Source organism: Adhaeribacter sp., assembly GCF_057359045.1.
The window spans coordinates 1-57,671 of the sequence record NZ_JBMQUD010000089.1; the positions used below are offsets into that span (position 1 = coordinate 1).

Here is a 57,671-nt window from a genome sequence, read left to right on the forward strand (position 1 = left end):
CCGTAAATTATGCTTGTAATTACCGGTAAACCAAGTCTACAAACTTTATGGGCACCTGTAGTAAGCCAAAGCTATTTTACTTTTAAAACAGCATCGGCTTGGGCTGCAATGGTTTGCTGTACGGCAGGTTTTAAGTTTTTGGCTTTAAACGTTTCTTCCATTTCCTTAACCACGGCTTGGGCAGTTTGGGTATCACCTTCCAGTACAAAACCTTTGGCTAGGTGCCGGTAAGCCCAGTTTAAAGTAATATTATCAATACCGTTATCGCCTTTAGAAGCTTTAAACACTTTGCTTAAATTATTAGCCGATTCGGTTAAATCGCGGTTGCGGGTAACTACGGTGTTGGTTTGGGCATCTACGGTTTTAAATTTCATGCCGCAATTTACCCCCAGCACCAGTTCGGCATAAACGCTTAAGTCGTTGTTTTTGTACTTATCGCTTACCAGTTTCATGTCGGCCATGCCTTTGCGCAAAGTAGGGCTATCAGAACCTAGCAAGTAAAACAACATACCGGCATCGTCGGTAAAATACAAATCGGCAATTTCGTCTTCGGCTTTGCTCAACGGCGATTTTACCCGGATTGTAATTTCTTCGGACTGCAAAATACTGCCATCCAGGTTCAGGTAAGCCGCTTTTAGTTTGTAAATACCCGGCTGATCGAAATAAAAACCATCTTTCCCGTAACCAATATAGGCGCTCGCGTAAGCGGTATTATTTTCCGGCGCTAATTTTTCTAATTTAGGAATGGCACAATTGTGACCCACCGATTCGTACGTTACTACGTGGCCATTGGGTTTCCGGATGCCTACTTTTACCTGCTCATATTTGGGGTGCAGGTTGGTATTTACCAGTTTGCCATTTAAGTCCATGGCCCGTAGTTTTATTTCTACTACTACCGGCTCGCCCAGGGCATAAGCCTTTTTAGCCGCTGCTATTTCCAGTTTCAGGCCACTATTGTTTTCCAGCATTTCGGAGGCAAATACCTCGGCGTGGCTGTGCGGTTCTTCCAAACCAGCCCCGGCCGCCCAATCGTTGCCACCCATAATTACGGCACTCCGGAAACCATGCCGCATGTGTGTTAATTCGCCGGTATCAAAATTAAACCCAAAGTTGGTCCAATAGCTGCCAGCCCCGTTTAGTTGGTCGTAACGCCAATCGTAGTTCATCCAGCTTAAGCTGCTGGGCCTCGCTTTATCCCAGGAATGCAGCAAATTAAAAGCGTGACCCAGTTCGTGCACATAGGTATACAGCAAATGCCGGTTATAATCGTTGGCACTGGGATGATACGACTGAATGGTATCCTGGAAAACAGCACAACCCTGGCGGTGCGGCCGGGAGCCTAAGTAATCGAACATAATGCCCAATAAGGTGTTGCTGGTGGCGCGCCGGGCGGCAAATAACCAAACCGACCATTGCGGCTGATTGCTGAATACACTAAAGTGGTTTACCATACTGGCGTGCATTTCGCTCTCGGTCCAGCGGCTATCGGTACCGGCCTCATTGGTATTAATAACGTTGTTATTACCTGTATACACCATATTAATACCGGCTTCCTGGTAGGCTTTAACCACGTTTAAAATCCGGTTTGGGCTGGGGTTGGTAAATGAACCGGTGTTGTAATCGCCCAGCAGCGTTGTACCGGCCTCTACATCAGTTTCCAGGCGTACCGTCCGGAAGTAACTCGACTGAAACGTACAGGTATAAACTGCCCCGGCGGTAGTATTATTAAAGAAAGTAACTGTAGCGGCACCGGCGGGCTGGATAATGGTACTCCGGGGAATCGAAATCCGGATCCGGTTGGCCCACATGGTGCGGGTGCCGGTAATTGCCCCGTTTAGTACCGCCAGCGTACTGGTGTAGCTTATGGTTGGACTGTTCAGGATAAAAGAACCATAATAACTTACCACGCTGCCCATGGTAAAGAAATCGAAGCTGGCCATATTTAATTTACCGGCCCTATCTACATCTACCCGTAAATCGAGCCGGAAACCGGAAGCAGTACCGGCATAACTTCCCGAAACGGTGCGGCGGGCCAGAATCGGTCCGGTTGGAATGGGCGTTGGTATTGGGTCGGCAATGCCCTGGCTGCTCCGGAATGCCGCTAAATCTGGTTCAGACTTTTCATCCGGATAAACAATATCGTCGGGGGGAGCCGTTAAAGAAGGGTCCGGCCCGATTACCAGATTGGCCGCATTATCCATTTCCGGATGCTGGTGATCTGTTAAGCCATTGCCCTGGAGTAAATTGGCTACCCCGGCAGCCTCCAGGTTGTCGGTAGGGTTGGTGGGGTCGGTAGAACCCGGTGTAAGGTTAAATGAATTGTTCATAGTTTTAAAAAATTAAGATGATGAATTATGAAGGGGAAGCAGAAAATCTAAAAAGGGAATACTCGCCTAAGAAAACATAGGCAACACCGTACCAGCAGCGTTTCAAAAGCAAACCCTAGTTTTTGCTTTTACTCCTGGCCAACAACACAGCAGAAATAATTGAATTGAATTTTAGACCTGATGGCTAAATAGAAGCTTTTGATAGCTCAAATATTAAATTTATCTGGTTTCATAAAACCTGTTTTACCCGCATTAGCCTGAATTAATTGTTGCTTTTCTTTATATGTAACATAAAGAAAATAAAGCCCATAGCTACTTAAGCGCCTGAATAGGTTAAGCTAAAAACAAGGATTAAGAAAACAGAAAATTGTAGAAGATTTAGAACAACAAAGCCAGTATTTGCTTTGTACCACCAGGAGTTTTACCTGATTCTTAAAACCGCGCGCTGTTTCAAAAAGATCAGGTTTCAGGCTTGTTATGCCTATTGTAAGCATTGTGCTATTAGCTAAAATGCTAATTACAAAGCAATTATACTCAGGTATTTATTCTGGTGCAAGCAAAACCAGAAATATTTATAAAATATACTTAAAAGTAAGTATAATTATATATGCAATATTTTCATTACAAGTAGTTTTAGCCCTGTAGAACCAGAAGAATTAAAAAAACGAGCTAATCTGCATTAACGCGTACAAAATAAAATACTACTTACACGCTTAAAATCTTACTTTAGCAAGGGCATTTTTCATCTTCATTCTGAATCTGGTCTGTTTATTCTGAAAGCAATAAAGGGAGTCTTTGTATTGGCCTGATAGCTATAATATTTTTATTGTTTAATAAAAAATGGGTGGTGTTATCACCACCCATGGCGCATTTGCTACGTCTTGAGCATAACCTTTAATTCCTGAGCAAAATATTTATCTTATTTAATACCCACAGAAGTAACATCAGGTTTAATAAAGCAGCTTTTAATCTAAACGCCACCGCAAGCCTATAAAACTCCGGCGGCCCTGCATGGGGGCATAATTGTAGGAAGTATCAAAAGTATAATTATTCGGGTTATCTACGTCTACCTTTTTATCAAACGGATCAAAGGGGCGCATTAAGGGATTTTGGGGCAGAAAATTGTATAGGTTTTTTAAGCCGCCGTATAGCTCCAGCCCATAGGGTAGCTTTTTTGTTAGCTGCAAGTTATCCAGCGCAAACCACGGCGATTTTTCGGGACGATAATCATTTTCCAGCACCGGTAAAAACATGGGGCCGTATAGCCTGCCCGTGTAATCGAGGGTAAGACCGGCTTTTTTAAAGGTATAACTAACGGCATAAGTACCCGAAACTTTCGGCGCGTGGAGTTGCGGAATTTTTTGCGCTTTACCAACTTCCTGCTCCTGCCTAGAATATACATCCATGAGCGTAGTGCCCAGGTTTATTTTTAAAGGAAAGGTAAAAGCCCAGTCGAGGTTTAAGTTTAAGCCGCGTGAAATGGCATAGCCTCGCAGGTTCTGGTAAATTATCTGGTCCGGGTTTGTCAGGAAATCGCCAATAATCCGGTTGGTAAAGTAGGTGTAAAACATGCTGCCGTCGAGGGTAAGATAGCCGTTAGGCCGATCAATAAATTTCTGGTAATTCAGGCTGGCATTCCACGAGCGTTCGGGTTTAAGGGTTTCCGGCACTACTACTTCGCGGGCACCGGTAAGGGCGGCGTGCTCTTCGGTAAACAAGTTTACTACCCGGTAGCCATTGCCCACATTCAGCCGGAAAATATTGCTCATATTAGGTGCGAGTTTAAAACTGGCCCGCGGCGAAAATATACCTCCGTGGGTAAAATTATAATCGTAGCGCAGGCCAAACAATGAAGTTAGTTTTTCGGTATTTTTTATTTCGTCTTGCACAAAAAAGCCGGGTAAATACAAGCGTTGGGGTTGGTTATGGCCGGCGCGGGTTTGGGTACCCGGCGTATTATCGTCGTAAAAAGTAAACCGGAATGGCAAACCCATCAGTACATCGTGCCGCAGCCACTGCTTGTTCCATAAAAACTGGCTAAAAGCAATATTTTGCTGGGCCCGAAAAGCAGTATTGCCGTAGGCAGAGTTTTGGCGGTGACTATTGTAAGAAAATTGCCAGGTAATGGGGGTGGGCACCGGCAACTGGTAAGCGCCAATTATTTCTAAGCGGCTGGTATAAATAGATTCGCCGTAAATGCTATCGCCGCCTCGGAAAGCCGGTGTCCATTGCATTTCGCCACCCCAACGATCTTCGTACAAATAGCGCGCCGCCAGGTTGGCTACTTTGTTTTCGGGCCGGCTCAGGCTCCATTTATTAAAAACAGAAATCCGCTTTTGTAAAGTAATATCGGTAAAATTATCATGGTTCACATCGCGGCGATTACCAAAGTTAAAAGCATTGATGCCTACTAACGTATGGGCTTTTTTTACCTGGGCTTTCAGGGCCACATCGGCATTAAATTCCTGGTGCGAGGTAGCCATTATTTCGGCCGACACTTTGGGCGCATCGGCTGGGTTTTTGGTAATAATATTGATTAATCCGCCTACGGCTTCTGACCCATACAAGGTAGATGCCGGGCCTTTTACCACTTCTATGCGCTGCACCAAACTATTGGGTATGCCGCTCAGACCGTATACGCTGGCCAACGAACTTACAATGGGCATGCCATCGAGGGTTACCATGGTGTAGGGGCCTTCCATGCCGTTTATATGAATATCGCCGGTGTTGCACACATTGCAGTTAAGCTGGGGTTGCACACCATTTACCATTTGCAAGGCTTCAAAAATGCTGGGCGTAGGATTTTTCTGGAAAAGCTTGGGCGTATAAACCGAAATGTGTACCGGCGACAGCTTGGCGTAAGTTTCTTTCAGGTTACCGGTTACCACTACCTCTTGTAGCGCCTGCTCCGATTTATTTAAATGAATATTGAGCGTTAACTCCTCCCCTTGTACCGTTATGGGCTTTTTAATTTTTTGGTAACCAACTGCGCTTACCTGTAGCTGGTAATTACCCGGCGTTAATTTTTCTAACTTAAAATACCCGTCTTCATTGGTGTTGGTACCTTGAGTGGTGCCTATAAGGCCTACAGTTGCAAATGGCACGGGTTCTCCGCCCGACCGTACCTGGCCTTTTATTTCTCCGGTTTTTACTTGAGCCTCAATATATCCTACTTCAATAATTAGAAGCAACCAGCATAAAAGTAGTTTTTTTATCATAGATATATCAAAATTTAAATTTCAGCAAATTAAACAACAATATACATTATATCATAAACATATTTTTAGATAAACCTAAATTCAACAACAGTATACTTCTAAAAACCGTACATGGTTGTTATAAATACTTTTAATTTGTAGTAATAGAAGAGTAAACCGGAGAAAGGCAGAAGCGCTACTAAGTAAGTCTTTGCAATTTATTTTTCACCCACTTGTAAATAGGCTTTTCCCAAACCAAGTAGGTAAATACAGAGAAGACCCACAGTAAAGTAAATTGCAGTAATAAACTATTATCCACCATTTTGGCGGCAATGTTCCCGACCCGGCCTAAATGAAACAGGTAAAAGGCATAAGAAGCATTGCCCAATAAAATAAATAGCGGCGAAGAAAGGATTTGGCTTAACCAGGATTTCTCATGCATTAAACCATAAAGCAGCACCACAATGCTAAAAGGAAGAATTAAATTATGCAGCCCCATTCCGTACCAGGTGGTAATACCCGCATTATTACCTTTGGCTTCCATAGTAATCAGAAATAAGAGCAACCCGAACAGGCTTAAACCGCTGTAAGTGTAAAAACCAGGGAATGGGGCAAAAGTAATTTTATAACTAGTTCTGGAATTTAAGTAGTAGGCTAATCCCATTCCCATAAAAAACTCAGTAGAACGGCCAAAAAAGGTATTCCAGGCAGTAAAACTTAAATCTGGCATAAAGCCATAAGCATTGTAACCTATAATACTTAATATATGACCAATACCAGTTAAAAACACTCCCGTAAGCAGTGTGAGAATATAAGGTAATAGTATACTCCCTTTACGGGCTAACCAAAAAATCAGAGGGGCTAGGGTGTAAAAAGAAAGTTCAACTGTTAAGGTCCAGGCCTGTACTACTCCAGATAAATGCACCTTCTTAAAATAGCCTTTTAACAAGGTTAAGTGTAAAGCTAAATCTGGTATAGAAAAAAGCCACCGACTGTGCAGTTCCCAAAACACCGGAATATACAAAGGCAGAATGCGTCCAAGCCGAGTAAGGAAGTAGAACCAATAAGTCCGGACCGATGAAAAAGAATAATGTTGATACTGATGAGTTATCAAAAAGCCACTAAGAACAAAAAAAATCGCTACTCCCGTATGAAACTCACCAAGCAGCTTAGCTACCCAATCCGGAACATGCAGCGAAATTGCATAATTATAATGCAGCAAAAATACCATAGAAGCAGCCACAAACCGTAACCCGGTTAAAGCCGGGAAATACAATCTGGATGGCTGCTTCCGCATAAGATATAAATTAATCTTCTTCTAATCCGCCTTTCCGGAGCTCTTCTACGGCGCGCATTACTTTGTCTTTCTGGATTTCGCGATACTGTTCCAAGCTACCGGCTATAACCGGGTTGGCGGTGCTTAATATTTGGGCAGCGAGTAATCCGGCGTTGGCCGCCCCATTCAGGGCAACGGTGGCAACGGGCACCCCGGTTGGCATTTGCAGAATAGATAACACGGAATCCCAACCATCGATAGAATTGCTGGATTTTACCGGTACGCCAATAACCGGCAAGGTGGTAATAGCGGCAACCATACCGGGCAAATGTGCGGCTCCGCCGGCGCCGGCAATAATTACTTTCAGGCCGCGTTTCCGGGCATTTTCAGCGTAATCAAACATGCGGTGCGGGGTACGGTGCGCCGAAACTATGGTTATTTCAAATGGAATATTTAATCCTTTTAAAATATCGGCGGCCGCCTGCATAACTTTTAAATCGGACTGGCTGCCCATAATAATACCTACTACCGGCGTTTGGGTAGCCTCGGGAGTTGTGCTCATGCTTTTACTTTTACTAAATCTTTTACGTTTTCGGTTTTCTGGCGAGCTTCGGTTAGGCTGGCGGCCGTTATGGTTAAATGGCCCATTTTGCGGAAAGGCCGGGTAAATTTTTTACCGTATAAATGGATGGTTACCCCCGGCACTGCCAGTGCTTGCTCGGCACCTTCGTACCTGGCCTCGCCGAAAAAACCAGCTTCGCCCAATAAATTTAACATAACAGCCGCGCTATGTAAGGCGGTATTGCCCAAAGGTAAATTTAGAATGGCCCGTAAATGCTGCTCAAACTGCGAGGTATGGTTGGCTTTGTACGTATGATGACCGCTGTTGTGGGGCCGGGGCGCTACTTCGTTTACCAGCAATTCGCCTTCGGGTGTCAGAAACATTTCTACGGCCAGTAAACCAACCATATCAAAAGCAGTAATTACTTGGGTAGCCAATGCCTGGGCGGCGGCTTCTACGGTAGCAGAAATATTGGCCGGCGAGAACAAATAATCTACCAAGTTGTGCTCCGGATGAAAAGAAAGTTCTACGGCCGGGAAGCACCTCACTTCGCCGCGGGCGTTGCGTGCGGCAATTACAGCAATTTCTTTTTCAAAAGGAACGAGCTTTTCCAGCACCGACGGCTCCGCAAAACTTTTATCTAAATCACTGGCCGAGGCCAAACGGATTACCCCGCGGCCATCGTAACCAAAGCGGCGCAGTTTCTGAAAAACCGGAAAGAAATCCAAGTTTTGGGCGAGCTCGGTTTGGTTTTCGATTAACCTGAAATCGGCGGTAGGAATATTATTTTCGCGGAAAAATTGCTTTTGCAAGCCTTTATCCTGAATAATTCTAATGGCTTCGGGGTTAGGATAAACTTTTATGCCTTCGGCCTGTAATTTAAAAAGAGCCTCTACGTTTACGTGCTCAATTTCAATGGTAAGCACATCGCATTTCCGGCCAAAATTATAAACCGTATCAAAATCGGCGAAACTGCCCTGGTAAAACTCCTGACATAAATGCTTGCAGGGCGCTTCGGCATCGGGGTCCAGAATTAATGTGTACAGGTTTAAATCAATTCCGGCTTGCAATAGCATGCGGCCTAATTGTCCGCCGCCCAAAATACCTAACCTGGTTTCTCCGTGTATCATCTTTGAATTTGTAATCAGGGTTCAAAATTAGAAATTTTCTGTTAAAGCAGGCTTTATTTTTCGGCTAATCCGGGCTTTGTTACCACACGTAAGCTTTTACCCCAAAACCAGAAACAGGTAATAAATTGAAAGATTTATGGCCCAGTACGCGATAATTTATTGGGTTCAACGGATATTTAACACCTGCGTAATGGGAGTTTCGTGGGCTATGCCTACATTTACTTCTGTAATTCTGGAAATATGGAAATTTTACTCGCTACTTTTTCGGCGTTGTTCTCTGTGGTAAACCCGTTTGGCGCCATGCCGGTTTTCCTGACTCTTACCCAAGACGACACGGCCGAACACCGGAACTTAATGGCCCGGCAAGCCAGCATTTACATGTTTTTGGTTTTAACGGTATTCTTTTTTGCCGGGCAATACGTACTCAACTTTTTTGGGTTACGCATTCACGATTTGCGTATTGCCGGCGGCATCATGATTTTAAAAGCGGGCTTCGATTTATTGGCTACCAAATCGGAACCGGGCCGTAAAATTTCAAAAGACGTGGTAGAAGAAGGTATTCAGAAAGAAGATATTTCTTTTACCCCGCTGGCTATGCCTATGTTATCGGGACCGGGAGCCATTGCGGTGAGTATTGGTATGTTTACCAAATCACTTTCTTATGTAAACATGGGGATTACCATTCTGGCCATTTTGCTGGTAGCCGCAGCCAGTTATTTTATTCTGATTTCATCGCACCGGCTTACGCGGGTAATGGGCAAATCAGGTTTGGCCGCTCTTTCTAAAATCATGGGCTTTATTACGTTAGCCATTGGCGCTAATTTTATTACCTCGGCTTTAATTGCGCTTTTTAAATAATATATGAGCACCAGTTTAAGCCTTTTTAAGCCTGCCAGAAAATCTTATAGCAACCAGAATAAACCTCAAATATTTATATAGCCTGGTAAGCATACGCCAGCGCCAAACAATATTTATTTTATTTTATACTTTGGCTGGTGAGCGAAAAAGGCTTGTCTTGGGGTTGCAAGCCGCGGTTTAAAGCGGGCTGAGGGCCCATTTCAAAATGTAAAATCCCGCCGTTTACAATATCCTGGTGGCGGATAAAATTAGCGGTATAAGGTTTGCCGTTTAGCGTAGCCGATTGAATATATACGTTTTCGGGACTATTGTTATTAGCTTCTACGGTAAAGCGCTTGCCGTTTTCTAAGGTAATAGTTGCTTTGTTAAATACTGGGCTCCCGAATACGTACTCGTCGGTGCCGGGGCAAACACTGTAAAAACCCAGTGCGCTTAGTACATACCACGAAGAGGTTTGCCCTTGGTCTTCGTCGCCGGGATAGCCATTTTCGGTGGCATTATACAATTTGCGCATAATGGTTCGGGTTAAGTCTTGGGCTTTCCAGGGTTCGCCGGCATAATTATACAGGTAAGGCATGTGCTGGATGGGCTGGTTGCCGTGCGCGTATTGCCCCATGTTGGCCATTACCATTTCGGTCATTTCGTGGATGTGCCGGCCGTACGTACCTACTTTTACGGTATTGGGCACTGAGAGCACCGAATCTAATTTGGCAGTAAAATTCTTTTCGCCGCGCATTAAATTAATTAGCCCTTGTACATCCTGAAAAACCGACCACTGGTAATGCCAGGCATTGCCTTCGGTAAAAGGCCCACCCCACTCTACCGGATCGAAATTGGGCACCCACTCGCCGTTAAGCTTTTTGCCCCGCATAAACCGGGTAGTTGGGTCGTACACATTTTTATAATTATACATTTGCCGGGCAAAAATCTGCTCATAAAATTTATTTCCGGTAAGTTTGGCCAACTGGTAACCGCAAAAATCGTCGTAGGCATATTCTAAAGTTTTGGCAGTTGCTTCGCGGTACTGCGGATATGGCACATATCCCAACGTAAAATATTCTTTCCAGCCGTCGCGCCCGTTGGCCGGCCCCCACGGACCTTTATTGGTAACCTCGTGGTAATATGCCGCCAGCGCTTTTTGCGGGTCGAAAGTACGAATGCCTTTTACCCAGGCATCGGCCAGCAACGAAATGGCGTGGTTCCCAATCATACTGCCGGCCTCGCCCGGAAAAGACCACGAAGGCAACCAACCGCATTGCTCCTGGGCATCGAGCAGTGCACTTACATACTGGCCGTGCATGATGGGGTGCAAAATGGTATTTAAAGGAAACTGCGCCCGGAAAGTATCCCAGAAACCGGTATCGGTGTATAAATATCCCTGGTGAATTTTGCCGTCGTAAGGGCTGAAATAATAAGGTTTGCCGTGGGCATTTAATTCAAAAAATTTACGCGAGAAAAGGCTGGCCCGGAAAAAACAAGAATAAAAAGTAGCTTTCTCGTCTTCGGAGCCCCCATTTACTAAAACCCGGCCCAGGTGCTGATTCCAGATTTTTTCGGCCGCCGCTTTGGTATCTTCCAGCTTTTTAAATTTACCTAACTCTTGCTGCAGGTTTAATTCGGCCTGCTCCGGGCTTATATAAGACGAGGCAATTTTAGCTTGTACGGTTTCGCCGTTTTTAAACTGCAGGTAAGCGCCTATGCCTGCTCCTTCCTGCGCGAGCACCTGGTTTAAAATCTGGCCTTGCCGGTTCTCCCAAATACCTTGCGTTTGGAATGGTTTATCAAAAATTATAACAAAGTAATTTTTGAAATTTGGTTGTAAGCCCCGGCCGTTGCGCACATAGCCGGTAATTTTGCGTTCCTTTGGCCAGATTTTTACCTGGCTCATGCCGGTGTATCCATCCAGCACAATATAAGAACTCCCCGAGCGCGGAAAAGTAAAACGCAGGTGTGCCCCCCGTTCCGTCGGGCTCATTTCGGTGGTAATATTATTATCGAGTTTTACTTTATAATAATGCGGTTTGGCTATCTCGTTTTGGTGCTGAAACCGCGCGGCCCGCTGGTATTGGTTTAGCGCTAACTTACCCGTTACCGGCATCAGCGAAAAAACCGCATAATCGTTCGTCCAGGAGCTGCATTGGTGGGCCTGCTGAAATCCCCGGATAGAATCGGCGGCAAACTGGTATTTCCAGCCATCGCCGTTTTTACCAGTTTGCGCCGACCAGGTATGCATGGCAAACGGCAAAGCGGTAGTGGGGTACGTGTTGCCGCGGGTTAGCTCAAAAGAAGAATTGGTGCCCTGCAAGGTATTTACATAATTTACTAGTCCCGGATCGGCGGCCCGCCCCGTAAAGGTTACCGGCAACAAAGCAATTATTAGAAAAGCAATTCTGATATACATTATATGTGGTGTTGTGTAATTTTGCCTTTGGCTTACCGGCATGCGTAAAGGTTAAAAGAATATTTTTTGACAGATAGCCATTTAGCCGCTAAGGCTTTATTTTAATAAGGCCAGCCGGGCGTATATTTCTACCATAGCCGCCTGATCGATTAATTTTTTGGCGTTGCCCTTACCCAATAAATTCTGGTTATCACGTTCCTGTTGCCACACGCGGTCGGCATCGTCGATAATAAACTGTAATTGCTTTTTATTTTTATCTACCTCATACAAGGCCAGGTAACCGCGTAAAAAAACGGCATTAAACCAATAATCGCGGGGTAATTTATGGTTGCGGTAAAAATATTTTTCGGCAACCTGGGCAATGCGCTGGGCCTCAGCTAAATATTTTTTGTCTTTGGTAATGCGGTAAAACATTACATTAGACTGCAGCATGGTGCCGGTGTTGTAGGTATAGCGCGCCGAATCTATTTTCAGGCTGGGCAGTTTAAGGGCATCGTAATAAACCCCTTCGGGTGCCAGCAAATATTTATTTGTCCAGTTGTAAAGCTCAGTGGCCGTTTGGAGATAGCTTTTTTGCGCTGTAGCCCCGTAAAGCTGCAAGGCCAGAATAATGCCCGGACCATTAGAACAGGTATTTTTGGTTGTTTTATCGTTTTCCCGCCAGTACAAACCGCCGCCACCGGCCTCGTCGTAGCCGGTAAGCATAAACTTATAAATTTCTTCGGCTAAAGTGAGGTACTTTTTGTTTTTGGTGCGGGCATACGCATCCATGTAAGCAATACCAATCCACTGGTTATCATCAATGTAACGGGTATCTATTTTTTCTTTTGTTACATACGCCTGGTACCCCGGGGCCGGCGGATTGGCATTGTAATATTGGTTAATGGCTTTAATAACCGGGTCCATGTACGTTTTGGAGGGCTCCAGACGCTCCATTTCGTTAACCGCCTGAATTAAACCGCACAAGGGCCACAAATAAGAATGCGGATTTTCGTTACGGCTAGTATTATTCGTTTCAATAAATAAACCGGTAGTAGGCTTATAAAAAGTCTGATAAATATTATCGTGCAGTAGTTTTACCCGGTTTTTATACTCGGCTGGCGTTGTTTTTTGGCCGAACACAGGACTGGTCAGGTAAATAATTAAGGCAAAAACAAAACTAATTTTTTTCATGGGGTTGGGCAGCAAGCAGGAATATTAAGCTGTATACTAAAAACATAAAACGTTTTAGCAAGTAAAATAATTAAGCGCATTAAACAAATACATTCGGGTTAAATTTATTACAATCATCATTAAACCCCTTATGTATCTCAAAAATTCAGGTGCTGATATTCTGTTAGGTGTTTTCTTAGGGAAGCAAATTGCTTAGCATAAATATTAGGTGGCGTATACTTTAGCCGCTTTTACCTAAGCTACTTTTGGTATTTTATGTAGTACGGGGAATATTTTGGCGTTTAACTTTTTGGCGATAACTTTTAACCTTCGGCCGCTTCGCTTATCTTTGTGCCATGCAGTTAAAAAATGATTTGCTTTTACGGGCCGCCCGCGGCGAAGAAACTGAACGGACGCCAGTGTGGCTTATGCGCCAGGCCGGCCGGATTTTACCGGAATACCGCGCTGTACGCAGCAGCGTAAGCGGCTTTAAAGAACTGGCCGAAACGCCGGAGCTAGCCGCTGAAGTTACCATTCAGCCGGTAGATTTACTGGATGTAGATGCCGCAATTATTTTTTCGGATATTTTGGTAGTACCCGAAGCCATGGGTTTGCCTTACGACATGGTAGAGCAACGCGGGCCACACTTTCCCAAAACTATTCAGTGCCTGGCCGATGTAGAAGAATTGCGTTCGGAAGATGCCCACCTGGAACTGGAATATGTATACGAAGCCATCCGGATTACCAAAAAAGCCTTAAATGGCCGGGTGCCACTGCTGGGTTTTGCCGGTGCCCCCTGGACGATTCTGGCGTACATGGTAGAAGGCCACGGCTCCAAAACGTTTTCAAAGGCCCGCAAAATGTTATATACCGAGCCCCAGATGGCGCATACTTTACTGCAAAAAATAACCGATACTACTATTAAATATTTGAAAGCCCAGGTAACGGCCGGGGCCAACCTGGTGCAAATATTCGATTCGTGGGCAGGTATTTTATCGCCGGCACAATACCAGGAATTTTCGGGGCGCTACATTGCCCAGATTTGCGCTGCTATTACCGAAGTGCCTGTAACCGTATTTGCCAAGGGTGCATTTTTTGCTCTTGCCGATTTTGCCCGCTTAAATTGCAGCGTTGTTGGCCTGGACTGGAATATGGATATAGCAACATCGCGGCAAGCTATTGGCCCAGATAAAACCTTGCAAGGCAACCTGGACCCTTGCGCGTTGTACGGTTCTTACGAACAAGTTACCGCCGAAACCCACCGGATGCTCGCTGCTTTTGGCCCCTACCGGCATATTGCTAACTTGGGACACGGGGTTTACCCCGATACCGATCCTGATAAAGTAAGATGTTTTGTGCAGGCAGTAAAAGAATACCGGCATTTGCCGCCCCATTAAAAAAACTTATTTAGCTATTTAAAAGAAAAATCCTGTTTATCGCGCTGCGATAAACAGGATTTTTCTTTTAAATGGGTTTCAAACACAAAACCCTTCATTGTTACGGCACAAACTAGTCTAATAGCAAACGTGCTCGTACACCCGCTGTTCTTTAAGGTAACCTTACCCGAAAAATATATTTGACTAAATTGTTGCCATTTTTTTACCAATTAATAAAATTGCAGCATTAAAATCCACAGTACCTGTTAAGTAAAACCTACCCTCTCTCTATTTATTTCTTAAGCCTTTTTAAGGTGCCGCATTCCCATGTCTTAGGCACTGAGCAAAGGCTTGTAGTCTTAAATCCCAAGCCCTTACTATCCAAAAGCTAATAAACATTACCTGGTTTATTGTTTATGAAAAATCAACTAAAAAGAAAATAAAAAAACTACAGCAAACTGATCTATAATTTAATATCAATAGCCTTACCAGCGTGAATAATTTAATACAATTAACCTACGAAGCAAAATCCAATATCTTAACCGCCAAATGGCACGATGACCTGGAAGTAGAATCGGCTTTATTTATCCAAACCATTATTACCCTGTTTACCACCATTCAGCAAAATAAAGTCTCTAACTTAATTTTAGATTCTGGTATACCCATGGGTGGCGTACTGACGGATGGAATAATTAACCAAATACTCCAGCACGTATCAGAAACGCCTCTACGCAATATTGCTCTGCTGGAATCGCCGGATTTCCATTGGGATAATAACTTATACCAGGTTATTCAATTAATAATAAATACCAACCAACTGCCAGTAAACCTTAAATTAGTAAAAAGCCGTACGGCGGCAAAAGAATGGTTTGCGCGGCGGCAAAAGGCAAAACTAAAATTGTCCAGCAGTTATTAAACCAAGTAGCTGTAGTTATTGAAATATTTAGCCTGGGGTTTACAAACCTTTGGTAACGGCTTTCATTTTAGCCAATGCTGTTTGCGCTACCAGCAAAGCATCCTGGGCGTAGTAACTTTTATTAAAAACTTCAAAAGAAATAATGAGTGGCCGGTCGGGCGGGCGCAGGGCTTGCAATATGCGGCGGATGGGTGCTGCCCCGTCGCCGGTATAAATCCGGTCGGCATCGGTAATGGTGGCCCTATCGAAAGTAGCAGCATAATCGTTTACGTGAAAAATTTCAATGGCGGGTTTGCCCACTAAATGCAAACTATCGAGGCTGGTGCCACCTTTGTACAGGTGGTACACATCGAGCAGGAGCCGGGCCTGCGGATGCCCGCTTTCGGTGGCAACGTACAAAACATCGCTCAGCCGGCTTAAATTTTCCGAAAAGCCCCATAATTCGAGTTGAGGTACTACCCCGGTTTGCTGGCCTAATTCTAATATTTGGCGATACCGTTCGGCGGCTTTTTTTAAATCCAGGCGGCTACCCTGGGTAGCGCCGGCAGGCGGAGCGGCGGTGCGGGGGCAACCCAATTGAGCCAACTCGTCCATTTCGCGTTTTAGCAAGTCCAGGCCTTTGCGCCGGTTGGTGTCATCGTCTACAATCCAATTGGCAAAGCCAATGGCATTTTCTACTTTCAGGCCCAGGTCTTGCAGGCGTTTGCGCGCATCGGCTAGGGTACCACCGGCGTCTAAATATTCCTGCAAAGAATTCATCCAGATTTCTACCGACCGGAAACCCGCTTTAGCCGCTACTTCCAGTTCTTTTACAAAGCCCAGCTTCTGGCCCCGAATGGTGCTCATGTTCAGGCAATAGGTAAAGCTTGGTGGGGCAACGGGTTGGGCCTGGCCAGCACCAGGCAACAAAGCCAAGCCGGCGGCAGCACTTAACATTTTTAAAGAATCTCTCCGGTTTACAAAAGAATCAGCCATGCTGTAAAACTAATATTTAAGCTTTAAAATACAACTTCAGGTTAAATTATTCTGCTTACAAATAGCCTAAGTACCTCTAAAATAGCTTTTAAGGCAAGTTGTATTTAAACAACAAGTGTAGCTAATACAGCTAGGTTACTTAATTTAAAAAGGTATGCTCCTGCCCGCCGGTTCTGATGCAATTAATATTATATTTACCGGTTGCTTTTTATATTTTTTAGCCAATATGGAGCCAGAACCTTTTTACAAAAAGAGTACGCTTATTTTATTAGGGCTTACCCTGGCAGTATATATTTTATATATGCTGTCTGATATTCTGATTCCCTTGGCCTTTGCCGGATTATTCGCCATCCTGCTTAACTCGGTGCATAATAAATTAATGGCCCTTAAAATACCCCGGGTACCTTCTATTGTACTTACCGTTTTGCTGGCAATTCTGGTAGTAAGTGCCATTTTGTATTTTTTGTCCCTCCAACTCATTCAATTCGGCGAAATGCTCCCGGAACTTAAACAGCGGTATAAAAGCATTTTGCTGGACCTGGAAACCTGGATTTATAATACCTTCGGGATTAGCATTCAAAAGCAAACCAAGTTTTTAAACGAAACCGTTAGTAAAAGTAAAAACCTGATTGGCAGCACTGTAACCGGCGCTTTGGGTGTTTTTAGCGTAATATTTTTAATTCCGATATATATTTTCCTGCTGCTTTATTACAAAACCTTGATCCTGAATTTTTTATACGAGGCTTTTACGCGGGCCCACTCCGACCACCTGGCCGAAGTACTCCAGGAAACCAAAACAGCTATTAAAAGCTACGTAGTTGGTTTGTTAATCGAAACCCTGATTATTGCGGTTTTAAACTCTGGCGCTTTGCTTTTGCTGGGCGTAAACTATGCCATATTACTGGGTATAATTGGGGCCATCTTAAATTTATTGCCTTACATTGGCGGCCTTGTGGCACTTTTTTTACCTGTGCTCATGGTAACCATTACCCAAGATGGCTACACCACCCAGTTATTAATTATTCTGGCATATTCGGTTATTCAGTTTGTCGATAATAATTTTCTGGTGCCCATGATTGTTTCGTCTAAAGTACAGATTAATGCTTTAATCTCGTTACTGGCGGTGCTATGCGGCGGCGCTTTATGGGGGGTTTCGGGTATGTTTTTATCTATTCCGTTTATCGCTGTGCTCAAAATAATATTCGACCGGATAGAATACCTTAAACCTTGGGGCAAACTTTTCGGCGACCAGGTACCGCAACGGCACAAAGGCGAAATCTGGCGTTTCCGGCGCAAACCCAAAGCCGTGAAAACGGCCAAAACTTAAATAAATATTAATACCAGCATTTAACGGTCGCCCTACACTAATGCCTAAACAGCAAAATTTTCCTAAATAAACCGAGAGTTTTTAGGCCGCGCCGGCAACCAAGTTAAGGCTACAGCGGTAGTATCCAAATCAAAATAAATAGCTAAATATGTAGGCTTTTGGCCAGTATGCTTATAAAATGGCGGGCCGGCCTTACTTTTGTTTATTCAAAAATCAGAAAATGCAGAGTAACTACAACGAAGATCACAATCCCTGGCAAACCCTTTCGTCGCAAAATGTTTACCAAAACCCCTGGATTAGCGTACGCGAAGACCAGGTAATAAACCCCAAAGGCGGCCAGGGCATTTACGGCGTGGTGCACATGAAAAACAAAGCTATTGGCATTATTCCCATCGATGCTGAAGGAAATACTTACCTGATTGGTCAGTACCGGTACGCGCTAAACGAATATTCCTGGGAAATACCCATGGGCGGTGGTTTAATCGAGATAGATTTACTGGAATCGGCGAAGCGCGAATTAAAAGAAGAAACCGGTTTTACCGCCCGCCGCTGGACCAACATTGCCCGTTTGCATACCTCTAACTCCGTAACCGACGAAGAAGGCTTTGTTTTTTTAGCTGAGGATTTAATTGCCGGCGAAACGGAATTTGAAGAAACCGAAGACCTGCGCATAAAAAAATTGCCTTTTGCCGAAGCCGTACAAATGGTAATGGACAACAAAATAACCGATTGTATTAGCGTAGCTGGTATTTTAAAAGCCCAAAAAATATTAAACGAGCGCCAGGGTGCTTAAACTTTAAAGCCTTTAAAGCGGAATTTTTAGGGTAAACCTGTGGTTTTAGCTACATAATTCCTAATTTTGAGGGTGATGAAACTGCTTAATCTGATAGTCCGGAAAATTTATGCTGCCTGGTGTGTGGTATCTTTCCTGGTGCCATTTTTCCTGTTTTATCCGTTATTTGTGGTTTTTACTACCCGGCCGGCCTGGTACCGCCACGCCCATACGCTCAACCGGCTCTGGTCGGGTTTGCAGCTCCGGTTGTACGGTTTGCCGGTAACTATAAAAGGACGTCAGCACATTAAAACCGGTAAAACGTATATTTTTGCGCCCAACCACAGCTCTTACATAGATATTCCTTTGCTATTGCAAACCATTCCGGGTTTTTTAAATTTTGTCGGGAAAGATGGTTTAGCCAAAGTACCTTTGTGGGGGCCTATTTACAACAAGCTGTATATTACCGTTGATCGGCGGAACCCGGTGAGCAGTGCCCGTTCGTACATCCGGTCTAAAAAAACCATTAAAGAAGGGCGCAGCATTGTTATTTTTCCGGAAGGTACTATTTCGGAAACTGCCGGCCACGATATGCTGCCTTTTAAAGATGGTCCGTTTAAACTGGCTATTGAAACCCAAACGCCGCTGGTACCGGTTACCATGCCCTATAACCACATTTTTTTACCCGACGTAGACGGCAAATTTATTGTGCAATGGCATCCGCTTAAAATGATTATTCACGAACCTATTGCCACCGCCGGCTTAACCCTGGCCGATTTACCTAGCTTAAAAAATAAAACCTTTAATATTATTCAAAACGAACTTAAAGCCCACCAACATGAGCACCGATATACAAACCATCCGGAAACTAGCCCACTTAGCCCGTCTGGAATTTGACGAAAACAAAGAACAGGAAATGCTGCAGGACCTGAATAAAATCCTGGACTGGATGGAGAAGTTACGCGAACTAGATACTTCGGCTGTAGAACCGTTAACCCACATGTCGGAAGAAGTAAATGTTTTGCGCGAAGATGTGGCTTTAAACGCCATAACCCACGAGCAAGGCTTGCGTAACGCTCCTAAAAAAGATTCGGATTATTTCAGAGTACCCAAAGTACTGGAATAAGCTTAACCCGCCTGCATGAAACAACTGCTTTTTAGTTTTGCCACGAATAAGGATACCCGGTATCCTTTTCTTTTTTTACTGCTGGTAAGCCTGTTGGCCCTGGCCGCTGCCGTTTATTATTATTTTACCGGTTCTGACCAGGTGGTTCCCTGGCAAATAGTTACCGAAGCCCAGGCCGTAAATTTACCAGTAGATAAAATATCGGTACTCTTGCAGGAGTTTCCGGTGCAACTAAAAGGCTTTATTTTAACCGAGCAGTTCGAAGCCGGGGTTCCTAAACCTAATCTGGTAGCCGCCGGTATATTTCTGGGTTTGCTTACCATTGCTTTAATCTATTTTTTGGCCGTAGCCAGTACTTTGCGGCAAACTTTGTTTTTTGCGGCTTTGCTGCTCCTAATGCTATTTTTAGCCACCTTTAATTTTGATTTACTGGGCATTTTTGGTGGCCAGAAACAATATTTACTAATTTCTATTTTAACCTTACTGGGTGGCACCACCTTTTTGCTCCAGGCCTTTTTTCCGAATGTTTCTTTTACCCGGCGGCTAGTAATTTTTACTTTACTCGTTACCGGTATTGCTGTTTTTTTATACACCACGGCTCCACTCCCGGCCGGCCACATTACTTTACATTTAATTAATTATAGTTCGCCGGGGTTTCTGGTAGGTGCGTTGTTATTTATATTCTGGGTATCGTGGGAGAATATTCTGGGTTTGTTGTGGTTTAATACCCAATCCGAGAATCCGCAGCGCCGCTTTGGCCTTTGGCAGTTTCTGCTGATTGTGGGTTTGTATTTACTCAACCTGCTTCTCTTGTATTTCCGGCAAACCGGCTTGCTGGATCTCGACATCGTATTGCTCAACAGCTTTCTGATTCTGCTTATTTCGGCAGTGGTTGGGTTTTGGGGTACGTTTCAGCGCGAGCGGGTTTATCAAAATTTTATCTCTTTTCAGAACGGGGCTTCTTTTTTATACCTGGTTTTTGCGTGCGTGGCTTTTGCCAGCATTGGCTACGCCTTTGCCACCGTCAACGATTCGCTTATCCGCACCTTCTCCGATTTTATTGTATACACCCACCTGGCTTACGGCTTTATTTTCCTGATTTATATCCTGGTAAATTTTGGGCGATTATTAGGGCAAAGGCTGCGGGTTTACCGGGTAGTTTACGAACCCAAAGTAATTCCGGTATATACTATTTACATCATGGGTACCATTTTACTCGTGGCCCTGTTGTTCCGGACTAATTACATGGTTTACAACCGGGCGGTGGCAGGTTATTATAATTATTTAGGCGATTATTATACGGCCACTGAAGGCGATATTCTGGCGCTTAAATTTTACGCCGAAAGCAGTGTTTACGAACATAATAATTTAAAGGCCACTTACGCCCAGGCGGCCATTTACCGCGAAAAAGATTACTGGCAAAGCGAAATAAACCAACTAAACGAAGCCCGCAAATTATACCCCGACCCGAAAGTTTACATCCGGTTAGCAAATAAATACCCCGACCAGCAGCATTTCTTCGACCGCATGTTTGCTTTAAAAGAAGGTCTTAGAAAATTTCCCGAAAACGTGCCCTTGTTAAACAACCAGGCATTGGTTTACGCCAGCACTTCTATGGTCGATTCGGCCGAATATTTCTTTAACCGCGCCGAAAACCAGAAAGAATGGCAAAATACCATTACGAGTAACCGGCTGGCATTTTACCTGCTCAACGGTTTGGGCAAACAAGCCATAACCCTGGCGCAAGGCCAGAAAGCCGGAAAACACCTGCCCCTTACCAGTAATTTGCTGCTCCTGGAAAGTTTCACAAAACAAAAATTAGCTACCGAAGCCCTGCAACTGCCCACGGCAAATAAACTACTGCCCGAAACTTTTACCAGCTTTTACCATGGCATTTTGCGCAACCGTATACCGGCAGATAAAAAAGCTTTAGACCGCATAAATATTTACCTGGCGAGCGAAGAAAATTCGGCTTATCATTTAGATTTAAAATTGTTGCGGGCTTACGTGCAACAACGGCTTAACCAAACTTTGGCCGCCCGCACTACGCTCGAAAACCTGGCCGGCACCGAAGCAACTTACTCGGCTTATCTCCTCGACCTGATTGGTTTGCAGTTACTTCAGCAAAAATTATACACCGAAGCTGCCAACCATTTTGCCCAGGCGCAAGCCAAAGGTTCGCCGGACGCACCTTTACACCACCTGTATGCCTTAGCCTTTTTACCTAACCGTGCCACCGATGCTTTGCTTTTGGCCGGTGAATTGTCGCAGGCCAACGACCCGGCTGTTGCTGAGCAAGCTAACCGGCTGCAGTTTTTGTTACAGGCTTCGGCTAACCAGGTAATCCAAAGCGGCCGGGATTCTTTAAAAGTACAATATTTGCAGTTAAACCAAGGGCTCAACAGTAACCTGTCCGGTCAGGAATTTGTAGCTATTGCCAGCTCCGTAAATCAGCCGGAACTAAAAAATATGGCTCAAAAAGAATTAACCGCTTTTTATGTAGCTAACCAGAACTGGCCCGCGGCCATGCAGGTGCTCGATAATTTATTACCCCAGCTTACCCAAAAAAATAAATTATTATCGGAGGTTAATATTTTACAGGCCGAAATAATGCTGCGCACGGAGCAACTAGATGCTTTGGCCAAGGCTTTGCCCCTTATGCACCTGGAAGGCTTAGACCAAAACCTGAAATTATTTTACCAGGCGCAAGTAGCCGAAAAACAAAATAATGTACCCCAGGCCCGCCGGTTTTACAACCAGGCTTTAATGGCTATGCCTTACCATGTACCTACCGTACTAGCGGCAGCCAACTTTTTTAACGGTAAACTAAACCGCAAAAACGAGGCTTACGATTTGCTGCTCAACAGCATTACTTACAATCCGCACGAGCCGGCCATTTACAAAGCATATATTTTACAAAGTGTAGAAGCCGGCTACGCTGGTTTTGCCGAAACTGCACTGGAAGATTTAGCCGAATTAATTTCGCCGGCCGAAATGGCTGCTTTCCGGCCCGAGTACGAAGCCAGAGTTAGGCAAAGAGAAATAGCCTTGGGTTTAATCCCGCAATAACCTGATTATACCAAATAATAAAAAGACCTCTGTTGTAGATTAGATCTGGCAGGTTTTAAAACTTGCCGGATTGATACTCCTAATATTTAGTATTTATTTTGCTGCTTACTATGGCAGCAACTATTTACCAGAAGGGATTATTTTGTCTGATTTGCCCGTTGCACAACCTGAATAAAAGCGTTGTAAATATTGTTTGCTCCGATTAATGAGGTCAGAAATATTTACTCATAAATAATTTAAAAATTTACTTTGTACAAGGTTTCTACAACAGTTGCCCAAGGTTAAAACCAGGTATTAGGGGTAAAACAAACTTCCCGAAAAGCCATCAGAGCTTGGTTTAAATTTTAACTTTCGAAACTAACCTGTAAATTGCATTTTGTAAGCCAAAACTGCTATTTATATGGGCCCTACAATCATTCAAACAATAGATCTTTCGCGCATGTACCGGATGGGCAGCGAAACCATACATGCGCTCCGGAGTGTATCTATTGCAGTAGCAAAAGGCGAATACGTTGCTTTTATGGGACCTTCCGGTTCGGGCAAATCTACGCTTATGAATATTATCGGGTGCCTCGATACGCCTTCGGGCGGCCAATATATTCTGAACAACAAAGATGTGAGCAACATGACCGATAACGAGTTGGCCGAAGTGCGTAACAAGGAAATTGGTTTTGTTTTTCAGACGTTTAATCTTTTGCCCCGTTCGTCGGCGCTCGAAAATGTAGCCTTGCCCCTGGTATACGCCGGTTACGGCAAATCGGCCCGTACCGAAAAAGCGATGCACGTATTAGAAAGTGTGGGCCTGGCCGAGCGCGCCAAACACAAACCCAACGAGCTTTCGGGCGGACAACGGCAACGCGTAGCTATTGCCCGCGCCCTGGTAAATGACCCCAGCATTATTCTGGCCGATGAGCCCACGGGTAACCTCGACACCAAAACCTCGTACGAGATTATGGATTTATTTGAGAACCTCTACGCCAAAGGCAACACCATTATTATGGTAACCCACGAAGAAGATATTGCCAAATATGCCCATCGTATTATCCGGCTGCGCGACGGACTGATTGAATCTGATAATATTAACACCGAAGTTACCTCGCACAGGGTAACTGTTTAACCGCACTTGGGGCAAAACAGAATTAACGAACGCCCCGCATCAGCTTATGAAAATATACACCAGAACCGGCGATAAAGGCCTTACCTCCCTTATTGGTGGCACCCGGGTCAGAAAATCGGCCTTGCGCATAGATTCGTACGGCACCGTAGACGAACTCAATTCCTATATTGGCCTGGTAAGCGACCAACCGGTTAATACCGGCCGGCGCGAACTTTTACGCGACATTCAGGACCGGCTGTTTACCATTGGGGCATCTTTGGCCTCTGACCCCGAGAAACCAGCCCGTAAACTACCCGACTTACACGCCGAAGATATTACCCGCCTGGAGCAGGAAATGGATTTAATGGATAATCAAATCCCGCCCCTAAAAGTTTTCGTATTACCCGGGGGGCACCAGTCGGTTTCGTTTTGCCACGTGGCCCGGTGCGTTTGCCGGCGCGCCGAGCGTTTGGTTATTAGCCTGCAGGAAGAATCTTTTGTAGAAGATTTAATAATTATTTATTTAAACCGATTATCGGATTATTTATTTGTGCTGAGCCGGAAAATGGCCAATGAACTAGGAGCCGAAGAAATTCCCTGGCGCCCACGGTTGTAACCACTACTGTAGTCTTTTAGAATAAAAATATTAATTTTGCCCTGATTGCCTTTAGGCAGAAATATTTATACTTTTTTGTAATTAAAATACCTTTGCTATGTTTTCGACGCAAACCATAAATATTCAAAAAACAAATAATTCTCGGTTAGCCCAAGTTAATTTCGAGACACTGGAGTTTGGCCAAACCTTTTCGGACCACATGTTTGTTGCCGATTTTGTAAACGGCGAATGGCAAACCCCTACCATTGTACCTTTCGGCGATTTTACCGTAAGTCCGGCTAACCCGGCATTACACTACGGCCAGGCTATTTTTGAAGGCCTGAAAGCTTACAAAAACGAAGATGGCGAAATAATTATTTTCCGGCCCGAAGCCAACCTGCGCCGGTTAAACCTATCGGCCGAACGCTTGTGTATGCCGGATTTTCCTGAAGAAGTTTTTATTGACGGTCTGAAAGAATTACTGCGCCTCGATGCCAACTGGATTCCGGCTAACCCCGGCAGTTCGTTGTACATCCGGCCCTTTATGTTTGCAACCGGCGAATTTTTAGGTGTAAAACCTTCAGATACGTACCGCTTTGCCATTATTACCTGCCCGGTAAATGCTTATTATTCTATGCCGTTGCGCGTTAAAGTAGAAGAAACGTTTGCCCGGTCGGTAGAAGGCGGATTTGGCTTTGCCAAAGCAGCCGGTAATTACGCCGGCTCATTGTACCCAGCCAAAAAAGCGGCCGAAGAAGGCTACCACCAGTTACTCTGGACCGATGGTAAAACCCACGAATATTTTGAAGAATCAGGCACCATGAACCTGATGTTTATTATAAACGATACGCTTATTACCCCGGCCCTGAGTACCTCTATCCTGGCGGGCGTTACCCGCGATACCATTATTCAGTTGGCCAAAGACCAGGGCATACCGGTAGAAGAACGTAAAGTTTCAGTAGCCGAAGTAATTACTGCGGCCCAGAACGGCACCTTGCAGGAAGCCTTTGGCTGTGGCACAGCGGCGGTTATTTCGCACATTGTTACCATTGGTTACCGTGGCACCGATTATGAATTGCCTCCAGTAGCCGAACGCAAATATTCGCCGGCCCTGGGTCAGGAACTAAACGACATCCGGACCGGCAAAGCAGCCGATACGCACGGCTGGATAGTAAAAGTTTAGACTAAGTTATAAGTAATAAGTTGTAAGTAATAAGGCCCTGGAATGGCTTAGGCTATCGGGTTTATTGCTTACAACTTTTGCTTTTTACAGGAATCTATCTGTAAGTATATATTATCCATTTCAATCGAAAACTTATTACTTAAAACTTTAAAATGACCAACGAACAAGTAAAAGATTTAAAAAGCCGTACCGAGGCTTTGAGGAGGTATCTTTGACTACGATGCCAAGAAAGAAGAAGTAGCCGATAAAGAAGCCATAACCACCCAGCCCGGTTTCTGGGACGATTCTAAAAAAGCGGAAATCCTGCTGAAAGAAATTAAAGGCGTAAAAGTCTGGACCGACCAATTTGAAGAAGTTGCCGCCGCAGTAGATGAATTTGAGGTGCTGTTCGATTTTTACAAAGAAGGCGATGTATCAGAAGAAGATATTCAGAAAGAATTTGCCAAAGCCGAAGCAGCCATTGAAAAATTGGAGTTTAAGCGTATGCTCAGCAACGAAGAAGACCAGTTAAGCGCTGTTTTGGAAATAAATCCCGGGGCGGGCGGTACCGAAAGCCAGGATTGGGCCGAGATGCTGATGCGCATGTATATTATGTGGGCCGAAAAACAAAAATATGGCGTTCGGCAGCTTAGTTACCAGGCCGGTGACGGCGCAGGTATAAAATCAGCTACCCTGGAAATTACCGGGGACTTTGCCTATGGTTACCTTAAATCTGAAATTGGCGTGCACCGATTAGTTCGTATTTCACCGTTCGACTCGGGTGGCCGTCGCCATACTTCTTTTGCCTCAGTGTTTGCGTACCCCCTCGTAGATGATACCATAAACATTGAAATCAATATGGCCGATATTGAGTGGGATACTTTTCGGTCGGGTGGTGCCGGCGGGCAGAACGTAAATAAAGTAGAAACGGCCGTTCGCTTAAAGCACAAGCCTTCAGGCATTGTGATCGAATGTCAGATAGAACGATCGCAGCTCATGAACAAAGAGCACGCCATTAATATGCTACGCTCCCGCCTATACCAGATAGAAATAGATAAACGCAACGAAGAACGCGACAAGCTCGAAAGCACCAAAAAACGCATCGACTTTGGTTCCCAAATTCGCAATTACGTATTGCACCCATATAAACTAGTAAAAGATTTGCGTACCGGGTTAGAAAGATCTGATGTACAAAACGTGCTGGATGGCGACATTGACGATTATATCAAAGCCTTTCTGATGCAGAATTAAGCGCTATTTATGGCTAATAGATAAGAAAGCCTGGGCTGGTTTAAGTATAATAAACCAGCCCAGGCTTTCTTATTTAAAAAAAGAGAATAAAATTATATTTAACTAACCCGTACCTAGGGTGAAAACAAGAATTTAATTTTGGTACAAAAATCAGATGAAAAATGTTTACAACTTACCTGTATACGATTCTTGTTTTTAAATTTTAATGCTATAATAGCAACTATTTTATTTAAGACTTATAAAACTCAAATCCTTACTTCTGCTGGTAAACCAGATTTCTTACTGAACGTATAAACCCGTACTAATTAACAAGTTCTATTCTATGGTAAAACCTTTACATTATTCTTCAAGCTAATTTTCTTCGTACTTCCCGAAGCAATTTCTTTACCAGACCCACTGTAAGGCCGGTTATTGAACGGACAAACTAGCGAACACCCACACCTTTATTATTTCTATTAACACTCACCAAAAACTTAAACTTATTGATTACCAACAATATATTAAATTCAAATATTATATATTAAATCATTGCTAAGAATATATTAAGAAATATATAAAATCTTTATAATAAAGAGCTTTATATTAAGTTTTATTTAAAATTTACTTATAAATTTGTATTTATTCAAATTAATTAAAACAACAAACAAACATGAAGAAACTTTTAGTTTTCTGTTTTATTCTCTTGTTGGGGCTTGCCAAAGAAGCCTTGGCGCAGGATAGAACCATTACCGGAAAAGTGACGGATGCCACCAATAATGAAGGCTTACCCGGCGTGACGGTATTGGTTAAAGGCACACAAATTGGTACATCTACCGATGCTACCGGTAATTACACTATTTCTGTTCCGGCAACCGGAACCACACTCACGTTTAGCTTTATTGGCTATACTACCATGGAGCGGACCATTGGCAATGCGACTTCTATTAATGTGGCTATGCCCCTGGACGCCAAACAACTAAACGAAGTGGTGGTAACAGCCTTGGGTATTGCCCGTGAAGAAAAAACTCTAGGCTATGCCGCTAGTACTATTAAGGCCGAAGATGTTACCCAAGCCCGTCCGAATAACGTTATGAGCGGTATCCAGGGTAAAGTACCGGGTGTTGCTATTTCGGGTTCTGGTTCGCCAGGTGCTTCTACCAAAGTAATTATCAGAGGGGTCTCTTCTTTTACTGGTGGTAACAACCCGTTGTATGTAGTAGATGGTGTGCCTATTAACAACATTAACTACAACAATGCCAATACTGGTAGCAACGTAAACCAATCTACCAGAGCGGTAGACTTTGGTAACCAGGCCAACGACATTAACCCGGAAGATGTTGAATCAGTTACTATATTAAAAGGTGCTTCGGCAACGGCGCTTTATGGTTCGCGGGCTGCCCACGGGGTAGTAATGATTACTACTAAAAGAGGTAAACTGAACGATAGAATCCGGGTTACATATTCTGGTTCTTATACGGCCAGCAATGTACTGCGTACGGTACAAACCCAAAATGTTTTCGGACAAGGCTGGCCATTTTATGACCCGCACGAAAATGGTTCCTGGGGTCCAAGGTTAGATGGGGTTGTACGGTCATGGGGAGCCGAAATAAACGGAGAGCCACGGACTAAACCATTTTCTTATGTAAAAGACAATGCCAGAGGTTTCTTTGAAACCGGCTCTGATGTGCAGAATGCCGTAACTGTATCGGGTGGTGGACAAAACAATTCATTTGCTTTCTCTTATGCCAATTCAACCCAAAATGGTGCTGTACCAACTGATGTAGATAAATACAGCCGTAATAATTTCTCTTTCCGCGGTAACTCTAACTACGGCAAGTTTACTTCTGACTACAACATTAGCTACACCAGAAGAGATTTAAGTGCGATCTTCACCGGTCAGGGAACGAGCGACGGTGGGGCTACTGTATTCCAGGAAATTCAACAAATTCCGGTTGATGTTCCTATCAGCCAGTTAAAAGATTTAAATAATCCTTACAACACCCCCGATAATTACTTTACTGTTTATGCCGAAAACCCCTACTTTGTTATAAACAATAACAAAACTTCTATGCAGGAAGACCGGGTATTTGGTAAAGTAGAATTAGGTTACGAAGTATTAAAAGGCACTAAAGCTATTGCCCGGATTGGTGGCGACTTCAACAACGCCAGATTCTTTGATCAGGGTGCCCGTATTACCTATACCCCTGGCAGCTACGGTAAACTGGGTGGCCAAACTGATGTTCCGGGCCGTTACGGCGAAACCAGCAGAAGAGACCAACAATTAGATATGAGTTTGTTGTTACAAACCAGTCACAACCTTACCTCAGATATTACTTTAGGAGGTGTAGTTGGGGGTAACTATAACGCCAGAAGTTTTAATACTTTAACCTCTTATGTTACGGGTTTAAACGTGCCAGAATGGTATAGCTTGCAAAACACCAGCGGTACACCGGTTACTGAATCAATTAAAAATGAGCGAGCCTTACTGGCTGCTTTTGGTAACGTAGATTTTGGTTTCAGAGATTACTGGTTCGTTAACCTTTCTTTACGTAACGACTGGTCATCTACTTTACCAAGCGCTAATAATAGCTATTTCTACTGGGGTGCTAATACATCTTTGGTGTTATCTGAGATGTTACCTTCTTTCCAAACCGACAGATTAAGCTTTTTAAAAGTTAGAGCAGCTTGGGGTAAAACCGGTAATGATGCCGCTCCTTACCTGGTTAACAGTACTTACCCAGCTACTCAAATAAGCTTAGGCTTTGGTAATATTTACTTACCAGTTGGTGGTGTTGCCGGACAAACCCAAAGTAATAACCAAGGTAACCAAACCCTGAAACCAGAAATTACCCGTGAGTGGGAACTCGGTTTAGATACCCGCTGGTTTAACAGCCGCGTTGGTTTAGATTTCTCTTACTACGACAGACAAACCAAAGACCAGATTGTTAGTGCCAGCGTTGCTCCAGAAACCGGCTTTACTACCCAAACCAGAAACATTGGTAATATTGCTAACCGGGGTATTGAAGCTCGTTTATCTTTAATTCCGGTAAAAACTGATAATTTCCAGTGGGAGTTTGCCACCAACTTTACCAGAAACAGAAGCGAGGTATTGTCTTTGTACGGCGATGCTAAAGAATTCTTAATTACCAACGTATATTCAGTTGATTATTTAGCTGAAGTTGGTCAACCTTTAGGCACCTTTAAAGTACCTGCTTTCAGAAGAGTAGAATCTGGTCCAATGCAAGGTAAAATCATTGTTCAATCAAATGGTGTAGAAGCTACTGATCCTGTTTTAAAAGAAACTGTAGGCACCTCTAACCCTGATTTTATCATGGGCTTTTCTAATGGTTTTACCTACAAAGGATTCTCTTTAAATGCCGTGGTTGATTGGCGTAAAGGTGGTCAGTTTTATTCTTACACCAAGCAATTAAATAACTTTGTTGGTAACTCTACCGAAACCGCTTACAACTACCGCCAGCCATTTGTAGTACCAAACTCAGTAAAAGAGATACCAGCTACAACGCCGGGTGGAGAGGTTACTTACGTTGAAAACGATATTCCAGTACCTTATACCAGCGTATATAACTACTGGAGTACTGCTTCTCCTGCCAGATTCCATAATTTTGTTTTAGACAGAGACTATGTTAAGTTGCGCGAAGTAGTATTATCTTATAACCTGCCGGCCAGCCTGGTTTCTAAATTTAAGATGTCTGGGGCTTCAGTTAGCCTGATTGGCCGGAACCTTTTATTATTTACTCCTAAATCTAACAACTTTGTTGACCCAGAAGCTACCAACTATGGTAACGATATTTCTTCTGAATTGGGTGAGTTTGCTGCCTTCCCAACTATGCGGAACTACGGTGTTAGTTTAAGAGTTACATTCTAAAGTATATAATTAAAAATGAAACGAAATAAATTTTTTGCTTCTCTGTTGTTGGGGCTCTTATTTTCATTTACTGCCTGCGACAACCTCCTCGACATAAACGATAGTCCGAATAATTTACCCAATGCCGAGCCTAACCTATTATTACCATCCGGTATTATGTGGTCGGCGGCTAAAGTTGGCGGCGATATGCAGCTTTTTGGCAGCATCTGGTCTCAGCATTATACGCAAAACAACAACTCCAGCCAATACCGTACCTTTGAGCAGTACAACATAACCGCTGCTGACTACAATGGTATCTGGACCAATTTATGGGCTGGTGGTTTAAAAGATTTGCAGGTAATTCAGCAAAAGGCAAGTACTTCTGGTAGCTGGCAATACTATATTGCTGCCGAAGTAATGTCGGCTTTTGACTACCATGTTCTGAACGATTTCTATGGTGCTATTCCGATTGAAGAAGGTTTACAATTAGAAACTACTGAGAGTCCGGTTTTTGTGCAAAACAAAGAAGCCAATGCCATTATTATTGCTAAACTTGATGATGCTATTTCTAAGAAAGCACAGGCTGAAGGCTTACCATCTATGGGCGCTTCTGACTATGTTTTTCAGGGTAATGTTAATAACTGGGTAAAATTTGCCAAATCGCTTAAATTAAAAATATTAATGCGCGATTTTGTGGCCAATCAAGCAGCTATTGAAGCTCTTATCAACGAAAACGATTTGTTAACTGTAGATGCGAAAGTTGGTTCTGATGCTACTGACCCAGCCTCTAAAACGCCAATATTTATTGATGCTGAAAACAAATCTAATCCGTTGTTTGAGCAAAATAACCGTAAGCTAAATACTAATAATAACCTGCGGGCCAGCAATACTTTACTTAAGTATTTACAAGCCAACAATGACCCCCGGATTGAAGTATTTTTTCTACCAACCGATGCTCATGCAGGTGACCCATCCCAGCCCAGATTCTCAGGTCTGGAGCAAGGTAATTATTTAGTAGCGCCAACTATTCCTAATGCCAATACATCTGGTGCCCGTTTAGCTCCTACTGATGCTGTATATTTTATGTCGGCAGCCGAGGTTGCTTTCCTGAAAGCTGAATTCTTTGCCAGAAAATCTTCTCCGAACGTAGCCTCTGCTAAAGCTAACTACGATGATGCGGTTACCAGAGCTTTTGCCAGATGGGGATTAAGTGCTTCTGCTTCTTCATTCTTAGCGCCAGGTGGCAAATATGCCTTTAATACCGGCGCTACGCAGGAACAAATGCTAGAGCAAATTATTACTCAAAAATGGTTAGCTGCGGTTCGCTCACAAGCTTGGGATTCTTTCTTTGATCAAAACAGAACCGGTTACCCAAGAGTTAGCCCTGCTGGTACAACTACAACCAGTGCTTCTTATGTACTGGGTAATTATACTATTTCTCCAAACAGTATACTACCAGCCGGTCAAATACCAAGAAGACTGCCTTACCCAAAAATCTCAAGAGATTATAACACTAACACACCAGCTCCTGAGGCAATTTATACCAAAATGTGGTGGCATAAATAATTCTTGATATTATTAAATAATTAAAAATGAAATTAAAATCTATAAAATTTGCATTCCTGGGGCTACTCGCATTTGCATCTTTAAGCTGCGAAACTTTGCCTGACCAAGAAGTTGAAACTACGGCTGTTTATCCGATTGCTGGCGAGTGGTTAACCCACGTTTATACTACCACTAACAATGGTGCCACTATGGGTCCGGCAGTAGGTGCTACGGCCACAAATGCTTTAGGCACTTTGTTTGCTTTTCGTACTTATAATACAGCCGATAATGTAAATAACTTAGCTTGGTTACGTTTAGGTACTACCCAGGCAGCAGCTATTTTGGGTAAAGCTACCGTTGATGTAAACGCCCTTACTATTTCGGGAACTGATATTCCTAATACTGCTACTGGAAAAGGCGGTAAGACCTTTACCATACAAGAAGGTAAGGTAATGTTAGCTTCTTCTAAACAGCCAAGTGGTGTAATGGCCGATAGTATTTATGTCCGGTATTCATCTACTTTCGACAATGCAACTTATATTATTGCCGGTCACCGCAGAACAGCGTGGGCTGAAGATGAATATTAATCTGCTTTAATCTTAGTAAAAAAGCCTGCTAATTGCAGGCTTTTTTTATGCCTTATCTTTCAAGACAGCTTCTTCTTTAATCTAAAACCCACTGGTAAAAACCGGATTATTTTCAAAATTCAGACTTCCGCTAATATCATATGCGATTATTTACCTTAACGTTTTGGTGAATGAAGTTTGTGGCTAATAATATTTGCCTGGAAATTCCCCAAGTAATAAAATATTCGCTAACCCGGCTCCGGCAAACTTCTAACCAAAAAATATGTGATAATGCCGTATTACTTTTCCTTGCCAGATAAAGAGCTAAAGGCCAAATTTCTGCTTTTACTAAACTGCGTTACAACTACTACCCATTTATTCCAATTCATAAAGTAAAATTTACAGTTGGCACAAGAAATATTACAGTTGATACGCCTCTGCTAAACGGTTAAAAGTTTATCATTTACTTTTAATGGTTAAAGTTCCTTTACAAATTTTCGTCTAATTTTTAATCCAAACCTATAATCACATGAAGAAAATTCTACTTTTTAGTTTTTTCTTGTTACTCGCGCTTTGGCAGGAAGCTACGGCCCAGAACAGAACAATAACCGGCAGGGTAACCGATATTACAAACAACGAAGGCTTGCCAGGTGTAACCGTTTTAGTAAAAGGCACCCAATCTGGTACTGCTACCGATGCATCTGGTAATTATTCCATTAACGTACCGGCCGGGGGCACTACCTTGGTATTTAGCTTTATTGGGTATACCACTTTAGAAAGAACCATTGGCAATGCCACCACCCTAAATGTTAGTTTATCTGCCGATGCCCAGCAACTAAACGAAGTGGTGGTTACTGCGTTGGGGGTAGAAAGGGAAAAAAGGACTTTAGGCTACGCAGCTCAGAACGTAGATCCACAGGCTATTTTAACCAGTCGCGAAACCAACATTGTAAACTCTTTGCAGGGTAAAGTAGCCGGGGTGCAAATAAACAATTCCGGCGGACAGGCTGGTTCATCGTCCCGCATTGTTATTCGGGGCAATACTTCCCTTACCGGCGAAAATCAACCTTTGTTTGTAGTAGATGGTATTCCTATCGATAACTCAACCAATCGCGGTTTAACCGAAAATACCGAAAGTGCTTTATTTAATGGTTTAGGCGGTAACCGGGCCATAGATATCGATCCCAGCATTATCCAGAATGTAACCGTATTAAAAGGGGCCTCGGCTACGGCACTTTACGGCTCGCGGGGTGCCAACGGGGTAATATTAATTACCACCAAAAGAGGCGAAAAAAGTGTTAACCGCAAATACCCCCGGGTAACCCTTTCTTCGAGTTTGGCTTACGACGATGCCATTATCGACGGTTTTCAGAATAAATATTTACAAGGCTTAAATGGTTTGTTCCGCAACGGTTTACCCATTGGGCAAGGAGGTTACACCGAAAATACCGCGGCCAATGCCCCTACCCAGGGTTCTACCAGTTGGGGCCCTCACATCGATTCGGTAAGCCAGAAAGTTCTGACCGATTTAGGTGGACGACCGCAAATATACGACCCCAGAGAGCAGTTTTACCGAACTGGTAAAGTATGGAACCACGCGGCTTCGGTGAGTGGCGGCGGCGAAAAATCTACTTATTTATTTTCTTATGCCAATCTGAACCAGGAAGGAATTGTACCCAACAATACCTTTAAAAGACATAGCCTGAAAGCAGCGTTTACGTCTCAGATCTCCGATAAAGTAGATATTAATTCTTCGGTAAACTACATTGCTTCTAACAACCAGCGTTTACCGGAAGGTAACGGCGAGCGTTCTTACTTATACAGCCTCAACTTTACGCCGGTAAGTTACAACATTGAAAGGTATTTTGAATTACCGGGCAACCAAAACCCTTCTTTTAGCTCAACCGGTTTTAACAACCCTTTCTGGTTAGCTCAAAATAATGGTAACTTCAGCAATATCGATCGGTTTATTGTTTCGAATGAAATTGGCGTGCAGCTTTTATCTTGGCTAAAACTGACTAACCGGACCGGTTTAGATTATTATACCGATGAACTGCGTGAAGAAGTAAATATTGGTACCCGGAGTGTACCCAATGGTCGCATGTACGAAACTTTATTAAAGCGTTCGCAAATTAATAATGATTTACTCTTAACAGCTAATTACGACATTAATGAAAACCTAAGATTTACCGGTTTAATTGGCCATAACATAAATGTAAGAAAATACAACAGCCGTACTATCCGGGGTTTAAACTTAAGCATACCAGGCTATTTTGATATTACCAATACCGAAAGCGTGCAGGCTTACCAAGCCGACGAAGAAAGACGGTTGGTAGGTTTGTACAGCAGCTTAAGTTTAGATTATAAAAATTATTTATTCTTTAACGTTACCGGGCGTAACGACTGGTCCTCTACCCTGCCCATTAATCAAAATTCGTTCTTTTACCCCTCGGCTTCGGTCGGGTTTGTATTTACCGAAATATTGGGTTTGGCCAATACCAAATATTTTCCTTATGGTAAAATACGTGTATCCTGGGCCCAGGCCGGTAACGATGCCCCGCCTTATTATACCAACCAAACTTTTAGCCAGGCCAGCCCCAGCGATGGCACCAGGGGTACCATAATTTTCCCATTTAATAGCCGCAACGCGTTTCTTTACAGCAATCGCTTAGCCAATAACCAACTGGTACACGAGCTGGTAACCGAAAAAGAAATTGGCGGCGATTTCCGGTTTTTAAATAACCGGGTTGGTATAGATGCGGCCTATTACGATAAGGTTAGTAAAAACCAGATTTTAAGCCAGGAAATAGCCGGTTCGAGTGGCTTTGCCGAACGAGTCGTAAACGCCGGCGAAATTTCTAATAAAGGAATTGAATTAACGCTTACCGCTTCGCCGGTTAAAACCAGCGCCTTCTCCTGGGATGTGCAAGTAAATTACGCCCGCAACCGCTACAAACTGGTTTCTATTGCCGAAGGAGTAGATAATATTTTTTTAGGAGGTTTTACCAGTCCGCAAATCCGGGCCGATAAAGACTTTGGCTACGGCGTAATTTGGGGTTCTAAACTAGCCCGTAACGAAAACGGCCAGGTGCTCATCGACGAAGATGGTTTACCGGTAGTTGACGATGCTTTAGGCGCTATTGGCAATACTACACCCAACTGGACCGGCGGCTTAAGAAATACCTTAGCCTACAAAGGCTTGTCTTTGGCGGTGCAGTTTGATACCCGCCAGGGAGGGGATATTTTTAACATGGATTTATTTTACACCACTTACTACGGTACAGCCAAGGCAACAGAAGTCCGAAACACAAATAAAATCTGGGAAGGCGTAAGAGAAGACGGTACGGTTAATACCACCCCGGTAAAACAAACCCAGACTTATTTTATGAACTACTATTCTTCGGTAGATGAGTTTTTTGTGGAAGATGGCAGCTTTACCAAGTTAAGAGAAGTTACCCTATCGTACAATTTGCCAAAGGCCCTGCTGGCCAAAACTCCTTTTGAAGGCGTGGGCTTTAGTGTAACCGGCCGTAACCTGTGGCGCAAAACCGACTTCTCGTACGGCGATCCCGAAGGCAACCTGTTAGGCAATACCAATGCGCAAGGCTTTTATCATGCAGTAACACCCTCTACAAAAGGTGTAACCTTTGGTGTTAATGTTAGATTCTAAAAATATTAAACAACATGAAAAAGAGAAGTTTTATAATAGGCTTATTCGTTCTTTTCTCCTCTACCTTTTACAGCTGCGAGAAAGAATTCTTCGATATAAACAATGACCCCAACGCCCCCACCGAGGTTTCAGAAGCTTTAATGCTTACCGGTATTGAAGCAACTTTTGCTTTTGAAGTGTTGGGCGGCGATCCGGTTCGGAACGTAGTTTTATGGACTAAACATTTGGCCTCGGCCACGGCTGCTCCCCACGAAGGTAATTACGACATCGACGAAAACGACGTAAACAACTTCTGGACGTACTCGGCTTACACCGATGTGATGAATACCTCTCAAGTGCTAATTAAACAGGCGAATGAAAATGGTAATCCGGGGTATAGCGCCATTGCTAAAATTATTATTGCCTGGAACATGTCGTACCTGACTGATCTGTTTGGCGACGTACCTTTTTCGCAAGCGGCCAAAGGCACCGAAGGAATTTTTAAACCTGCTTACGATAAACAAGAAGACATTTATAAAGGCCTACAAACTTTGTTAGACGAGGCCATTGTTGAAGCCGGTATGGCCAACGTTACCAAACCAGGTGCCGACGATTTGATTTACGGTGGTGATATGGCTAAATGGACAAAATTAGCTAATTCTCTTAAAGCCAGATTTCATTTAAGGTTAACCAATGCCCCTGGGTACAATGCAGTTACCCAAGCCGAAAAAGCCTTGCAGTCCTTAGCAGCCGGTGCCATAGAAAGCAATGCCGATATGCCAACTTTTGTTTATTTAAAAGCGGCCGGTGCCGAAAATCCCTGGTTCCAATACGCCATTGATGGTAAATGGTCTACCGCCGATCGGCCTTCTGAATTTTACATTGCCATGTTAGAAAGCATGAACGATCCTAGAATTGCTTTTCAGGCTACCAAAGCTACCACAGGCCCTAACTCTGGTAAATATGTAGGCGTAACCAATGTTTCGGCTTTGCCGTCACCAGAAACCAACGCTTCCCAAATTGCTTCTTTTTACAGCGCCGCCGATGCGCCTTTGTACTTGTATATTCCGGCCGAAACGCACTTTATCCGGGCAGAGGCCGAATATTTAAAGGCCGGCAAAAATATTACCCCCGCCGTAACCGATGCCTACAACAAAGGCATTGAAATTTCGATGGATATGTATGGCCTCACCGGCACCGATGTAAGCAATTACCAGGCGGCCAATACGCTTACCGGCAATAATGCTTACCGGCAAATAATTACCCAAAAATATATTGCCAATTACTTACAACTAGAGCCGTACAACGATTTCAGAAGAACTGGTTTCCCGGAATTGCCTTTAAACGAAGGCGCGGTTTTAGATATTATACCGTTGCGTTTACCGGTACCATCATCTGAAAGACAGTACAACGCCGAAAACATACCGGCCGGATTACCTATTGGCTTACCTAACCTAAAAGTACCCGTTTGGTGGGATGCCCAATAACTTGGTTTTAAATTCAGATAAAAAAGACAGGTTTACACCTGTCTTTTTTATGCTGCAAAAATTAAGCTTTAGATAAACCTGGCTCCGGCAATTTTAATATTTACTAAAACTTTAAAGTAATTTTAAACCAGGGCAGGTATCAATTTAGCTTAACCTATCTTCAGGAACCATGCTGAAAGGAACTTACCCACAAGTAACCGGTTAGATTCTTTTTGGGGCCCATGATTAAGGGCAAGCCGTTTCCTTATTTTCTTTATTTAAAATGTCTTATAAAAGAATATTTATTCTCAATTTTAAGTTTATACACGCGCTAAGTTTAAAACCATCCGGATTAAAATATTATATTGCTTTAAAACCAAACACTTATATGATAATAGGTAAAGGGCCAATATTGGCGTTTATGCTGATGGGTGTAATATATAAAGCTAGCGGGTTTGGCTTAAACGCCGATACCACCGCTAAAGCCAATGCAGCTAAGGCGCTTGTAAATATTTATAACAGTAAAGAGAATTTAGAATCTCATTTATTAAATGGAACCGAATACCTGACCAACGATCATAATTACGTTGATATCATTGGTCATCAGTTCTTTAAATCTACTACGCCGGTAGAAGGCAATATTTATTACGACGGGGATTTATACGAGCAGGTATATTTATTGTATGATATTTTTAAAGACCAGGTAATTATTGAACCCAGCACTACCCCACGGCTGCAGCTTATACCCGAAAAAATTAAATATTTTACTTACAACCAGCAAAAGTTTATTCGCCTCGAAAAATCAGATTTAGCGGCCTCGGGTTTAAAAACCGGCTTTTACGAGCTGCTTTATAACAACCAGTTAAAAGTTATCTCTAAAAAAACAAAGAGCCTGCAAAAAGAAACCAGGCTGGGGGGAATTATCGCTAAATATTCTGCTAAAGATTACTTTTATATCTGGCAAAAAAACAACTTTTATGAAGTTAAAAATATGAAGGGCTTGCTCCTGGTATTTAGCGATAAAAAGACAGTTTTAAGAAAATACGCCAAAGAAAATAAACTAAATTTTAAGACCAACCGGCAAGAAGCTATTTTAAAATTAACCCAATACTATACCAGCCTGTAGCGCCATACCTCCCACCTAACTAAACCAACTAAAACACCTTTACCACTACTTTATGGGGAAATTTTACCTGCTGTTCTTTTTACTTATTTTTAATTACAAACTTAATTCCTGGGCGCAGGTAAATCCGCCTCAGGCAATTACGGGTAATTTTGTTCAGGTACCGTTCCAACAGTTTGTTCAAATAATAGAAAACCAGACACCTTACCGTTTTTACTACGATACCCCCGCCGATACTTTAATTATTAACGCCGAAGTTAAAAACAAACCCTTACCCGAAGTACTTGAAGCAATATTTAAGCATACCAACTTTAAATTTGTAATTGATACCGAAAACCGCGTAATAATTACTCCGGGTTATGCGCTCTTGCTAAATATTACAGATACTACCCTTACCAAAGAAACCATTGCAATTAACCAGCCGGTGCCTCCTGCTACCCCAACCCAGCCCGATAAAACAACCCTTAAAGCCGCTTCTGAACTTAAGTTGTACGAAATTGGCATTTTAAACTCCAATGTTGCGAAAGCCAACCTGGCCGGTTACATACGAGATATTAAATCTGGCGAGCCGGTAATTGGCGCGGCCGTTTACATCGAATCGCCGAACCTGGGTACTACCTCCGACCAATACGGCTATTATTCTTTAACGCTGCCGGTAGGCCGGCACGAATTAAAAATACGCTCGCTAGGCATGAAAAACACCCGGCGGCAAATTAAATTAAACGGCCAGGGCACTTTTAACATCGACTTAGAAGAAGATGTTACGCCTTTAAAAGAAGTAATTATTGAAGCCGAAAAAGACCGGAATATTGCCGGCATGCAAATGGGCATGGAAAAACTCGACATCCGGGTAATGAAGCAAGTACCAACAGCTTTTGGCGAAACCGATATTTTACGGATAGTGCTTACCTTACCGGGCGTAAAATCGGTGGGCGAAGGTACCACCGGTTTAAATGTGCGCGGCGGCAGCACCGACCAAAATTTAATTCTCTACAACACCGCTACAATTTACAATCCTTCGCACCTATTCGGCTTTTTTTCGGCGTTTAACCCCGATATTATTAAAACGGTAGAACTATACAAAAGCGCTATTCCGGCCAAATACGGCGGACGTTTATCGTCGGTGCTGGAAATTACTTCGCGCGACGGCAACAAAAAAAACTTTACCGGTTCGGGTGGCATTGGCCTGTTAACCAGCCGGATGGCTTTAGAAGGCCCCATTGTAAAAGACAAATCTTCGTTTTTAATAGCCGGCCGCACCACTTATTCTGATTGGATATTAAAGCAGTTGCCCAACTCGGTATTAAACCAAAGTGCCGCTTCTTTTTACGATGTTAATGCCCACCTCAGTCATGAATTTAACCGCAAAAACAGCCTGTACTTTACCGGTTATCTAAGCAAAGATTATTTTAAATTAGGCACCGATACCTCTTACCACTACCAGAATAAAAATGCCAACTTGCGCTGGAAACACGTTTTCCGGAACGATTTGTACGGGGTTTTTACCGGTTCTTACAGCCAGTATCAGTACCAGGTAAACAGCGAACTTAACCCGGTTAACGCCTCGGAATTAACTTTTAACTTAAAGCAATCGAGCCTGCAAGCCGATTTTAATTATTATCCATCTACCCTGCACACCATTGATTTTGGGCTTAGCGCTATTTCTTACCGGTTAAGTCCGGGTAGCTTAAAACCAGTGGGCCCAGCCTCCCTGGTAATGCCGGATGTTCTAGAAAACGAACAGGCCGTAGAAAGTGCCATTTATATTTCCGACCGGTTTGATATTACACCCCGGTTTTCTGTTTATGCCGGTATCCGGTACTCGTGGTACAATAGCCTGGGCCCGAAAGCCCAATACGTATATACGCCCGGTGTTCCCAGAACCACCCAAACCATAGTAGATACGCTGCACCACGCCTCCGGCAAAAGCATAGCCACTTATCATGGGCCAGAATACCGGCTATCGGCCAAGTATAGCCTTACGGATGTGGCTTCGGTAAAAGTTAGTTATAACCGCACGCGGCAGTACGTACATATGCTCTCGAATACGGCTTCTATCTCCCCAACCGATGTCTGGAAATTAAGTGATGCGTATATCCGCCCCCAGATGGGCGACCAGGTAGCCATTGGTTATTACCGGAACTTTAAATCCAACACCATCGAAACATCGGTAGAAGCTTATTACAAAAACATGCACGATTTTTTAGATTATAAGAATGGCGCCAAATTAATCCTGAACCATCACCTGGAAACCGATATTTTAAACGCCGAAGGCAAAGCCTATGGCACGGAAGTAATGATTAAGAAGCTGACCGGCAAAATAAATGGCTGGCTTAGTTATACTTATGCCCGCTCGTTGGTACGGGCAAACAAAGGGCCGGTATCGGATATTATTAATAAAGGCGAATATTACCCCAGCAACTTCGATAAACCCCATGATTTTACTTTTATTGGCAATTACCGCTTTAGCCGCCGGTTTAGCACTTCGGTAAATTTTACTTATAGTACCGGCCGGCCGATTACGCTGCCCCTCGCCAAATATTATGACGGCAACTCAGAACGGGTAATTTACTCTGATCGCAACGCTTACCGCATACCAGATTATTACCGAGCCGATTTGGCTTTAAATATTGAAGGCAACCACAAAGTCAAAAAGCTAGCGCATAGTTCCTGGACCGTAAGTGTCTATAACCTGACGGGCCGTAAAAATCCCTACTCGGTTTACTTTAAAGCTGAAAACGGAAAAATAAAAGGGTACCAATTATCTATTTTTGGCCAACCCATACCTACGGTAACTTATAATTTTAAATTTTAATCGCATGCAAATTCGTTATCTGGCAAAATACGGTATTGGTTTTATCCTAGCCATGGTTTGTAGTTGCGTAATACCCTACGAACCCGAAGTAATAAACACCGACAACCAGTTTTTAGTGGTAACCGGCCTGATAAACAGCGGCGATGGCCCCACTACCATTGTGCTTTCCCGCACGCAAAATCTGGCCGATAGTAACCCCACCCAATTTGTAAGTAATGCCCAAGTTGCGGTAGAAGCAGAAAATAATGGCCAAAGCTTTACCTTAGCGCCCGGCAGCAACGGTACTTACTCCGCGCCCAAATTAAATTTAAATGAGACATTGCGTTACCGGCTCCGGATTAGAACGGCCGACGGTAAAGATTATGCTTCGGCTTTTGTACCGGTAAAAAAAACGCCTAAAATTGACAGCATATCCTGGAAAGCCGAAAATACCGGTTTACGTATTTACGCCAATACCCACGACCCTTTAGACAAAACCCGCTACTATCGCTGGAGCTTTGAAGAAACCTGGGAATTTTATTCCTTTTACCGGTCGAACCTGGAATATAAGAATAAACAGTTTTTTTACCGCTCCGAAAATATTAATCACTGCTGGGCCAGCAATGCCTCTACTGATATTAAAACCAGTAGCACCGTTAACCTGAAACAAGATGTAGTGGCAGAATTTCCTTTAACTTTTATTCCGGCTAATGATACCCGACTCAGGTATAAATATAGTATTTTGGTGAAACAATCTGCTCTAAGCCCCGAAGCTTATGCTTACTGGGAAACCGTAAAGAAAAATACCGAGAACATAGGTTCCCTCTTCGATCCGCAGCCTAGCCAATTTACCGGTAATATAACCTGCCTCAATGCGCCTGACGAAATTGTAGTTGGCTTTATCGACATAAGTTCTATTGAAGAAAAAAGAATATTTATTGATCGGGCATCTTTGCCTAGGCAATGGCGCACATTTATAACCGGTTACGAAGGTTGTAAGTTAGATACGGTTAAGCAACAGCCTATGCAAAGAGATTTTAATTTAGAAGAAGCTGCTGACCAAGCTTTTGGTACGGGCCGAAATATTCCTGTTAACGAGTATACTGCTGGTAGTACTATAATCGGTTATGTTTATTCTTCTGCCGAATGCATAGATTGCCGAAAAAGAGGCACCAATGTTAAACCCAGTTACTGGCCCTAAATAACATGAAACACCTGCTGTATTATTTTGGCCTGTTTTTTTTAATCCGCCAATACCATTATTTAGGTTATTCCGGCAAAAAACTAAGGTGGTTTGCAGGCCTTCTTTTAATTTGCTGGTTTACCCATACTCCGGTATGGGGCCAGGATTCACTAAATAATATTACCACGTATTTTAAGCAATACCAACAAGTAAACGTACCGGAAAAACTTTACCTGCACCTCGATAGGCCCGCTTACCAGGTCGGCGAAACCATGTGGTTTAAAATTTATTACGTGCACGGCCAAACGCATGAACCTTTAGATTTAAGCAAAGTAGCTTATGTAGAAGTAATTAATACCGCCCGGCAGCCCGTTTTACAAGCCAAAATAACTTTAAAACAAGGCATTGGCCAAGGCTATTTGCAGTTACCGGCCACTTTAAATACTGGTAATTATACCGTGCGGGCTTATACCAACTGGATGAAAAACTATAATCCTGATTTTTATTTTCATGCTACCATTGCCATTTACAATCCGTTTAACAAACCCCAAAAAGCAGCGAATCCCGATTCTGTGGCGTACGACTTACAGTTTTTTCCGGAAGGTGGCCATCTGGTAGCCGACCTTAACAGCAAAGTTGCTTTTAAGCTGGTAAATAGTTACGGCCAGGGTATAGATTTTACCGGGCAGGTACTAGATGCCGAAAATAAAGTAGTTACCGAACTTAAATCGGTACACCAGGGAATGGGCTACTTTTTTCTCACGCCTTCGGCTATTCATAAATATTCTGCCGTCATTAAGCTGCCCAATAATAAAATATTAAAACAGCCGCTACCGGTTATTTATCCCGAAGGGTATGTAATGCAACTCACTGAAACGGAACCCGACAAAATTGAACTAATGATTACGGGTAGTTCCCCGGAAAACAAACCCTTGTACTTTCTGGCGCATACCCGGCAAAACTTAGTTATGGCAACGGTGGTGGCGCTCTATAAGGGCAAAACCATTATCTCTATTGATAAAAATAAGCTAGCACCGGGTATTTCGCATTTTACCTTGTTTAACGCCCAAAAACAGCCCATTGGCGAACGCTTGTATTTTAAGCCACCCACCCAGGATTTAACTATTCAGGCTAAAACAGATAAGCTTCAGTACACCAGCCGCGAAAAAGTAACTTTAGATTTAGCTACTACCCACCCTACCGGCCAGGCCGCTCCGGCTAATTTATCGGTGGCCGTTTACCTCCTCGACTCGTTACAAAGCAAAACCGCCCCCCATATTAATAGCTTTTTATGGCTTACCTCCGACCTGAAAGGCACCATCGAAAACCCGGAATATTACGTAACCGGCACAAACCAGCAAGCCGCCGCCGCAGTTGATATTTTAATGCTAACACACGGCTGGCGCCGGTTTAAGTGGGAACAAATATTTTCTAAAAAGCAACCCGCGTTTGCCTACATGCCGGAATTAAAAAGCCCTATTTTACAGGGGAAAGTATTACACGCTGGCTCTGGTAAACCCGCCGGAAATATTACTACCTACCTTACTACGCCCAGCTTAACACCCCGCTTTTACCATTCGATCAGTAATGCGGCCGGCCAAGTGCTTTTTGAAATAAAAGATTTTTACGGCACCCGCGATGTTATTTTACAAGCCAACACCAACCAGGATACCACTTTCCGCTTCGAAATAGAAAATCCGTTTTCGGAAAAGCACACTACCTCTAATTTAAAATCTTTGGCCTTTACCTCCACGGTAAAAGAAGCGCTCTCCGGACGTAATTTGCAGGTACAAACCCAGCAAGCTTTTTTTAGTAAGTACTTAAACGTAGTGCCATTGCCCCCAACCGATACTTTAGCTTTTTACGGCCAGCCCACCGAAAGGTATTTTTTAGATATATATACCCGGTTTAAAGTAATGGAAGAGGTAATGCGCGAGTACGTTGCTGGCGTAATAGTACGTTTACGGAGAGACGGCTTTCATTTTTATGTGATGGACCGCCCCAACGTCATCGATAAACCCAACCGAACGGTATTTGTAAACGAGCCTTTGGTGCTTTTAGATGGTTTACCCGTGTTTAACATCAATAAAATAATGGCTTTCGATCCGCTTAAAATTAAACGGTTAGATGTAGTTGCCAAGCGGTATTTTCACGGGGCTTTAAGTTACGATGGCGTAGTAAGTTATAGTACTTACAATGGCGATTTGGGTGGTTTTCCCGTGGACGCGCGGGCTTTGTACCAGGAATATACCGGTTTGCAGGTACCAAAAGAGTTTTATACGCCCCGTTACGACACGCCCGCGCAAAAACAAAGCCGCCTGCTGGATTTAAGAAACCTTTTGTTTTGGTCGCCGGTTGTTTCAACGGAAAATGGTACCCAAACCTTAGACTTCTATACCTCAGACCAAAGTGGTAAATACCAGGTTGTTGTACAAGGCCTAAGCCCGGCCGGTCTGCCGGGCAGTACCAGTTTTACGTTTGAGGTAAAGCGGCCTTTATAAGCAAAATATATACATTTGAATTGTTGCCTTAAGAGCGCAACTTAAATTTCGTTTATCCGCATTACCACTGCATCGTACTTTTCGGAAGTTTGCAGCAGTTTAAGTATTTTATTACCTACCTGTTCGGGTTCCAGCAGTTCGTTTTGCGCTTTTAAATTTTTAAACCGTTGTAAATCGCTGAACTGGCTGCTATCGGCTTCCCGGATGTGAGCCTGCATAGCGGTGTCTACCACGCCCGGCGCCATGGAAAATACTTTAACCCCGGTATGCTGCAAATCTTGTTCTTTCTGGCAAGTTAACGACAGCATGTCTAAAGCCGCTTTAGATGCACAGTAACCCGACCAGCCATCGACGGGCCGCTGACCCGCTCCCGAACTAATATTTAAAATTATCTTAGTACAACTATGACCATGATAAGCACTTAAAAAGGTATTCATGAGCATAGCCGGGGCAATTACATTCACATCAAAAACAAACTCAAAATTATCGCCGGGCACTCCACCAATATACCCGATTTCGCCTACTACCCCGGCATTATTTACCAGTACAATTTTTTCCGGATTTTGCAGGCTAGGGAATAATTTATGCAAATTATTGCGCAACGCGGTTATATCTGATAAGTCTAAGTGCTGGTGATGGTACCGTTCGTGTTTTAGGGTAACGTTGCGCGAAATACCAAACACATAAGCATTTTTATCTTGCAAAGCGGCTTCGGCTAGGGCTTTACCAATGCCTTTGCTGGTACCGGTAATAAAGTAGTAATTCATGGTTCAGGTGTTGGTTAGGATAAAATCATACGGGAATTTACAAAAATTGATAATACATCAACTCCCTGGTAAGGCTGGAGCCAACCTAATTATTATTTATACCAAGCCTGAATTACTTTGTCTAAGAACATATTTTCCTTTTTATAAATATTGAGTTCAAATATGTGTTGTTGCTGATAATATTAAATAAAAAAGGCAGCCCTGGTTTAAGGCTGCCTTTTTTAACTTTTGATTCTTTTACAAAATATACTGGCTCAAATCCCGGTTCTTGACCATATCGCTGAGCCGCTCTTCTACCATTTGGGCGGTAATCTGGATATGGGCATTAGCGCCAATTTTATCGGGTACATCGTACAGGATTTCGTTTAATAACCGGCTTACCACAGTGTGTAAACGGCGGGCACCAATATTTTCAACTTCGGAATTTACTTCAAAAGCAATTTCGGCAATTTTTTGCAAGGCTTCATCGTCAAAAGTAAGTTCTACGTCTTCGGCTTGTAACAAAGCTTCGTATTGCTTGGTTAAGGCGTTTTTCGGATATTTTAGAATCTGGTAAAAATCGTCTTTGGTTAAGCTGCTCAGTTCTACCCGAATCGGAAAACGGCCCTGCAACTCTGGAATTAAGTCTGAAGGTTTAGCCACGTGAAAAGCGCCGGCGGCAATAAATAAAATATGGTCGGTGTTAATGACACCGTATTTGGTGTTTACCGTACTGCCTTCTACAATTGGCAATAAATCGCGTTGCACGCCTTCGCGGCTTACATCGGGCCCACCGCCGCCTTTGTTGCTGGCACTGGCAACTTTATCAATTTCATCAATAAATATTACGCCAGCATTTTCGGCTTTCCGGATGGCTTCGTCTTTTACCTCGTCCATGTCAATCAGCTTCACGGCCTCTTCTTCAAGTAATATTTTGCGGGCTTCGGCAATGGTTACTTTCCGCTTTTTGGTTTTCTTGGGCATCATACCGCTTATCATCTCCTGAATATTCATGATAGATGCTTCGTCGATGCCGGGGCCCATAATACCTAAACCGCCAGTGCTGTTTTGCTGCACTTTTATATCAATTTTACGGTCGTCGAGTTCGCCGTTTCTAATTTTTACCCGAAATTTTTCGCGGGTGCGTTCGTTTAGTTCCTGGTCGGAGGTGGGCATGTAATTATCGGGCGTAGCCAAATCATTAACGGGCTTAGTTACGGTATTGCCAACCGGCGGAATTAAGGCATCCAGGATGATATCTTCTACAACTTGCGCGGCCTGCACTTTTACTTCTTCCTTTTTGCGCATTTTTACCATATTCACCGACTGCTCTACCAAATCGCGCACCATGCTTTCAACATCGCGGCCCACGTAACCCACTTCGGTAAATTTAGAAGCTTCTACTTTGGTAAAGGGCGCATCGGCAATGCTGGCCAGGCGGCGGGCAATTTCAGTTTTACCAACACCGGTAGCACCAATCATTAATATGTTATTTGGTACTATTTCTTTTTGCATTTCGGGGTTGGCGTGCATTCGGCGCCAACGGTTGCGCAGGGCAATGGCTACATTGCGTTTGGCATCGTGTTGCCCAATAATGTATTTATCTAGTTCGGCTACAATCTGGGCCGGGGTTAAATATTTCTCTGATTCTAACATTTTAATAATTTAAGTACAGCTTAAGCTATAGTGGCAAAGAATATTAAACTTAAGAAAGCCATTAAACATTTTACCAAATTTAATAATGGCTTTATTTGTTATCTGTTTTTTAAGGATGATTAAAGGCTCTATAACTTTTAAAAATTTATCTGATAAGCAAAATCATGGTCTAAACACAGGCAAACTATACCCAATAAAACTTATTTGGGAGTTTACTTACAAGCCTATCCGTATATTAATACCGGCAACAGCCTTAAGTTAAAAAAGCGTTACTGCCCAATAAGGCGGCAACGCTTCTTTCTAAATAGTATCAACCAAACAACCAGTAGGCATGCTTTAGGTTAGTCATTCTTGTTACTGCCTGCATATTTTAGGTTACGTACGTATCGGCTAGTACGGGAGCCGGGGTAGGCTGCTCCAGTACCGTTAAAGGCAACGGATTTTTTACTTTCTCGGGCAATAAAGCTATTTCCAGCACCTCACCTACTTTATCTACATAATGAATATTCAGGCCTTTTAAATATTCTGATGAGATTTCCGAAATATCTTTTTTGTTTTTAATGCACAAAATTACATCGGTAATGCCGGCTCGTTTGGCAGCCAATATCTTTTCTTTAATGCCGCCTACCGGTAATACTTTGCCCCTGAGGGTTATTTCGCCGGTCATGGCCAGGCGAGCGCGTACTTTGCGCTGCGTAAATACCGAGGCAATAGCTGTAAAAATGGCAATACCCGCCGACGGCCCGTCTTTGGGTACGGCTCCTTCCGGAAAGTGAATGTGCAAATCATACTGGTCGAAGAGGCGGTAATCTATTTCCAAATCAGTAGCGTGCGCTTTTAAATACGACAAAGCCGTAACTGCCGATTCTTTCATTACATCGCCTAACTGGCCCGAAAGCGTTAATTTACCCCGCCCCCGGCTTACAATCGATTCGATAAATAAAATATCGCCACCTACCGATGTCCAGGCCAAACCGGTTACTACCCCGGCGGTGTCATTGTCCTGGTACAATTCTTTGTCAAATATTTCGGGTCCCAGAATACCAGATACATCGGCTGCCTCAATTACTTTTTTGTAATCTTCTTCCATGGCTTTGGATTTGGCAATATTCCGGATTAACGCCCCTAGCTTGCGTTCCAGGTTCCGTACCCCCGACTCGCGGGTATAATCTTCTATTACTTTCCGGATGGCACCACTCGATATGGTAACATCTTTCTGTTCCAGGCCGTGCTCGGTTTTCTGTTTAGGCACCAGGTGCTTTTTGGCTATTTCAATTTTTTCTTCAATGGTATAGCCGGTAATATCAATAATTTCCATGCGGTCGCGGAGCGCCGGATGAATGGTATCTAGCGAGTTAGCCGTAGAAATAAATAATACTTTCGATAAATCGTATTCTACCTCCAGGTAATTATCGGCAAAAGTGCTGTTCTGTTCGGGGTCTAACACTTCTAGTAAAGCCGAGGATGGATCGCCCCGGAAATCAGAACTGATTTTATCAATTTCGTCCAGCACTACTACGGGGTTAGCTGATCCTACTTTTTTCAGGTTGCTGATAATACGACCCGGCATGGCACCTACGTAGGTTTTACGGTGGCCGCGAATCTCGGCTTCGTCGCGCACCCCCCCCAACGACATGCGCACGTATTTACGACCTAAAGATTTAGCTACCGATCGGCCCAACGACGTTTTACCCACGCCCGGCGGGCCGTACAAGCACAAAATAGGCGCTTTCATGTCGTTCTTCAGCTTTAAAACCGCCAAATATTCAATAATGCGCTCTTTTACTTTTTCTAAGCCGTAGTGGTCGGCGTCGAGAATCTTTTTGGTGCGCTTTAGGTTGAAATTATCTTTGGTGTATTCGCCCCAGGGCAAATCGAGCAAAAACTCAGCATAATTTAACGCTACCGGGTATTCGGCGGCGGCCGGGTTTATACGCGACAATTTGTCTAGTTCTTTGTTAAAATGTTTGGCTACAGCTTCGGGCCATTTTTTCTTGGTAGCAGCACTCCGGAGTTTGTCTATTTCCTGGTCGGGCCCATCAAAACCCAGCTCGTCTTGTAAAACTTTTATTTGCTGCCGTAAAAAATAATCGCGCTGCTGCTGGTCAATATCGGTGTGTACTTTTGTATGGATTTCGGCTTTAATTTCCAATAACTGGATTTCTTTCAGCATTAATTCCAGCAAAGTGGTACCCCGCTCTACCCCATCGTTAATCTCCAGCAACTTTTGTTTGAGCTGTACTTCTACATTTATATTGGACGATAAAAAGTGCGTCAGAAAGCTGGGACTATCAATATTATCGAGGGCAATCTGGGCTTCCTGCGGAATTTCGGGGTTTAGTTTCAGCATTTTGGCGGCGGCATCTTTTAAAGATTGCACCAATGCTTTTACTTCGCGGCCTTTTTTGTTCGGGAAAGTTTCCTGGCAGTATTTTACGGTTGCCATCATGTAGGGCAAATCCTGGGTAACCTCTTCAATTTCGAAACGGCTCTGGCCCTGAATTATAATGGTGGTATTTCCATCGGGCAACACCAACATTTTCAGTATTTTGGCCATGGTACCTACCCGGTACAAATCTTCAATAGCAGGATCGTCGCTGGTGGTATTCCGTTGGGCTACTACCCCAATAATTTTATCGCCCCGGTAAGCTTTGCGCACCAGCCGGATCGATTTTTTGCGGGTTACTGTTACCGGCAATACCACGCCCGGAAAAAGAACCGTATTCCGGACCGGCAAAATAGGCAGCGTGGTAGGTACTTTGTCGTCTTCTTCTTTGTCCTGGGTAGGATCGGTCGTAATTATTGAGATCAGGTCTTCACTATCTTCCGCTAAATCGGTAAGCATTAGATTATGAAGAAAGTTATTGTTGTTATAATTCATAAGTTATATGAAGTGCCAAACTGACAGCAAAATTCGAAATACGGAAATAAATTCCGTGAAGGTACTACAAAAACAATAGATGTGCCAATACAAAAACTTATGTCATAGTCTTACAAGTTAATTAAATTTAACCTAAAATTAACATGCGCCAATAAATCTTTTTTCTACTATATTTAAAAAATTTAATCGCTATATTTTGTACAAAAAATTGTAATTTTGCAAGTCCGACGGTTAAAACAAGTTACCAAAAATGGTCTGGGGCAGGAAGTATGAAGGCTAATTTTCTTTTCTGGCTACTTATATTATTGGTTATTACCCTGCCACTTCCAACGCTGGCCCAGCAACGTTCACAAATAAATCTTAACCGCCAAGCCCCAGCCGATAGTCTGCACAAAAAGCTTACGCCTGTTCCGGAGGTTGTCATTGATTTCCCGAATCTGAATAAAATACCTTACTACGACGACCGGCGCCAGAAAGGTGCTATCCGGAAACTGGAAAAGAAAAAAAACCTGCAAAAGGTGCTGCCGCTGTTACAGGCATACGTGCGTAATTTTGGCATTGAAAACTTTTATAAAGATACACCCATGCTCTGGCGGCTAGGCCAGCTTTACGAACGTACCGGCAACGAAAACCTGGCCAAAGCTTACTACCGCCTGGCTCTGAAACACAGCCGCGCCGATATTAAAAAGATTCAGCAGTACTACGACTCGCTCGAAACCGGCAACCGGGCCTTATACGTGCCACTTAAATATTATTACGAGCTGGTAGAGTACAGAAAAGCCATTAAAACTTTTCATCCGCCCAAAGGTATTTACACCAACATGGGTCCCACCATTAATTCTAAAAACGAAGATTACGCCCCGGTTATTACACCCGATCAAAACCAGCTGCTATTCTCTTCGAAAAGGGTGCGGCGCAAAGACATAAACAGCACGGCCAACGAAGATTTATTTTACGCTATCAACGAAAACGGTTACTGGTCCGAGGCCAAATCTTTTGGAAAACCCATTAACAGCATTTACAACGAAGGTTCGGCTATTATGAGTAAAGACGGCCAAACGCTTTATTTTACCCGTTGCGAGTGCCCCGACTGCCACAACAATTGCGATATTTTTATAGCTAAACGCCTGAAAGATGGTAACTGGGGCACCCCCCGGAATTTAGGTGCGGCCGTAAACAGCACCGCCTGGGATTCGCAACCCAGCCTTTCGCCCAACGAAGACACGTTGTATTTTGCCTCGGATCGTTTGGGCGGCTTTGGCTTATCAGATATTTATTTAACCTATAAACTAAAAAATGGCCGTTGGGCACCGGCGCAAAATTTAGGTCCGGTGGTAAATACCCGCGAAAGTGAGGTAAGCCCGTTTTTTCATCCCAAATACCAGGTTTTGTATTTTAGCTCCCGGGGCCAGCTTTTAAATTACGGCGATTTTGATATTTATAAAACCTACCGCATAGCTGGCCGCTGGCAAGAGCCCCGCAATATTGGCCCCCTGGTAAACGGCAAAGGCAGCGAATATTATTTTTCGATTGACGGCGAATCTAAAAATTTGTATTACGCCCGGTCGGAAGATAGTGACCCCAAAAACCTGGATATTTACTCTTTTCCGCTTCCCATGGAGGCGCATCCGCTGGCCGTAACCCATTTAGAAGGCACTTTAGTCGATTCAGTAACGAACAAGCCTTTGAGTGGTATTATTTCTATTATCGACCTGGATAACGGTATTGAAGTGGCCTCTAAATATTTGCGCGAAGACGGCACCTTCGATTTTGACCTGATTGATAATAACCGGTATATGATGCTGATTCAGAGCCCGGATTATTTTACCATCGAAAAAGAAATAAACCTGCAGCAGGATACCCTGTTAAAAATAATGACTACGGTTATTGATTATAGTTTGCCTTTAATTTTCCGGAATATTGAGTTTGATGAGCAAATGGCGGTTATTAAACCCAGTATGGAAGGCATCTTAGACCGAATTGTTTTGTTTATGGCCGACCACCCGGATTTTAAACTGCAGATTAACGGCCACACCGACAACAGCGGCAACCCCGAAAGCAACATGAACCTGTCGCAGAAACGTGCCGATGCTATTAAAAACTACATTGTTACCAAAGGCAAAATTCTGCCCGACCGCATTTCGGCCATTGGTTACGGCAGCACCGAGCCCTTAAAAGAAGAAACAACCGAAGAAGACCGCCGCATAAATCGCCGCGTAGAATTTAAAATTATAAAGCCCGGCTTAGGCAAGTAAGTCCTTAACCAGTTTAGCTTGCTTTACCCTACTCAATTGAATAATACCAAATCGTATTTATAAACTTCCATAGCTATTTTGTTCAAAGCGCAAACCCGCCAGGTTTTAAAACCTGGCGGGTTTAGGTACGGTAGCTTCTTTTTACTATTGGGTATAAGCTGTTATAGCAGATATAAAACCAGTAGAGAAATCTAGATCATAATTTTCCGGCACCTGGAATATTACTACGCGCCCTGGAATCAAGACAGAAAAAATCTAACCGGTTCTATACCAATTTACCTCTACATGAATTTTACTGGCAGAAGAATATTTGGAGAAATATCCCAAAAAAGCCTAAACATTATTGGTTAGACACTTCGGCTCCGGTTAGTGGTTGGGGCCGGGGCATATCGTCCAGGATGCGGGTAGTTATTTTGCCAAAATTCTCCCGGACAATAATATTTATGTCGTTAATATTAGAAATATACGGCATAGTTACTTTATTACCCGCCAGCAGCTCGCCTTTGGCATCGTAAATAGAGTAATGCACCCGGAAATTGCGTAAAAAGCTTTGCGTAGTGCGGTCGATGCAATTGGTGTAATCCGTAAAAATCTCGAACTGGTTCAGGAAAATGTAAAAATCGGCCTGGTAGGTTTGGTTTAAACTTGCCAGCAATTCCGGATCGTTTAGCTGTGCGGCGTAATATTTACGCTCGTCGTTGGCAATGCTTATCGGCTCTTCAGCTGCCTCTAAACCTACTTTGTTTTTGGTGTTTTTCACCCAAGCTTTCAGGCCTTTTTCTTTAGGCGGGGCAATAGGTTTAAAATTAGTAGTTGTAATATCCTGGTAGCTGTAGTTCAGGCTTTTATAAATACGGCTTAATTCATCTTCGCGCCCCAGCAAATTAATGGTTTGGTAACCCGGTACATTTAACAAAGCTGTAAGCCTTTGCCGGAAAACATATCGCACATTTTGTTTCGGGATTTTAGATTGCCAGGCAATGTCGTTATCGGCATCTGAAAAATACAAAGCCGGGTCGAAAGGAACCACAATTACCCGCTGGGCGGTTTTGGGCACGTTAAAAGCCGCTGGTTGCTCGGGCGCAGGTGCTTGCCCGGTCGGTTGCTGTTCTTTTGTAACCGGAGCCGGCGGCACAGGACTTTTTATAACCACCTCAGGTTTAATTGCTTTTAGTGTTGGAGCATTGGCCGTTGCAGTTGCTTTTACCCGGATGGTGGCGCCTAACTTAAGGTCCGGGCCATTCCAGGCCTGCAACGAATCGATGGGTACCTGGTACAGGCGCGAAAGCTTATAAAAGGTATCGCCTTTTTCTACGTAATGAAAACCAGCGGGTGCGTTAGTGCCCGGAACAGAATCTGGTAAAGCCTGGCTTACCTGTGCCTGCGCGGCAAAGGCGGTAAATAAAAAAATTATAACTAAGCCCAAATACCAAAATCTTACTCCTAAGTCACGCATCCGTCTAAAAAATTAATTTAAATACATCATTAAAAATAGCAAAACCCATCAGGCCCAGTAATAAAACCATACCAACTTTCTGAGCATTCTCCAGGAACTTGTCCGATGGTTTCTGGCCACTTACCATCTCGTAAGTCAGGAACATTACATGGCCGCCATCGAGCGCCGGAATAGGCAAAAAGTTCATAAAAGCCAACACCATCGAAAGCATACCGGTTATAAACCAGAAATTATGCCAACTAAATGTATTACCAAAAACCTGGGCAATACCAATGGGGCCACTTAACGATTTAGAAGCCGAAGCTTCGCCCCGGAATATTTTAGCAAAACCTTTAATGTTGGTAGTAATAATAGAAAAAGCTTTGCTGGTACCAACCGGAATAGACTCGGCTAAACTATAATCTTTAATAGAATATTTAAGCAAAGGTACCCGCTCAAAACCTAGACGGCCTTCTTCGTCTACTTCGGCTTTTAAATTGATGATTTTACCATCGCGGTCTACGGTAAGGTTGGTTGCTTTGCCTTTTTGAGCCAACAAAGCCAATTGCATGTTGTGGAAATAAGGCGTTTCGGTATTACCTACTTTTAGAATTTTATCGCCCGTCTTTAAACCAGCTTTGTCGGCGGGCTTGCCAGACAGTACTTTACCTACTTCAAATGGCAGAATAATTTCTACAAACCGGAGTTGGTCTTTGTTGTCGGCCATTTTGTCCATTAAATCCACCGGAATCGGAATATTTACCTGCTGCCCGTTGCGGTCAACGGTATAGTAACCATCCTTGCTTAACAATACATCCGGGTCGTAGATATCGTCGAAATTCTCGAAAGGTTGGCCGTTTATTTTTACAATTTTATCGCCAGTCTCGAAGCCCATTTCTTTACCTAACTCGTTGGGTACTACGCCATATTTAACCTCGTTTACTGGTAAATATGGTTCGCCGTACTGGTGCGTCAGGATAATAAAAATAATTACGCCGGTAATTACATTTACAATAATCCCTCCCATCATTACAATCAGGCGTTGCCAGGCGGGTTTGGCTCTAAACTCGTAGGGTTGGGGTTCTGCGCTCATGTTAGCCGTATCCAGCGATTCGTCAATCATGCCGGATATTTTTACAAAACCACCCAGCGGTACCGCGCCAATCATGTATTCGGTTTCCCCGATTTGCTTGCTTAAAACCTTGGGCGGAAAGCCAATGGCATATTTTTCGACGCGCATGCCAAACCATTTAGCCGTAAGCATGTGGCCTAATTCGTGTAATCCTACTAATATTGTGAGGCCCAGAATCAACTGGCCTACCATCACTAAAACATCCATCTATCTGTATCTAAAACTAAATTCTCTTGTATAAATTCTTCTGACAAAAGGGCGCTACCCTTTTCTTTATTAATGTTAGTTGCCTGCACAACAACCTTACCAAACCCTTACTTTCAAAAGCTCGGCGGCCCGCAAACGGGTTTCCCGGTCGGTTTGCACGTAATCGTCGTAGGTAGGCTTTGCAATATACACAACTTTTGCCAAGCAATTTTGAATCAGGTCCGACATCTCCAGAAATTTGATTTTATCGGTTAAAAAAGCTTGTACGGCTACCTCGTTGGCAGCATTTAAAACGCAGGGCATATTGCCACCCTGCCCCATGGCTTCGTAAGCCAGCGCCAGGTTCCGGAAAGTTTCGGTATCGGGTTGCTCAAAGGTTAGCTGCGCGTAATCTGCAAAACTGAAACGCGGAAAATCTGATTTTAGTCTTTGGGGATAGCTCAGAGCGTACTGGATGGGCAATTTCATATCGGGCAGGCCTAATTGGGCTTTTATGGAGCCATCCTGGAACTGCACCAAAGAATGCACTATTGATTGCGGATGCACCACTACTTCTATTTGGTTATAATCCAGCCCAAACAACCATTTGGCTTCAATTACCTCCAGGCCTTTGTTCATGAGCGAAGCCGAATCGATGGTAATTTTGGCGCCCATATCCCAGTTAGGGTGCTTCAGGGCTTGTTCTTTCGTAACGTTTTCCAGAAACGCCGCATTTTTACCCCGGAAAGGTCCACCCGAAGCGGTTAAAATTATTTTCTCGATAGGATTATTAAATTCGCCGGCCAAGCACTGAAAAATGGCACTATGCTCCGAGTCGACAGGATAAATATTTACACCTTTCTGGCGCGCTAGCTCGGTTACCAGTTGCCCGGCTACTACCAAGGTTTCTTTATTGGCCAAAGCAATATTTTTACCGGCTTGTATGGCCCGGATGGTGGGTTTTAAACCCGCGTAACCCACCATAGCGGTTAGAACCAAATCAATGGTATCCATTTCTACCACGGAGCTTAAAGCATTTTCGCCGGCATACACTTTTATATCGTGGGGGTCCAGGGCTTCAAAAACGGTATGGTAAAGGTCTTCATTGCCAATTACCACGGCATTTGGTTTAAACGCCAATGCCTGCCGGATAAGCAGATCAGCGTTACTGTAAGCCGTAAGCACTTCCAGCTCAAAAGAATCAGGGTGCGCCTGTATAACGTCTAATGCCTGGGTACCAATAGAACCCGTGGAGCCCAAAATAGCAATCCGCTTTTTATTTTGTAGAGTCAAAGGATAGTTTTTTAGCTTAATTAATAGTTTATAAATTAATTGCCTAAATTTTAATCATGGTAATGCCACTTACCTTTATAAAAACTTCCGGTCATACCATTAAATGAATAAAATCTCACAGAATAAGTGTCTTGATTTTGGTTTGCCCAATACTCAAATTCTGTATGGATTGGTGTTTTTAGATCTAAATCTTTGAAAAATTCGGATTTTAAATCAGGAGGATATTCCTGGTATTGAGTTTTGTACAATTCTATTCTTTCTATTATCTGATTAGCCTCGCTTTCGCACTTACCAACTAAATAATTTTTATAAGGATACCAAACCACTAACAAAGCTACTACCACATAACAAGGTAACGAAAAATATTTCCTAATTCTGGACCTAAACTTTATATCAATTAACATGGCCAGGCAGAATAACCCACAAAAAATTAAAAGGCCAAAAAATATTAAAAACTCCGGTGACGGTATCCAGTTAAATGAGGTGATAAAAATTAATTTCCAGATAATAGGAATAATGAGCGCGACATAAAAGATTAAAAACTTATCGGTTGGTTTTATTAAATATTTTAACATTTGCATAACCCGATAAAAAGTAAATTTATTTAGTAGTAAAAGTTAAAAGCTTATCGGCAATATTCCGGTCGTTGCTTAGCCTGGGCACTTTGTTTTGACCACCCAGTTTGCCAATGCTCTTCATGTAATTCTGGAACGCTTGTGGGCGCAAGACTTTTACTTTTAAAGTTGCCAGAATATTGCCCGTAATCAGGTCGTCGTAGTACGTGTTGTATTGCCGCAACTGTAAATCCAATTCCTGCTCAAAAGCTTTTAAATCTTGCGGTGGTTGCG

At 43.4% G+C, this 57,671-nt stretch carries 38 protein-coding genes (1 of these 38 running past the window's edge); 22 read left to right on the top strand and 16 right to left on the bottom strand.

Annotation, left to right across the window (positions count from 1 at the left end):
- Positions 1–71: 71 nt before the first annotated feature.
- From ACO1R6_RS13940 to ACO1R6_RS13960, 5 genes are all read right to left on the bottom strand, one after another.
- On the bottom strand, positions 72–2,327 hold the full coding sequence (locus ACO1R6_RS13940) for a hypothetical protein (RefSeq protein WP_486265484.1): 2,256 nt from the start codon (positions 2,325–2,327) through the stop codon (positions 72–74).
- A gap of 965 nt (positions 2,328–3,292) precedes the next feature.
- Positions 3,293–5,545, bottom strand: a complete 2,253-nt coding sequence (locus ACO1R6_RS13945; protein ID WP_486265485.1) for a TonB-dependent receptor — start codon at positions 5,543–5,545, stop codon at positions 3,293–3,295.
- Positions 5,546–5,723: 178 nt separating this feature from the next.
- Complete coding sequence (locus ACO1R6_RS13950) at positions 5,724–6,821, bottom strand: acyltransferase family protein (RefSeq protein WP_486265486.1); 1,098 nt, start codon at positions 6,819–6,821, stop codon at positions 5,724–5,726.
- Positions 6,822–6,831: 10 nt separating this feature from the next.
- Positions 6,832–7,362 (bottom strand): 5-(carboxyamino)imidazole ribonucleotide mutase, encoded by a 531-nt coding sequence (gene purE / locus ACO1R6_RS13955; protein ID WP_486265487.1) that lies wholly within the window; start codon positions 7,360–7,362, stop codon positions 6,832–6,834.
- Complete coding sequence (locus tag ACO1R6_RS13960; protein ID WP_486265489.1) at positions 7,359–8,492, bottom strand: 5-(carboxyamino)imidazole ribonucleotide synthase; 1,134 nt, start codon at positions 8,490–8,492, stop codon at positions 7,359–7,361. Before ACO1R6_RS13960 ends, purE begins: the two co-directional genes overlap by 4 nt.
- 240 nt (positions 8,493–8,732) lie before the next feature.
- On the opposite strand from ACO1R6_RS13960, the gene ACO1R6_RS13965 reads away from it, so the two are divergent.
- Positions 8,733–9,350 carry a MarC family protein gene (locus tag ACO1R6_RS13965; protein ID WP_486265491.1) on the top strand — a complete coding sequence of 206 codons (618 nt, stop codon included), beginning with the start codon at positions 8,733–8,735 and terminating at the stop codon, positions 9,348–9,350.
- A gap of 118 nt (positions 9,351–9,468) precedes the next feature.
- Here ACO1R6_RS13965 and ACO1R6_RS13970 read toward each other — a convergent pair whose 3' ends face one another.
- Together ACO1R6_RS13970 and ACO1R6_RS13975 are read right to left on the bottom strand one after the other, a co-directional pair.
- Positions 9,469–11,751: a GH92 family glycosyl hydrolase gene (locus ACO1R6_RS13970; protein ID WP_486265493.1), complete on the bottom strand. Its 2,283-nt coding sequence runs from the start codon at positions 11,749–11,751 to the stop codon at positions 9,469–9,471.
- A gap of 96 nt (positions 11,752–11,847) precedes the next feature.
- The gene (locus tag ACO1R6_RS13975; RefSeq protein ID WP_486265494.1) at positions 11,848–12,924 is read right to left on the bottom strand and encodes a glycoside hydrolase family 76 protein; all 1,077 of its coding nucleotides are present in this window, start codon (positions 12,922–12,924) and stop codon (positions 11,848–11,850) included.
- A gap of 335 nt (positions 12,925–13,259) precedes the next feature.
- On the opposite strand from ACO1R6_RS13975, the gene hemE reads away from it, so the two are divergent.
- Together hemE and ACO1R6_RS13985 are read left to right on the top strand one after the other, a co-directional pair.
- A complete protein-coding gene (gene hemE / locus ACO1R6_RS13980; RefSeq protein WP_486265496.1) occupies positions 13,260–14,300 on the top strand; it encodes a uroporphyrinogen decarboxylase in 1,041 nt (346 codons plus the stop codon).
- A 472-nt stretch (positions 14,301–14,772) separates the two neighbouring features.
- Positions 14,773–15,195: a hypothetical protein gene (locus ACO1R6_RS13985; protein WP_486265498.1), complete on the top strand. Its 423-nt coding sequence runs from the start codon at positions 14,773–14,775 to the stop codon at positions 15,193–15,195.
- 39 nt (positions 15,196–15,234) lie between these two features.
- On the opposite strand, the gene ACO1R6_RS13990 is transcribed toward ACO1R6_RS13985, so the two are convergent.
- The gene (locus tag ACO1R6_RS13990; protein WP_486265501.1) at positions 15,235–16,170 is read right to left on the bottom strand and encodes a sugar phosphate isomerase/epimerase family protein; all 936 of its coding nucleotides are present in this window, start codon (positions 16,168–16,170) and stop codon (positions 15,235–15,237) included.
- A gap of 154 nt (positions 16,171–16,324) precedes the next feature.
- Here ACO1R6_RS13990 and ACO1R6_RS13995 point away from each other — a divergent pair, with 154 nt between their 5' ends.
- From ACO1R6_RS13995 to ACO1R6_RS14080, 18 genes are all read left to right on the top strand, one after another.
- Complete coding sequence (locus ACO1R6_RS13995; RefSeq protein ID WP_486265503.1) at positions 16,325–17,497, top strand: AI-2E family transporter; 1,173 nt, start codon at positions 16,325–16,327, stop codon at positions 17,495–17,497.
- Positions 17,498–17,717: 220 nt separating this feature from the next.
- The gene (locus ACO1R6_RS14000) at positions 17,718–18,290 is read left to right on the top strand and encodes an NUDIX domain-containing protein (protein WP_486265504.1); all 573 of its coding nucleotides are present in this window, start codon (positions 17,718–17,720) and stop codon (positions 18,288–18,290) included.
- A 75-nt stretch (positions 18,291–18,365) separates the two neighbouring features.
- Positions 18,366–19,166 (top strand): lysophospholipid acyltransferase family protein, encoded by an 801-nt coding sequence (locus ACO1R6_RS14005; RefSeq protein WP_486265506.1) that lies wholly within the window; start codon positions 18,366–18,368, stop codon positions 19,164–19,166.
- The gene (gene gatC / locus ACO1R6_RS14010) at positions 19,108–19,395 is read left to right on the top strand and encodes an Asp-tRNA(Asn)/Glu-tRNA(Gln) amidotransferase subunit GatC (protein WP_486265507.1); all 288 of its coding nucleotides are present in this window, start codon (positions 19,108–19,110) and stop codon (positions 19,393–19,395) included. Before ACO1R6_RS14005 ends, gatC begins: the two co-directional genes overlap by 59 nt.
- A 15-nt stretch (positions 19,396–19,410) precedes the next feature.
- Positions 19,411–22,464, top strand: coding sequence for a tetratricopeptide repeat protein (locus tag ACO1R6_RS14015; protein ID WP_486265508.1), 3,054 nt, complete (start codon positions 19,411–19,413; stop codon positions 22,462–22,464).
- Between the two features lie 400 nt (positions 22,465–22,864).
- Positions 22,865–23,581, top strand: a complete 717-nt coding sequence (locus tag ACO1R6_RS14020) for an ABC transporter ATP-binding protein (RefSeq protein ID WP_486265509.1) — start codon at positions 22,865–22,867, stop codon at positions 23,579–23,581.
- Between the two features lie 46 nt (positions 23,582–23,627).
- The gene (locus tag ACO1R6_RS14025; RefSeq protein WP_486265510.1) at positions 23,628–24,176 is read left to right on the top strand and encodes a cob(I)yrinic acid a,c-diamide adenosyltransferase; all 549 of its coding nucleotides are present in this window, start codon (positions 23,628–23,630) and stop codon (positions 24,174–24,176) included.
- Positions 24,177–24,273: 97 nt separating this feature from the next.
- Positions 24,274–25,338 (top strand): branched-chain amino acid aminotransferase, encoded by a 1,065-nt coding sequence (locus ACO1R6_RS14030; RefSeq protein WP_486265511.1) that lies wholly within the window; start codon positions 24,274–24,276, stop codon positions 25,336–25,338.
- Between the two features lie 152 nt (positions 25,339–25,490).
- A protein-coding gene (gene prfB / locus ACO1R6_RS14035) for a peptide chain release factor 2 (protein ID WP_486265512.1) occupies positions 25,491–26,568 on the top strand; the annotation gives its coding sequence in 2 pieces (ribosomal slippage) (positions 25,491–25,541 and positions 25,543–26,568; 1,077 coding nt in all).
- Between the two features lie 649 nt (positions 26,569–27,217).
- Complete coding sequence (locus ACO1R6_RS14040) at positions 27,218–30,433, top strand: SusC/RagA family TonB-linked outer membrane protein (protein ID WP_486265513.1); 3,216 nt, start codon at positions 27,218–27,220, stop codon at positions 30,431–30,433.
- A 15-nt stretch (positions 30,434–30,448) separates the two neighbouring features.
- Complete coding sequence (locus ACO1R6_RS14045) at positions 30,449–31,978, top strand: SusD/RagB family nutrient-binding outer membrane lipoprotein (protein ID WP_486265514.1); 1,530 nt, start codon at positions 30,449–30,451, stop codon at positions 31,976–31,978.
- 26 nt (positions 31,979–32,004) lie between these two features.
- Positions 32,005–32,544 (top strand): lipid-binding protein, encoded by a 540-nt coding sequence (locus ACO1R6_RS14050; RefSeq protein ID WP_486265515.1) that lies wholly within the window; start codon positions 32,005–32,007, stop codon positions 32,542–32,544.
- 508 nt (positions 32,545–33,052) lie between these two features.
- Positions 33,053–36,193, top strand: coding sequence for a SusC/RagA family TonB-linked outer membrane protein (locus ACO1R6_RS14055; RefSeq protein WP_486265516.1), 3,141 nt, complete (start codon positions 33,053–33,055; stop codon positions 36,191–36,193).
- Between the two features lie 14 nt (positions 36,194–36,207).
- Positions 36,208–37,659 (top strand): SusD/RagB family nutrient-binding outer membrane lipoprotein, encoded by a 1,452-nt coding sequence (locus tag ACO1R6_RS14060; protein ID WP_486265517.1) that lies wholly within the window; start codon positions 36,208–36,210, stop codon positions 37,657–37,659.
- Between the two features lie 367 nt (positions 37,660–38,026).
- On the top strand, positions 38,027–38,764 hold the full coding sequence (locus ACO1R6_RS14065; protein ID WP_486265518.1) for a hypothetical protein: 738 nt from the start codon (positions 38,027–38,029) through the stop codon (positions 38,762–38,764).
- Between the two features lie 52 nt (positions 38,765–38,816).
- Positions 38,817–41,576 (top strand): TonB-dependent receptor, encoded by a 2,760-nt coding sequence (locus ACO1R6_RS14070; RefSeq protein ID WP_486265519.1) that lies wholly within the window; start codon positions 38,817–38,819, stop codon positions 41,574–41,576.
- Positions 41,577–41,580: 4 nt separating this feature from the next.
- Positions 41,581–42,756, top strand: coding sequence for a DUF4249 domain-containing protein (locus ACO1R6_RS14075; protein ID WP_486265520.1), 1,176 nt, complete (start codon positions 41,581–41,583; stop codon positions 42,754–42,756).
- 5 nt (positions 42,757–42,761) lie between these two features.
- On the top strand, positions 42,762–45,239 hold the full coding sequence (locus ACO1R6_RS14080) for a hypothetical protein (protein WP_486265521.1): 2,478 nt from the start codon (positions 42,762–42,764) through the stop codon (positions 45,237–45,239).
- Between the two features lie 41 nt (positions 45,240–45,280).
- On the opposite strand, the gene ACO1R6_RS14085 is transcribed toward ACO1R6_RS14080, so the two are convergent.
- From ACO1R6_RS14085 to lon, 3 genes are all read right to left on the bottom strand, one after another.
- Positions 45,281–46,006 (bottom strand): SDR family NAD(P)-dependent oxidoreductase, encoded by a 726-nt coding sequence (locus ACO1R6_RS14085; RefSeq protein ID WP_486265523.1) that lies wholly within the window; start codon positions 46,004–46,006, stop codon positions 45,281–45,283.
- A gap of 237 nt (positions 46,007–46,243) precedes the next feature.
- Entirely contained in the window at positions 46,244–47,641 is a 1,398-nt protein-coding gene (gene hslU / locus ACO1R6_RS14090; RefSeq protein WP_486265524.1) for an ATP-dependent protease ATPase subunit HslU, read from the bottom strand.
- Between the two features lie 370 nt (positions 47,642–48,011).
- Positions 48,012–50,522: an endopeptidase La gene (lon, locus tag ACO1R6_RS14095; protein ID WP_486265525.1), complete on the bottom strand. Its 2,511-nt coding sequence runs from the start codon at positions 50,520–50,522 to the stop codon at positions 48,012–48,014.
- Positions 50,523–50,791: 269 nt separating this feature from the next.
- Between lon and ACO1R6_RS14100 the strand changes: the two genes are divergently transcribed.
- Positions 50,792–52,777 carry an OmpA family protein gene (locus ACO1R6_RS14100; protein WP_486265526.1) on the top strand — a complete coding sequence of 662 codons (1,986 nt, stop codon included), beginning with the start codon at positions 50,792–50,794 and terminating at the stop codon, positions 52,775–52,777.
- 340 nt (positions 52,778–53,117) lie between these two features.
- Here the strand turns inward: ACO1R6_RS14100 and ACO1R6_RS14105 are convergent, their stop codons facing one another.
- From ACO1R6_RS14105 to ACO1R6_RS14125, 5 genes are all read right to left on the bottom strand, one after another.
- Positions 53,118–54,203: a LysM peptidoglycan-binding domain-containing protein gene (locus ACO1R6_RS14105; RefSeq protein ID WP_486265527.1), complete on the bottom strand. Its 1,086-nt coding sequence runs from the start codon at positions 54,201–54,203 to the stop codon at positions 53,118–53,120.
- 34 nt (positions 54,204–54,237) lie between these two features.
- A complete protein-coding gene (rseP, locus tag ACO1R6_RS14110) occupies positions 54,238–55,551 on the bottom strand; it encodes an RIP metalloprotease RseP (RefSeq protein ID WP_486265528.1) in 1,314 nt (437 codons plus the stop codon).
- 96 nt (positions 55,552–55,647) lie between these two features.
- Complete coding sequence (locus ACO1R6_RS14115) at positions 55,648–56,823, bottom strand: 1-deoxy-D-xylulose-5-phosphate reductoisomerase (protein WP_486265529.1); 1,176 nt, start codon at positions 56,821–56,823, stop codon at positions 55,648–55,650.
- A gap of 50 nt (positions 56,824–56,873) precedes the next feature.
- On the bottom strand, positions 56,874–57,398 hold the full coding sequence (locus ACO1R6_RS14120) for a hypothetical protein (RefSeq protein WP_486265530.1): 525 nt from the start codon (positions 57,396–57,398) through the stop codon (positions 56,874–56,876).
- A 25-nt stretch (positions 57,399–57,423) separates the two neighbouring features.
- On the bottom strand, positions 57,424–57,671 hold the final stretch of the coding sequence (locus tag ACO1R6_RS14125) for a GH3 auxin-responsive promoter family protein (RefSeq protein WP_486265531.1). 1,252 nt of this gene lie beyond the right edge of the window; only the last 248 of its 1,500 coding nucleotides appear in the window; its start codon lies beyond the right edge, outside the window — the gene reads right to left on this strand; the stop codon is at positions 57,424–57,426.

Bases quoted from the DNA above. Each gene is read 5' to 3' on its own strand.
- ACO1R6_RS13940 (WP_486265484.1), bottom strand. From the start codon at position 2,327: ATGAACAATTCATTTAACCTTACACCGGGTTCTACCGACCCCACCAAC.
- ACO1R6_RS13945 (WP_486265485.1), bottom strand. From the start codon at position 5,545: ATGATAAAAAAACTACTTTTATGCTGGTTGCTTCTAATTATTGAAGTA.
- ACO1R6_RS13950 (WP_486265486.1), bottom strand. From the start codon at position 6,821: ATGCGGAAGCAGCCATCCAGATTGTATTTCCCGGCTTTAACCGGGTTA.
- purE (WP_486265487.1), bottom strand. From the start codon at position 7,362: ATGAGCACAACTCCCGAGGCTACCCAAACGCCGGTAGTAGGTATTATT.
- ACO1R6_RS13960 (WP_486265489.1), bottom strand. From the start codon at position 8,492: ATGATACACGGAGAAACCAGGTTAGGTATTTTGGGCGGCGGACAATTA.
- ACO1R6_RS13965 (WP_486265491.1), top strand. From the start codon at position 8,733: ATGGAAATTTTACTCGCTACTTTTTCGGCGTTGTTCTCTGTGGTAAAC.
- ACO1R6_RS13970 (WP_486265493.1), bottom strand. From the start codon at position 11,751: ATGTATATCAGAATTGCTTTTCTAATAATTGCTTTGTTGCCGGTAACC.
- ACO1R6_RS13975 (WP_486265494.1), bottom strand. From the start codon at position 12,924: ATGAAAAAAATTAGTTTTGTTTTTGCCTTAATTATTTACCTGACCAGT.
- hemE (WP_486265496.1), top strand. From the start codon at position 13,260: ATGCAGTTAAAAAATGATTTGCTTTTACGGGCCGCCCGCGGCGAAGAA.
- ACO1R6_RS13990 (WP_486265501.1), bottom strand. From the start codon at position 16,170: ATGGCTGATTCTTTTGTAAACCGGAGAGATTCTTTAAAAATGTTAAGT.
- ACO1R6_RS13995 (WP_486265503.1), top strand. From the start codon at position 16,325: ATGCTCCTGCCCGCCGGTTCTGATGCAATTAATATTATATTTACCGGT.
- ACO1R6_RS14000 (WP_486265504.1), top strand. From the start codon at position 17,718: ATGCAGAGTAACTACAACGAAGATCACAATCCCTGGCAAACCCTTTCG.
- ACO1R6_RS14005 (WP_486265506.1), top strand. From the start codon at position 18,366: ATGAAACTGCTTAATCTGATAGTCCGGAAAATTTATGCTGCCTGGTGT.
- gatC (WP_486265507.1), top strand. From the start codon at position 19,108: ATGAGCACCGATATACAAACCATCCGGAAACTAGCCCACTTAGCCCGT.
- ACO1R6_RS14015 (WP_486265508.1), top strand. From the start codon at position 19,411: ATGAAACAACTGCTTTTTAGTTTTGCCACGAATAAGGATACCCGGTAT.
- ACO1R6_RS14020 (WP_486265509.1), top strand. From the start codon at position 22,865: ATGGGCCCTACAATCATTCAAACAATAGATCTTTCGCGCATGTACCGG.
- ACO1R6_RS14025 (WP_486265510.1), top strand. From the start codon at position 23,628: ATGAAAATATACACCAGAACCGGCGATAAAGGCCTTACCTCCCTTATT.
- ACO1R6_RS14030 (WP_486265511.1), top strand. From the start codon at position 24,274: ATGTTTTCGACGCAAACCATAAATATTCAAAAAACAAATAATTCTCGG.
- ACO1R6_RS14040 (WP_486265513.1), top strand. From the start codon at position 27,218: ATGAAGAAACTTTTAGTTTTCTGTTTTATTCTCTTGTTGGGGCTTGCC.
- ACO1R6_RS14045 (WP_486265514.1), top strand. From the start codon at position 30,449: ATGAAACGAAATAAATTTTTTGCTTCTCTGTTGTTGGGGCTCTTATTT.
- ACO1R6_RS14050 (WP_486265515.1), top strand. From the start codon at position 32,005: ATGAAATTAAAATCTATAAAATTTGCATTCCTGGGGCTACTCGCATTT.
- ACO1R6_RS14055 (WP_486265516.1), top strand. From the start codon at position 33,053: ATGAAGAAAATTCTACTTTTTAGTTTTTTCTTGTTACTCGCGCTTTGG.
- ACO1R6_RS14060 (WP_486265517.1), top strand. From the start codon at position 36,208: ATGAAAAAGAGAAGTTTTATAATAGGCTTATTCGTTCTTTTCTCCTCT.
- ACO1R6_RS14065 (WP_486265518.1), top strand. From the start codon at position 38,027: ATGATAATAGGTAAAGGGCCAATATTGGCGTTTATGCTGATGGGTGTA.
- ACO1R6_RS14070 (WP_486265519.1), top strand. From the start codon at position 38,817: ATGGGGAAATTTTACCTGCTGTTCTTTTTACTTATTTTTAATTACAAA.
- ACO1R6_RS14075 (WP_486265520.1), top strand. From the start codon at position 41,581: ATGCAAATTCGTTATCTGGCAAAATACGGTATTGGTTTTATCCTAGCC.
- ACO1R6_RS14080 (WP_486265521.1), top strand. From the start codon at position 42,762: ATGAAACACCTGCTGTATTATTTTGGCCTGTTTTTTTTAATCCGCCAA.
- ACO1R6_RS14085 (WP_486265523.1), bottom strand. From the start codon at position 46,006: ATGAATTACTACTTTATTACCGGTACCAGCAAAGGCATTGGTAAAGCC.
- hslU (WP_486265524.1), bottom strand. From the start codon at position 47,641: ATGTTAGAATCAGAGAAATATTTAACCCCGGCCCAGATTGTAGCCGAA.
- lon (WP_486265525.1), bottom strand. From the start codon at position 50,522: ATGAATTATAACAACAATAACTTTCTTCATAATCTAATGCTTACCGAT.
- ACO1R6_RS14100 (WP_486265526.1), top strand. From the start codon at position 50,792: ATGAAGGCTAATTTTCTTTTCTGGCTACTTATATTATTGGTTATTACC.
- rseP (WP_486265528.1), bottom strand. From the start codon at position 55,551: ATGGATGTTTTAGTGATGGTAGGCCAGTTGATTCTGGGCCTCACAATA.
- ACO1R6_RS14120 (WP_486265530.1), bottom strand. From the start codon at position 57,398: ATGTTAAAATATTTAATAAAACCAACCGATAAGTTTTTAATCTTTTAT.